This is a genomic window from Arthrobacter sp. D5-1, from assembly GCF_017357425.1.
Taxonomy (GTDB): Bacteria; Actinomycetota; Actinomycetes; order Actinomycetales; family Micrococcaceae; genus Arthrobacter.
On the sequence record NZ_CP014571.1, the window covers coordinates 1192523 to 1249927 of the forward strand.

The window sequence follows — 57405 nt, forward strand, 5'->3', positions numbered from 1 at the left end:
CCCAGATCGTCGAGGCCGAAGCATGCATCCTTACTGATGTGTTTGGTCCCGAAGTGACGACAGACATCTACGGCGAGGACCACGAGGAACCTGGGACTCAACGTATGTACTCCGACAGCGCCGTCTACGTCAACGTCACATTCCGGATTGAGAAAGGCGAAGTCAAGAGTTTTGCTGCGGGCTCCATACGTCACACATGGGCGATGAGGACACGCGAAACAGCCTGGGACGACGACGGGCCTCTAGCTGTACTTGAGAACCTCACTGAAGTCCCGGGACTCGCTGACTTTGACTGGGCTGTCAACTTTTATGAACCGCAAACCACGGAGGTGGAGGTTGACGGCGACATTCTCCAGCTCGACTTCAGCGGCAGCGCTGCCGACGATTGGGTTCTAGCTGCCTCATATCGTGACGAAGTCGTTGAGGTTGCGGGAACTCTTCAGTATGACGGCAAGGACTACGGGGATGGGGTGTCCTTTGTCAGCACTGTGCTGTTGTCGACGGACTCTGCGCTTGTGCCGAATCGCCCCAGTTTCGCTGTCAACGCACTGCTGATGCACACGCCTAAGAAGTCGTGAAAACCAAGTACTGTCCGGGGTGGCCCGGACAGTACTTGGTGTCGATCTGGGGATTAACCTTCGGATCCTACGTTGAGGGTATCCAGCTCTCGGCCACTGCCACCAAGTCGTAGTGAAACGCACTGAGCACAGACCGCAGAGCCATCAGTTGATCCTCGTGTCGCGGATTCCTTTCGTGCCAAGTTCCAACCTTGGCTGAAATGATCTCACCCAGGTCAGTGACCTCGATGATCTGCTGCTTGCGTACACGCTTCTCGCCGGGCACCACGATGATGGCCCGCCGTTCGTTCCAGAAGACCTGGGCGGCGTCGCGCTCTGCCTGTGTGAGAAGACTCTCCACTGTCCGCTCGACGTGGATCTTGAGTCGGGGCGTCGGCGGCTCCATGACACGCCATTCGTCGTCGCCTGATTGGTCCTCGATCTCAATTTCCAGTGGCTGGTTGTTGTAACCTTTCAGGGCGAAGTCATGGCCCCGGCGTTCAATCCAGAGAGTCGCGACCGTTAAGTCCGAATCAGTGTTGAAGACGACCTTGCCGAAGTCCTCATCTGATTCGCGGTGCTTGGCTTCCCAGATCCTGGGCTCAGTTCGGGCTCCGGTGTCGTAGGGCGTGAGTGGTTCTGTGGGCATGGTCGTGCTCCAATCGAATAGCTGGTGGTCTTACGGGTAGTCGACAGGCTCCCGAACCGGCTGTGCCGGTCAGCCTGCTGGGCCCTGGCATCAACATTTCCCACTGCAAACAGCGCCACAGCGAAAAAAGAACCCCCGTGCCGAAGCACAGGGGTTCAAGGTCCAAGGGTCTCGTCTTGGATGTTCTATTCAGTTGGCGGAGAGATGATCAGCACCAACGGCACGTTTGTTCTGACAGCGCTGCATTTCTTCCTCGGCTTTCTCCCGACCCGGCTTCGCCGGTGAAGAGCCAGCCACGACCCACACGGGGACGCCAGTCACCAAAGGGCAGTGAGTGTTGCAAACACGCGAAACAAGAAACCCCCTGCGCCGCAGCGCAAGGGGTCTCTCTCTCGCTGTTTGAGAGCTATTCAGTTGTCTATTCGATTGGCGGAGAGGTGATCAACGCTGGGAGCGCATGGGGGGCCCAACATTGCACCTCTTCCTCACTTGCCCTCCCGGACCCGGCTTTGCCGGGTCAAGCATCACCAAGCTGAGCTTCCTGGACTTTGGCCTGTTCCTTCCGCCACTTTTTGAGCTCCCTCATGGCGAAGTTGGTTCTCTGCGCAAGGGAGGGAACTTCGTCTCTTGTCGGCTCCGGAAGTGGAACAGGGTCTTCGAGCGGCTCGTCCAACAACATCTCGACCGGAACGGTATCCCTGAGCTTGTTGATCGCTAATACGAGCTCAGAGGGAAAGGCCCTGTAATTTCCGAGCAGTACCGGCGAAACAGTGAACTTAGTTACGAAGGCCGTGAAGGTCAGTGTCCCTGAGTTCATAGCTTCCGTTGTTTTTGTCTGAAGCAATCTCAAGCCATCAAACACGGCTAGGTACTCCCAAACCTCGAATCGTTCTTCCTCCGGGACTGATGACTCGGGTTTTCGCCATTCCTCAACCAGCCAAGTGGTGGCGTGATTGATCCAGGCTTGTCGAAGTTGGCTGGCGAAGGTCTCTGCGCTCTCCGAATTTGGTGTTGCAGCGTAGATCCCTGGCGGAACATCTGCCCAATCAGAGTGGTCGAGTTGAAGAGCGTAGCCCAGGGCGGCAGGTCTTTCGAACTTCTTCACCAATGCTTCGATGTCTTCGCGCTCCCAAGTCCTTTGGCTGCCGATGAGCTTGGCCAGCCATGAAACTTTAAGCGCGTGGCTGCTCGCGATGCCTTCATTCCTGTCTTGGGGTTTAGAAAGCCTGCTCGTCAGATGGCGGACTAGACGTCGGGTGTCGACAGTGTAGTCCGTATGTCGTTTGCCCTTGCGCACAGCCTTCATGCGCACGTCTTCAACCGGATGGTCGAAAGTCTCTGGACAGGTGTCCCCGGAGCGGATAGTGCCGGTGAGAATCTTGTCCAGGTCGCGGTGCACGAGGACATCGGAAACGTCACCTGCGGGCAATGAGAACGTGAAGTAGCGATCGAAGTACTCGCGATCATAGGCTCGGTATCTGCTTCCGAGGGCGCCCCATCCGTTACCCGGGAAAGCCCGAGGAAAGAGTGACGATAGGGCTTCGATCAGTTCGTCAGTTTGTTCTTCGTACCCGCAGGACTTCATTCTGTCCCGCCATATGTCCATCTCAGCCGGCTTGTGTTGCGAGACGTAACCTTGGTCCAGTGACAGGTCCTCTACCCAGCCAGGCAATCGCTTGTAGAGATTTGGATAGAAGAGTCGCAGGAAGGTGAGAGCGAAAAAGTCCGCAGGGTCCACGTTTCCATCAGCAAGGCCTAGGAATGTGATTGCTTGCATTGCGTAACGACGGCACGCCCGGGGTGTAGTTAGGCTCGTCCACATGTGATCCTGATAGAACGACTCGAAGCGAATTTTCGGAGTCTGTCCACCGTTCATGCCCGCGGACGCACTATTTAGAACTGGTTCCAGATGGTTCCTGACGATTTTCTGCAGGAATTTCTGTTGGGGCTCGGGCAAATCGAGAGGATACTGGACGATTTTTTCCAGATAGATCTCGGCGTTGTCCGTGCCGCCCAGCACGCTTCCCAGAGTCTTTACTGTCGACGCGCGATCATAGGCGAGCAGATAGTTGACCCGTGGGAACCTTCCAAGCAAACGGACGGTCTTCATCAACAGCAGTAAGTCGTTGGGGAGCAAACGGTCGACGTCGTCCACGACGACCAGAACCTTGCGGGTTGCAACCCATATCGATGCCGCTAGATCCTGGAACGCTGAGTCCCAGGACTTGGACGGCATGAATTCGCGCACCGTCTCTGCAGCGGCGGTGCCCACGATAGGGATGGCTTTTAGGGCAGGAGCACTACGCCGAACTAGGTCGAAAGCCTTCTTGCGTAGGCTGTCCCGATCGTCGTTCGGGAATGCGTCAAGGATGGCCGAGTATAGCTCCGCTTGAAGCCGTTCGTCGTCAAAGGACCAGGGGTTGAAGTGCACGACGTGGATGGACTCGTCAATCTCTGCCGTGATGTAGTTCAGGACTGTCGTCTTGCCGGAGCCCCACGGACCGACAAGACCAAGAACCGTACTGTCATTGCTGTCAGCAAGGTTCTCGATGAGGCTCGCCACCATCTTTACGAATGGTCCCCGTTCGAGTTCATCCTTCTTGGGGTCTGTTAGCGAAGAGTCTGTCCAGGGATCAATCATGCTGAGATTCTAAACGCGGAGACACACGACTCCATGTATGCGAGTCGTTGAGACGAAGCTGATTCCCAGTCCCAACCCGGAATCGCCAATTTCGCTTGGCCCGATAGACTTGGGGCTGCGTGTTTGCACGTAAACCAAGATTTATGAGTAATGCACCCTGAGATTGGACACGGCCACCTTGCGAGAATTCACCGCCCGCTTTGCCACCGCCGAGGAAATCGACAACTGGGACAAGCACGTCACGGCCAATCCGAACGGCGGCAACATGCTGCAGTCGGACGCCTACGCCGCCGTCAAGGACGGCAACGGCTGGCTGGTCCGCCGCCTGGTGGTGGAGACCGCCGATTACACCAGCTACAACCTGCTCCTGGAGAAGAAGTTCCCGGTCCTGGGCCGGCTTTGGTACCTGATCAAGGGGCCGGACGCTGCCGCCGTGGATGACATCAGCCCCTTGCTCAAGGCCATCTCCACCCTGGCCAAGGAGCAGAAGATGAACGTCTTCACCATCAAGATCGAGCCGGACATCGTTGAATCGCCAGTGGTTGCAGCACAACTCAAGGCCGCAGGACTGGTCAAGGCGCCCAACATCCAGTCCAACGATTCCACCGCGCTGCTGGACATCTCGGCGCCGGCCAACGAGGTCCTCCGCAGCATTTCCTCGCGCGCCCGGAATGCGGTCCGCAGGGCGCAGCGCGAAGGCTGCGAGGTTGTGCAGGGAGAGCCCGGCGAGGACAGTTATCGCAAGCTTTACGCCCTCATGCGGAACACCATGGACGCTAAAGGCGCCATGCCACTGCGAAGCTACGAGTACTACGCAAAGTTTTGGGAAGAGTTCTGCAGCCGGGGCCAGGGTCACTTCTTCTTCGTCTACGAGGATGGGGCACCGAGCGTGGGGGCTTTCGTCATCAACTACGGCTCCAAGGCCACCTACAAGGACGGCGGATCCACCCAGAACCGCAAGCAGTACGGCGACTCACATCTGGTCCAGTGGGCAGCGATCCAGCGCATGCAGGAGCTCGGCTGCGTGGAGTACGACTTCTGCGGTACGCCGCCTGCCGCAAGGATCAAGGACAAGAGCCACCCGCTCTACGGCCTTGGATCGTTCAAGACAAGCTTCACCAAAACCGTCACGGACTTTGTGGGCTGCTACGACCTCGTCCTGGGACCTGTCCGCTACAAACTTTGGCTCAAGGGTGCGGAACGCATCTTCCGCCGACTCGAGACCATGCGCACCGGCGGCCAGTTCTACTGACGGCCACCGCAGCCCGCAAGCCAAGCAACTTCAGGCCCGCCCCTGCCACCAACGGGTGCAAATCTACATTTAGGTGAGGAAATTTCTTTGACTCCGATTGAGGCTGGAACCGCCATGGAATTCGTGATTCTCAGTGACGCTGATTTCGAGACCTTTGCCAAGGGACACCCACAGGGAAGCTTCATCCAGTCCATGGACCTCACGCGATTCCAGCGTGCCCGTGGCCAGGAAGTGGAACTCTTCGGGGTCATGCAGGGCGGCAGCCTGATCGCTGCGGGAAAACTCGTCTACTCGTCCAACCGCCTGGGCTACAAGATCGCAGACTGCGCCAAGGGACCACTGATGGACTACAGCGACCCCACAGTGGTGCGCTTCGTCGTCGAGCAGTTGAAAATGCATGCAGCCTCGAAGAAGGCCGCTGAACTGCGGATCTCACCCAACATCCGGTACATCGCGCGCGACGAAGAGGGCGCAGAGCACCCCGAGGTGGAGGACAACCGTCCCCTGCTGAAGGAATTCGAGGGTTTGGGCTTCAAGCACCAAGGCTTCGACATGAACTTCGCCAACATCAACTGGATGTTCGTCAAACAGCTCAACGGGATTGCTGATTCCGAAGAGCTCATCATGGGCATGAACTACCGCACCCGCAAGGCCATCCGTAAAGCCGAGAAGAACGGTGTGTACCTGGAACAGGCCACGCTGGAAACGCTGGATGAGTTCTACAACGCGCTGAGTACCGCTGGAGATGAGAAGGGCTTCACGTACCGCGAACGCGAGTACTACGAGCAACTGCTCCGCAACACTTCGGACGAGTTCACCAAGCTCATGATGGCCAAGATCAACATCCCTGAGTACCGGGCGTCCATCACGGAACGGCTGGAGGCTGAATCAAAGACCCTCGCAGACCTCAAGCGAGAAGTCGAAGCGACTGGCAGCAAGAAAAAGGCCAACCGCGTCAAGGTAGTCCAGGACCTCGTGGACAGCTATGAGCGCAGCCTCAAGGACATCGAACGCTTCCCTGACTCCGTAGGCGTGGCCACTGTGGCTGCCATCCACTTCGCATGCTCGGGCGACGAACTGGTGTGCGTCATTGGCGGCACCGTGCAGGACTATATCTACTTCAATGGCGCTACGTCCCTGTACTGGGGCATGATGCTCCACGCGCTCAACAACGGATACTCGCGCTACAACTTCTACGGCACGTTTGGCATCCAAGGCCAGGACGAGACCGGGCACGGCGGTTACGAATTCAAGAAGGGATTCGGGGGCGAGGTGGTCCAGCTGGTGGGGGACTTCGTTGCACCGGTGAACCCGCTCATCTTCAACGCCTACCGCGTGGTCAGGAAGCTTGCAGGGGCTGCCCAGACAGTACTGGGACGATTGCCACTGGAGAAATTGCCGGTAGTAGGAAAATTTCGGAGGAACCGCTAATCACACAAGCCAAGGGAGGATCACCGCGTGACTGAACGCCCCGACGGGTCCGCCAGCAGGCCCCATACTGACGGGTTGCCCAAAACCCAGCCGCTCAGGCCATCCCAGGTCCGGCAAAACGTCAACGCCAAGCGTATGCTCATGCGTCTTGTCCAAGGTGACAGCCCGCCCACGGCGCCCATGAACATCGTGGACCGTTTGGCGGGAAGCCCTTATGCCAACCCCACCATCCAGGTAGTGGGAGTGGATGCTTCGGCCCGCAAAACCATCGACTTCGCCCTGCATCTGGCGGAGGTCATGTTCCGTTATGGAGCGGGCGCCCTTGAAGTTGAGACGAGCATGATCGCGGTGACGGCTGCCCTGGGCCTGAAGAACGTCGAAGTGGACATCACCAACCAGTCGGTGGCCATCAACTACGCTCCCAAGGACCAGACGCCCATCACGCTGCTGCGTGTTGTTCGATCCTGGACCAACAACTACGCCGGCTTGGCGCAGGTGCACCAGCTGGTGACTGACATAGTTGCCGGGGGAGTGGGCCGCGATGAAGCCGTACGCCGCTTGAACGAAATCATCCGCAGCGCCAAGCCTTTCCCGCGCTGGATGGTCACGATTGCCTTCGGCATCTTCTCCGCAGTTTTCGTGGGCGTCCTGGGAGGTGGCCTGGGCGCATCCGCGGTGGCCTTCTGCTCCAATATCCTGATCAGCCTGCTCTCACGCCAGCTTGCACGGTGGCGGACAGCGGACTTCTTCAACACCATGGCGTGCGCGTTCCTGGTCACCTTTATCGCGCTGATGCTGCGGTGGGCGGGTGTCGACATTGCTCCGTCCATTGTGGTTGCCGGCGGAATCCTGCTGTTGCTGCCAACGGGTCGACTTGTCTCGTCTGTCCAAGATGCGATCAACGGCTTCCCGGTGACGGCGGCCGGCCGATTCCTTTCCACGGCGCTGACGTTCGGTGCCATCGTGGCAGGGATCGGCGTCGCCGTGGTGGTCGGAACACTGATTGGCAGCGAGGTCCTGGACGTCACGGACACCTTCCCCGATGCGTATCCCTTGTGGGGTCAGGCGATCCTGATCGCGATCGCGGTGGTGGCCATCGGTGTCACCGAACAAACGCAACTGCGCCTGTTGTTCCCGACGGCGGCAGTGGGCATTGTGGGCTTCTTCGTTCTGTGGGGGGCTGGGGCCGCCGGGCTCGGCGATCGCCTGTCACCCGCGGTCGCCGCGGTGGTCATTGGCCTGCTGGGACGTGTGGTGGCGCTCAAACTCGGAGCACCGCAGCTGGTGGTTGCGGTTCCGGCCGCGTTGATCCTGCTTCCCGGCCTCACCATATTCCGGTCAATGTATGTTTTGACCGTCGAAGAGGGAGACATTCTGCTCGGTGCGGGTGGCATGCTGAACGCCGGGGCGATTGTCCTTGGTGTGGCTGCGGGCATCGTGCTCGGCGACAACCTCGCCCGGCCATTGACCAAGGGCCTGTCCAGCAACGAGCGGCGCAGGGTCCGCAGGCGATAAGTGGAACACTACGAACGGCGCTGCCATGAGGCGGCGCCGTTCGTGTTTTAAGTGCTGAAGTTGTACCTGCGCCGAACCTAGATCTGTCCGACCGGAAGCTTCTTCTCCGCTTGGAACACTTCTTCGACGCGACCCTGTGCCCAGTAGCCGGACAGTGACACCTGGGAACGCTCCAATCCCCGCTGGACGAAGAAGATCTCACGGAGGCCCTTCATGTAACCCCGCTCACCGTGGGCGAAAACGTCCACCCGGCCGGGCAGCCATTCAGTGGTGCGCAGGGCTTCGAGCAGCAAGTCACTGGAGCCCGCGGGTACCCCGTTGCGCTGCAGCCAGTGCAGCTTCACGCCGGCGGGGGCGGAGATCGGCAGGATGTCGGCCTCATTGTCCACTTCCAGGAACACCGTTCCGCGGGCATCAGGGGCAAGAGCCTCCACGCATGCTGCAATGGCCGGGATCGCGGCGTCGTCGCCGGCGAACAAGTACCAGTCGGCGTCGGGGGCCGGGTTGTAGGCACCGCCAGGTCCGGTGAAGACCAACGAGTCGCCGGGTTCTGCTGCTGCCGCCCAAGGGCCTGCCAGCCCTTCGTCGCCGTGCACCACGAAGTCGATGGCCAGTTCCTGGGCTTCAAGGTCCACCCAGCGGATGGTGTAGGTCCTGGTGTGCGGCCACAGCTCCCGTGGCATGGTCTCGCGGATGGCCCACAGGTCCAGCGGAAGCTCGTACTCGACGCCCGGCTGGGGGAAGACGATCTTGACGTAGCGGTCCACGTACTGGTTGTTCGTGTAGTCACTGAACCCTGGTCCGCCGGCCACGATCCGCACCATATGCGGTGAAAGGCGTTCATTCCGCAGGACTGTCAGGTTGACCTGCGGGCGGGTTGTACGGGTGGCGGACGAAGTCACGGGGAGAGCAGACATATAGGTAAGCCTAAGCTAATTTCCTGCACGTCCGCTGGAGATGAGTCAAAGGTTACAGGACAGGCAGTTCCCAGTTGATGGGTTCGGCGCCCTGTTCCGCCAGCAGCTCGTTGCTGCGGCTGAAGGGCTTGGAGCCGAAGAATCCCCGGGAAGCCGAGAGGGGACTGGGATGGACCGACACGATGGACGGTGCTCCATCCAGCAGTGGCAGGACGCCCTCGGCGTCTTTGCCCCAGAGGATGGCAACCAACGGGCTGCGCCGCCCCGCACCGTCCGTACGGCGGGCGACGGCGGTGACTGCCGCCGTCGTGATGGCCTCCCAGCCTTTGCCGCGATGCGAGCCGGCAGCTCCGGCGGTGACGCTGAGGACACGGTTCAGCAGGAGGACGCCCTGGCCCGTCCAGGCGCTGAGGTCGCCATGGACCCGGGGAGGCAACCCGAGGTCGTCGTGCAGTTCCCGGTAGATATTGGCGAGGCTGCGCGGGATGGGCCGCGTCTGTGGGGAGACTGCAAAGGAGAGCCCGACGGCGTGTCCCGGCGTGGGGTAGGGGTCTTGGCCCAGAATCAGTACCTTGACCTCTGCCAGCGGCTGCTGGAAGGCGCGCAGAAGGTGGCCGGCCGACGGAAGGACATGGATACCGTTCTTGGCTTGGGTCGCGACGAAGTCCAATGCGCTTCGCAGCTCCCCTTCCACGGGCCGCAGGGCATCGGCCCAGTCGGGGGCCATCAGGTGTTCCAGTGGGCGGTCAGGGAGCTCGGCAAAACCTGTCTGGTCCAGGTTGTCCGGCTCAAGGTCAAAGAGTGCATCCTCGCCATTCACCACGCCATTGTCTCCCGCGCAATCCCGGACCGGCGAATGACAGCGTTGTTATTCGCCCGTAACATAGGGGTAGGACATTTTTCCCCCAACACGCGTCGAAGGAGTGTGCCGTGGCAGAACCAGCACCGGAACCGATGGCGCCGCAGTCAACAGGGTTTGCCCTTGCAGACCTTGCGGCCGGGATCCGCAGTGACTCTCCGCTCAGCGAACGGGACCAGCAGATGCTGGCCCTGGAACGGCAGTGGTGGAAGTACTCAGGGGCCAAGGAACAGGCCATCCGTGAGCTGTTCGATCTCTCGGCAACACACTATTACCAGATCCTCAACGCGCTGATAGATACCGAAGACGCGTTGGCCCACGATCCCATGCTCGTCAAGAGATTGCGTAGACTACGTACGTCCCGCCAGCGTGCGCGGACGGCACGTCGCTTGGGGTCCGACGCGTAAATCGCCAGGCTGATCTGTCAGCAGCAACCAGCAAGGACAACGCTTCACCATGACCAAATATGCCAAGGACGAATTCGACCAGGTCCCGCAGAACACCTCGCGGCAGGGCGTTCACCGGGACGCCCAGGAAACCACACGCCCCACGTTGTGGCCGGTCCTGACTGTTGGGGCTGTGGCCCTGGTTTTGGGGTTGGTGGCCTTCCTGGTCCTTCCGAACCTCGGCGTGGTGGCTCCCAATGCCGCGCCCAGCGTCTCGACGCCGGCGCCGCAGCAGACTGATTCGTCGCCGTCAGCGGCACCGGGCGAATCCAGCAGTGCACCGTCCGCTTCCAGCGAGCCGACACCGTCAGAGAGCCCCTCCGCAACGCCGTCCTCGGCACCGGTGGACAAGTCCACCCCGGTTGCCGTGTACAACGGTGCCGGCACCGCTGGCTTGGCTGGCCGCGTGGCCGGTCTTGTGGAAGCCGACGGCTGGACACTCAGCACCGTGGGCAACTGGGGCGGCCTGCCGCAGCAGACATCCGTGATCTTCTACAACGCGCCTGAGCAGAAGGTCAACGCCGAGGCGTTGGGCACCTTGTTGGGCATCCAGACGATCCTTGAGTCGCCCGAGGTGCAGCAGCAGTTGGTGGTTGTAGCAGGACCTGGCTACCAGTAAACCCTCGGCCTTCCCGGTGGGTCTGAAGCCCCAACCCGGTTAAGCCTCAATAACAAAAGTGATGCCCCGGGCCTCCATGGGAGCGCCGGCAGAGTGACTGTGGTTACAGTGGATTGATTCCGGTACGGAGATCCCGGCAACCGGTCTTGGCTACTGCGAAAGTGTGGGCATCATGGCATTGGGAACCGTCAAATGGTTCAACGCCGAAAAAGGCTACGGATTCATCACTGTGGATGATTCGGGTGACGACGTCTTTGTACACTGGTCCGCCATCCAAATGGACGGCTTCCGCGCCCTTGAAGAGGGCCAGCGGGTTGAGTTTGAACTGGGGGAGGGGCAAAAGGGTCCGCAAGCCGAAGGTGTGCGCGTCGCATAGCTTCTTGCAGGATTTCGCTCCCTCTCCGTCAGCCCTCGGCTGAAAGCCCTTTGTTTATAGAGCAAAGTGGCATCTCTGCTTGCACTCTCCCCGGTCGAGTGCTAATTATTGATTTAGCACTCCTATGGTTCGACTGCTAAGTCCAGGCCGGGTTACCCCGGCGTTGGGCGGCATTCGTTCCAGCGGAGGATCAAGAAACACCTTGGTGGGGTGAGGTCCGGAGCGCGGGGCATACAGAGGCTGCGAGCGAAAGACCGTCCGTCGCGGGCACCCCATCTGACAGGTACCTTCTTAACGACTGTCCCGAAAGGACTACCGCCGTTATGGCCAAGATCATTGCATTTGATGAAGAGGCACGCCGCGGCCTCGAGCGGGGCCTGAACATCCTCGCAGACGCCGTCAAGGTCACCCTCGGCCCGCGTGGACGCAACGTCGTCCTCGAAAAGAAGTGGGGCGCCCCCACGATCACCAACGATGGTGTTTCCATCGCCAAGGAGATCGAACTGGACGACCCTTACGAGAAGATCGGTGCAGAACTGGTCAAGGAAGTTGCCAAGAAGACGGATGACGTCGCTGGCGACGGTACTACCACTGCAACCGTCCTCGCCCAGGCACTGGTGAAGGAAGGCCTGCGCAACGTTGCCGCCGGCGCCGACCCGCTGTCCCTCAAGCGCGGCATCGAGAAGGCTGTTGAGGCAGTCATCAGCGAACTGCTGGCCTCCGCCAAGGAGATCGAAACCAAGGAAGAGATCGCCGCTACGGCTTCCATCTCCGCCGGTGACCCGGAAATCGGCAGCCTCATCGCCGAAGCCCTGGACAAGGTGGGCAAGGAAGGCGTCATCACGGTCGAGGAATCCAACACCTTCGGCCTGGAGCTCGAGCTCACCGAGGGCATGCGCTTCGACAAGGGCTACATCTCCGCTTACTTCGTCACCGACGCAGAGCGCCAGGAAACGGTCCTCGAAGACCCGTACATCCTGATCGTCAACTCCAAGATCTCCAACGTGAAGGAACTCGTCACGGTTCTGGAGAAGGTCATGCAGTCCAACAAGCCGCTGCTGATCATTGCCGAAGACATCGAGGGCGAAGCCCTGGCCACCCTGATCGTCAACAAGATCCGTGGCACCTTCAAGTCTGTCGCCGTCAAGGCTCCGGGCTTCGGTGACCGCCGCAAGGCTCAGCTGGCCGACATCGCCATCCTCACCGGTGGCCAGGTCATCTCCGAAGAAGTTGGCCTCAAGCTCGAAAACGCCGGCCTGGAACTCCTCGGCACCGCCCGCAAGGTTGTTGTCACCAAGGACGAGACCACCATCGTTGAAGGTGCCGGCGACGCCGAGCAGATCGCAGGCCGTGTGGCCCAGATCCGCGCCGAGATCGAGAACTCCGACTCCGACTACGACCGCGAGAAGCTGCAGGAGCGCCTGGCCAAGCTGGCCGGCGGCGTTGCAGTCATCAAGGCCGGTGCCGCAACCGAAGTTGAGCTCAAGGAACGCAAGCACCGCATTGAGGACGCAGTCCGCAACGCCAAGGCTGCTGTTGAAGAAGGCATCGTTGCCGGTGGTGGCGTAGCACTCATCCAGGCCGGCGCCAAGGCATTCGCCAACCTCACCCTCCAGGGTGACGAGGCAACGGGTGCCAACATCGTCAAGGTTGCCATCGACGCTCCGCTGAAGCAGATCGCCTTCAACGCCGGCCTCGAGCCCGGCGTTGTGGTGGACAAGGTTCGCGGCCTGCCTTCCGGCCACGGCCTGAACGCTGCCACGGGCGTCTACGAAGACCTTCTGGCTGCCGGTGTGAACGACCCCGTAAAGGTCACCCGCTCGGCTCTCCAGAACGCTGCTTCCATCGCTGGTCTGTTCCTGACCACCGAGGCTGTAGTTGCCGACAAGCCTGAGAAGAACGCTCCGGCCGCCGGCGGCGACGACATGGGCGGCATGGGCGGCATGGGCGGCTTCTAAGCCCCCACGCTGTAGCAATGCAGCGCCCAAGCGTCACGCTTTAGAGCAAGCGACGGCGGTCCCCACCTGGTGGGGGCCGCCGTTTTGCTGTGTGGTGGGGCTCCTATCACGGATTCAGTGTCGGTGGGGTCTGGCAGGATTAAGGTCATGACGATTATTGCTGCCGCCGATGGGTCCGCCCTCGGCAATCCTGGGCCGGCCGGTTGGGCCTGGTACGTTGATGACTCCTGTTGGCGCGCAGGAGGTTGGCCGCACGGCACCAACAACCAGGGTGAACTCATGGCCGTCCTGGATCTGTTCCGTTCCACGGCACATGTGCCGGAGGAGGACTTGTTGATCCTCTGCGACAGCCAGTACGTCATCAACTGCATCAGCAAGTGGATGCCGGGATGGAAGCGCAAAGGCTGGCGTAAAGCCGACGGCAAGCCTGTGCTGAACGTGGACCTCCTCAAGGACATCGACCAGGCGATAGTTGGCCGAAAGTACAAATTCGAATGGGTCAAAGGGCACGCCGGACATGACCTCAACGAGGCTGCCGATGAGCGTGCACGCGCCGCAGCGACGGCCTACCAGCAGGGTGTCGCGCACCGGAGCGGCCCTGGGTTCCCTGGCGCCCCGGGGCTGGGAGACGCGAAAGGGCGGGACCAGGCGCAGCTGCAGTCGGCCCCTCTGGAACAAACACGCAGCCGGGCTGCAGAGCCCGTGGTTGCACGGGCAGCGGCTGCCTCTTCGGGGTCGGCGAACGTTCCCGGAGCAACAGTTGGTTCCGCTCCATCGAAGGCCGAACGCAGCACCCGCCCCCATTTTGAGCCAACACTCTTTGGCGAGGCCGGGATCTTTGGCCAGCCTGATCTCTTCAGCGAACTCGAGGATGCTTCCACCCAGGAGCTCTCCGCCGAGGAGACGGTGCTGGCCTTGGAACGGGAACTCCTGCGGCCCGACGTTCGTGCTGACATTGGCAGGATCGGCGTGCTGCTCCACCCCGACTTCGCCGAGATTGGCAGTTCGGGACGGTTCTGGACCCGGGACGCCATGATGATGGCTTTGGAAGAGGATCCCGGCGAACCCACTGACCTGGAGCTGCTCAGTGCGGACCGTCTCAGCGAGAACACTATCCTGCTGAACTATCGCAGCCTCGCCCACACGGGTTCAGCGCTGCGGAGCTCCGTTTGGATGTTGGACCGTGGCCAATGGCGGCTCCGGTTCCACCAGGGGACCTTAGAGAGCTAGGGACTCCGGAGAGCCAAGGACTCTGACCCGCAAACTCACGACCTGCGGGGCCGGCATGCACAGGGGGAAGACAGCCGGCCCCGCAGGAGCTCATGGGTGGGATCGTTAGTAGGCGAAGCGCTGGGTGTTTCCCTGCTCCACCTCGGAATAACTCGCTGCGGCCGAGGACAGTGCCAGGTTGATGGATGCCAGCGAGGCTTCAACTTTGCCCTGGGTAATGGACCATTCAAGGACCAATGACTGGAAGTTGGTGGCGGCAGATCCGCGCCACGTTGCCTCGAGTTCGTCCAGTCCCCGTTTCATGGCCAGCACATCAGAGCTGATGCGATCCACGGTTCCTTTGACAGTGGCCGACTTGAGCTGAAGCAGCTCGGTATCGACGGAGATGACGCTCATGGGTGGTGCCTTTCGACGAAGATGTTCCGCAGGATGCGGTGGGATGCGTGGGCCACACCATTGAGCCTAGGCACCCGCCTGCAGCCCCCGAACACAGCTTTGCCGCTATGTGGACAACTGCCGGATGACACAGTTATGTGGACAAACAGCGCACATCAGACGACTGTGAACCCGGGACGGCACTAGCTGGATACCAGCTCGGCCGGCTCCTCATGGAACGGAAGGCTGACCACCATAGTGGCCCCGCCGCCGTCGGTCTCCGTGACCCGCACGGTACCGCCGTGGGAGCCCACGATGGCGGCAACAATCGCCAGACCCAGTCCGCTGCCACCGGTCTCCCGGGTGCGCGACGTATCCGCGCGGTAGAACCGTTCGAAGATCTTGTTGGTTTCCGCGTCAGGAATACCCGGCCCGTGGTCGCGGATCTCTATCACCGAGAACGATCCCTCAGGCGTAGTTCGAACGCCGACGGCAAGTTCGATGGGGCTTCCGTCTGGTGTGTACCTCAACGCGTTGCCCACCAGGTTCCCAATGACTTGGCGCAGTTTGGCTTCGTCGCCTTGGACTGGAGCAGCAGTGGGGGAGGCTCCGTCGAGTCCTGTGAGCGTGATGCTCCGGTCCCCGGAGGAGGCCTTGGTGTCCACCATGGCGTCGTGGGCGAGGAGGTGCAGGTCCACGGGCTTGAGTTGAAGCGGCCGCTGCTCGTCCAAGCGGGCCAGCATCAACAGGTCTTCCACCATGGAGCCCATGCGCTTGGCTTCGCTTTCGATTCTGCCCATGGCCATCGCGATGTCTTCCTGCGACGTCAGGGCGCCGTGGCGGTAGAGCTCCGAGAAGCCACGGATGGTCACCAAGGGCGTGCGCAGTTCATGGGAAGCATCCGCCGCGAAGCGACGCATCCGCCCCTCGGAAGCCGCACGGGCCGCAAAGGAGGCCTCAATGTGCGCGAGCATGGCGTTCAGCGAACCGCCGAGCCTGCCGACTTCGGTGTGGGGATTGTCGATGTCCACACGCCGGGAGAGATCTCCCGCAGCGATGGCAGCAGCCGTCTTTTCCACCTTGGCCAAGGGGCGGAAGGACCGGGCCACAGTCCAGGTGGCGATGAAGAAGGCCAGTACCAGCGTCAACAGACCTACGCCTACCACTACCAGGACAGCGTGCTCCATCACTTTGTCCACCGGGGTGAGCGGCAGCCCGATGATGACCACGCCGTTTTGTCCATTGGCCACCACACCTACAGCTACTACACGCCAGTTGGTGCCTGCTGTGCCTCTGACCTGGAAGGGGGTATTGCCACGCTGTTTGGCCTCGGTCGAGGTGATGTTGGAGATTGCGGGACGGTCAGTCTGGCTGCCGCCGAACGGGTACGGATCAAGCCCGGGGACATACAGCGTCAGCGAGTAGTCCGTGGGCACGGCGGAGTCGTTGGGCGCGGTGGGGTTGGGCTGGGTCAACTTGTCAAAGGATTGTTGGTCCTGCGCCAGCGCTACCGCAGCCTTGAGTTTGTCGTCCACCTGGCCTTGCAGGTAGCTCTTGACGAGCGTCAGCGTTCCCGCGCCTGTTGCCGCCAGGGCCAACAGGAGCAGGCCCATGATGATGGCGACGAGCTGCGACCGCAGGGACGCCGATTTCCAGCGTTGCAGCAAGGTCAGCGCTTCTCTGCCGTTCGCAGCACGTAGCCCACGCCGCGCTTGGTCTGGATCAGGGCGGCGGCATCGGGATCGATGTCCACTTTGCGGCGCAGGTAGGAAATATAGGACTCAACGATCGACGCGTCACCGTTGAAGTCGTATTCCCAGACGTGGTCCAGGATCTGGGCCTTGGAAAGCACACGGTTGGGGTTCAGCATGAGGTAGCGCAGGAGCTTGAACTCGGTGGGGGACAACTCGATCACGGTGCCGCCGCGGCGGACCTCGTGGGCGTCGTCGTCGAGTTCAAGATCGTCGACGCGGATTACGGCGTCGTCATCTTCCAGCGGTTGGGTGCGGCGGAGGACTGCCCGGATTCGCGCCACTACTTCGTCGAGGCTGAAGGGTTTGGTGACATAGTCATCGCCGCCGACGGTCAGGCCTGTGACTTTGTCCTCGGTGTCGTCCTTCGCGGTGAGGAACAGGACGGGGAAGTGCTTGCCTGCGGCGCGGAGGCGACGCGTTACCGTGAAGCCATCCATGTCAGGGAGCATGACGTCCAGGACGGCGAGGTCCGGTGCGTGGAGGTCGGCCGCGGCGAGGGCTTCTCGGCCATTGGACGCGGCAACGACCTCGAAACCTGCAAAACGCAGGGACGTGGAGAGCAGCTCGCGGATGTTGGGTTCGTCATCGACGACAAGGAGCTTGGCTTCGGGGCCGTTCTTTTTCATGACATCCATGATGCTCCCAGAAACTGGGAGTTATCTGGACGCTGCATGTGAGCGGACTGCGTGGCTGGTTACGCCCCCAGTGCCAAGCCCGCCCCCAACGCCACCATGGTCACGGCGATGCCGCCGTCCAGGAACCGCCACGACAGGGGCTTTGCAAAGAAGCCGCGGAGAAAGCGGGCACCGAAACCCAGGGAGCAGAACCAGAGGATGCTGCCCAGCATGGCACCGGCCCCAAACCACCATTGCTGGGGCGTGCCCTGCGCGCTGGCTATTGAACCCAACAGGGCGATGTCCAGGTAGACGTGCGGGTTGAGCCAGGTCAGCGCCAGGACGGTGGTGACGGCTGCCGCGAGGCCGCGTTTCGCGCCGCCGTCGTGGGCTGATCCCTCGCTTGCAGTCAGCGATTGCGGACGCAATGCGCGCTTGGCGGCCATCAGGCCATACGTCACCAGGAATGCGGCACCCACATAGCGGAGGACGACGACGGCGGCAGGGGCTGCCGTAATAAGGGCACCGGTGCCAAGGACGCCGGCAGCGATCAGTATGGCGTCGGACAATGCGCAGACGGCCACGATGGGGACGATGTGCTCGCCGCGGATACCTTGTCGCAGCACGAACGCATTCTGCGCGCCGATGGCGACAATAAGGGCAAGGCCGGTGGCCAGGCCGAGGCCTGCGGAGTGGAAGAAGTCGATAAAGGTCACTCTTCGAAACTACGGTTCGGCCCATGTTTAGACCAGCTAATGATTCTGATGCCACGTAAGATTCCCTTATGCCCCAGTTTCCTTCCGAACAGTTGCTGACCTTTGCCACCGTCCTTTCCGAAGGGACGCTCGATGCAGCAGCGCGACTCCTGCACATCACGCCCTCAGCGGTGTCCCAGAGATTGAAGGCCTTGGAGCAATCTGCGGGTCGTGTCCTGCTGCAGCGGAGCAACCCGGCCAAAGCCACCGAAGCGGGCGAGGTGGTTCTCCGCTTGGCCCGACAGGTGGCGCAGCTCGAAGCGGATGCAGGAAGGGAACTCGGGCTGGGTGCGGACGGGGCGCAGCTCGCCGTGCCCATTGTGGTCAACGCGGACTCGCTGGCGGTGTGGTTCCTGCAGGCGCTGGCCGGCGTCCCCGACGATCTCAACGTCACGTTCGATCTCCACCGGGATGATGAACAGCATTCAACGTCCCTCCTGCGCTCGGGTACAGTCATGGCTGCGGTGACGGCGACCCCCGAGCCCGTGCAGGGGTGCCGTGTGGAAAGCCTGGGTATCATGCGCTACCGCGCCGTCGCAGCGCCGGACTACGTGGACCGGTGGTTCCCTGATTTCCCCCGAGGACTGGACGGAGAAGCCCTCAATGCAGCCCCTACGGTGGATTTCGACCGTAAGGACACCTACCAGTGGGCCTTTGTGCAGTCGTGGCCGGGGGCAGCCGGAAAACCAGTTACGGAAGGGCGCGGGCCCCGCCACTATGTTCCGGCCTCCCACGATTTCGGTGACGCGATCCGGCTTGGCCTGGGTTGGGGTCTGATCCCGGAGGTCCAATGCGGCCCCGATATTGCCGACGGCCGCCTCATTGAACTTGCCCCGGAGAGACCTTTTGATGTCCCACTCTATTGGCAGCGCTGGAAGACGGCTTCCAGGGTATTGGACGTTCTCAGCGATACGGTGCGTGAAGTATCCGCGCGGTACCTCAGCGCCGCCTGAACGAGGCGAAATCCGAACACGCCCAAGGATGCTTCCAAAAATGTCAGTGCCCCGTTCCACACTTAAAACATGGCAAACACAGCAGCTCCAGTCAGCATCCACCAGCATCAGGACACGGCGGACATCGAGTTCCACGTGACCTACCTCGACAGCGAGACGGGCAGGGTCAGGCGTGAGGACTTCCACGACCTCACAGCCGCCGAGCGCTTCGCCAGTGCCCAGCTTCGTGACGAGAATTGCTGGGCAGTCGTGGACCGCGTCACCGTCCAGCACACCCGCCGGATGGTTGCTTAGGCGCGGCACGCCCGCATTATTCAGGCCGGTTGCCCGAATGGCCGCCATGGACAAACGGCGATGACACGCCTTGGTACTTCAGCAGCATCATCATTCCTTCAGCTGCATGATCCAGGTTGTGGCAGTGGTCCATCCAGATCCCGGGGTTATCGGCGTGCAGCAGCAGCTCCCACACTTCGCCTGGCAGCACATCGACGGTGTCCAGGACAAGTGGCGACCCCGTCGGTACTACACCGTTCCTGCTGAGCACTTGGACATGGTGGCCGTGGGGATGCATCGGGTGGGGGTCCGCGGTGCGGTTCACCACCGTCACTTTCACGGTGTCACCCAGAGCCACATCGATGGACGGAACCAGCGGGTACGCCGCCCCGTTGACCGTAAAGGCGTAGCGCGGGATGCCGTTGACAAAGCGGAACTGCCGATCCAGCACAACCACCTCTTCCCGGGTGATGGCCACGCCATCTGAACCAGCCTTCTTGCCAACCAATGGTTTGCCATATTCCAGCAGGTCGAGCACAGGGGTGGTGTTGAAGACACCCGTCGGGGCTTTCCCAGGAACGCTCATCTCAGCCGCGCCCGACCCCGGGACACCCGATGGAGCTATCACAACAACAGCGCTGGACGCGGAGTCGGAGCGAAGAGCCACGGGCCGGTCCGTCATGGTGAAGGCGATGTCCACCCTGCCACCCGCCCCCAGGCGCACCAGCTTGCCGGACACCTCGCCAGGTTGGTTCACCTCGGTCCCGTCCACCGCCACCGCCCTGAAGGACGTCCCCTCCACGAGGTAGCGCTGCGGCAGGGAATCGGTGTTGATGAGCCGCATCCTGACGCTCGATCCCGGCGCGGCCGAGTACATGCTCTTGCGGTCTGAGGAGCCCAGCAACCCCAGACCGCTGAGGTCGTGACCGGCCACCACGATGTCCATTTCTGCGCGGGACACTGTGGGATCGTGCACGACGAAGGCGCCGTAGAGGCCCTTGCGGACCCCCTCGGCTGAGTCCTGGTGGGTGTGATACCAGTAGGTGCCGGCTTGGGCGGCCGTAAAGCGATAGGTCATGGACTGCCCGGGCATCACCGCATCCTGGGTTGCACCGGCTACTCCGTCCATGGCATTGGGGACGTCGTACCCGTGCCAGTGCAGGGTGACACCGGCAGCCACATCACGATTTTTGAGCTCCACCTCCATCACCTCGCCCAACGTGGCTTCCAATGCGGGGCCCGGAAGGCTGCCGAACGTCCAGGCTTCCGTGCGCTGGCCGGACGGCAGCGTCACCTGCTCCACCCGGGCCGTGAGTTCATAGCGCCGCAGCACGGGATTGGCAGGGGACTCGCCCAGAAGGCTGGTCACGGGCGTCGGATCCGCAAGGGTGGCGTTGCCACCCTCATGATGCCCAACGGCGGCCGCGATCACCGCACCGTCCGCTGACCGGCTCCCCAGCCAAGCAAAGACTCCGGAGCCAAGAGCGGTACACGCCATGAGCCCGGCTACCGCGGCAGCCGCCGTCGGACGCCTGCCCCATGGGGGAGGGCCGCTGGTTCGATCCTCAGGTCCTGGCGCAATGCCGCCCTCAACTCCCCTTTTTGACCGGTTGAGGCGGCGGGGGCTGGGGCGGTGGGGTGTGAACAGCGCGAGCTTGGCCAGCAGCACCGTCAAAGCCATCAGCGACAGCAGCACCGCGAGGCTCCACGGTGCCGGGAAGGGGCCGAGGATGAACGTCAGGGCGAGGGAAGCCACAGCCGATGCCGCTGCTGCCACCATGGCCAGGACCGTCCACTCCCGGGACCAGGCCGTTTTTCCCCGGCCCGGGCGGGGCGGTTTTGTCCCATCAAGTGAGGAGCCGGTGTTCCGCCTCCTCAGCAAGTACGGAACACCGGCCAGCGCGGCCCAAGCCGCGGGGATGGCGGTCAGAGGCAGGTTGATGGTTGTGCGTTCGCTGGCAAACCACCAACTCCCGGCCACCAAAGCAGGAAGTAAGGCATAACGCGCCACTGTCAGTGCGACGGCGGCAACCACCACCAGCACGCCCAAGCCGGCTGCCCGTGACGTGGCCATATCGCGGTTGGTGGTGGACCTGGTTGAGGAAGCAGTCAACCAAACAGTCAACCAAACAGCGGTGATCCAGGCGCCGGCCGAGAGGACGGACAACACCAAGTCAACCGCCAGCAGCTGTGAGGTGGTCACAGCTGCCGCTGGTCAGGCTGTGGTGGGCGACGTTGAAGCATCCGGGGATGCAGCTTTGGGAGGCAGCGGTTGTGGGTTGAGGGCTGCCGCTCGGGCGCGGTTGAACAGCCAATACGACATGAAGATCATCATCACGCCGACGATGGGGTGGATTGAGACCACCCACGAGCCCGCCGGGGTGATGAATTCCGGCGAAGAACCGGTCAGCATGCCGCCGATGATGAAAATGAACAACTGGAGCCACGTCAGCAGGAAAATGCCTGCAGCCAACCAGATCGTCCGGGATCCCATCCGGGCAATGGCAGCGACGATGGCGGCCAGCAGTGCTGAATAGCGGAGTACGTACTGACCGTTCACCGCGTGGTAGACGCCCGCTTCACGCTGGGCTTCGATGGTGTTCTGGAAATGGAAGTATCCGGCGAAGAACAGCTGTGCGAGTGCTGACAGCAGGACGATCGCGGAGAGGACCAAGAGGGCTTTGCGCATGGGGAATCCTCTGGTGGAATTTCTCAGATTCTTCTAGGCCTTCGAACCGCCGGCTCCCTGGCTGCGGGCTTCCCCCACCGCCGACGGCTGGCCGCCTGGATGCCTGGACCGGGGGCAACCATTAAGGGCGGAGAGCTTCACTTGGAATCGTAAAGTTGCTGGAGATGAATAGCAAGGGTTTGCCGCTTCACGCCAGCGCTTTTACTGTTCCTGCCCCACATCCTTGCCCACATCATTGGCATCCATGATCCGGTAGGCGTAGCCCTGTTCGGCCAGAAAACGCTGCCGTTTGGCAGCGAAATCCTGGTCCAGGGTGTCACGGGCCACCAACGAATAGAAGCGGGCAGCGCGGCCGTCCTGCTTGGGACGCAGGAGCCGGCCCAGCCGCTGTGCCTCTTCCTGGCGTGAGCCGAACGAGCCCGACACCTGGATGGCCACTGACGCTTCCGGAAGGTCGATGGAGAAGTTGGCCACCTTGGACACCACCAACGTGTGGATCTCACCCTTGCGGAAGGCGTCAAAAAGTTTCTGCCGTGCTTTGATGGTGGTTTCGCCCTTGATCAGGGGAGCGTCCAAGCGCTCGGCGATCTCATCCAACTGGTCGATGTACTGGCCGATCACCAGCAGCTGTTCGCCTTTGTGGACCGCTACGAGGTCTTCCACCAACTTGGTCTTGGTTTCCGAGGTTGCGCAGAGCCTGTACTTGTCCGCGTCGTCGGCCATGGCGTAGGCCACCCGTTCGTCGCGGGGCAGATCCACGCGGACTTCCACGCAGTCTGCAGGTGCGATGTAGCCCTGCGCTTCGATGTCCTTCCACGGTGCGTCATACCGCTTGGGCCCAATGAGGCTGAAGACCTCACCCTCACGGCCGTCTTCCCGAACCAAGGTGGCCGTGAGGCCAAGGCGGCGCCGGGCCTGGAGGTCGGCGGTCATGCGGAAGATCGGGGCGGGCAGAAGGTGGACTTCGTCGTAAATGATGAGTCCCCAGTCGTGCCCGTCCACGAGCTCCAGGTGCGGATACAGCCCGCCGCGCTTGGTGGTGAGGACCTGGTAGGTGGCGATGGTGACAGGGCGGACTTCCTTGACGGCTCCGGAATATTCGCCGATCTCGTCTTCGGTCAGGGAGGTCCGCTTGAGCAGCTCATCCTTCCACTGGCGGGCAGAGACGGTGTTGGTGACCAGGATCAGTGTGGTGGTGGAGGACGTCGCCATTGCGGCCGCACCCACCAGCGTCTTACCGGCACCACAGGGGAGTACGACGACGCCGCTGCCGCCGGCCCAGAAGTTCTCCGTAGCCAGCTTTTGGTACGGGCGCAGCTGCCAGCCACTCTCGTCCAGCATGATCAGGTGGGGCTGCCCATCCACGTACCCGGCCAGGTCCTCGGCCGGCCAGCCGAGTTTGAGCAGCAGCTGCTTCAATTGGCCCCGCTGCGAGGAGTGCACCACCACGGTTTCGCCATCGATTCTGGGCCCCAGCAGGGGAGCGATCTTCTTGGCACGGATGACTTCCTCAAGCACGGGGTAGTCGTCGGTGCGCATCACCAGCCCGTGCTGGGCATCTTTCTCCAGGCGCAGGCGCCCGTAGCGGGACATGGTCTCTGCGATGTCGATCAGCAGGGCGTGTGGCACGGGGAAGCGGGAGTACTTCAGCAAGGTGTCCAGCACCTGCTCGGCGTCCAGCCCCGCGGCCCGCGCGTTCCAGAGGCCCAATGGTGTCAGCCGGTAGCTGTGCATGTGCTCGGGGGCGCGTTCCAACTCTGCAAAGGCCGCGATCGCGTGCCGGGCCTCGGTAGCGAGCTCGTGGTCCACTTCCAGCAGGATGGTCTTGTCACTTTGTACGATCAGCGGACCGTCGGTCACTGTTGAATCCTCACTTGCGCAGCATCACGGCGCGGTTTTCATGAACGCAGTTCGCCTGCGGGTTCCACATCGATGATCCGGTGGATGGACAATACCCGTTCGGTGTCCTTCGCGGGGTCGAACACCCTGACACGTCCACCGGAGACTGATACAGGAACAACGGTTTCAGTGTTGGCATTCCCCAGGCTGTCCACCACATTCATGGTGACGGCCTGTTTGAGCCGGATGGCCGTTTGCAGGGTCTCCAGGCCAAGCTGCGTGGACGCTTCGCCCGCCGCTTCGGACCGCACTCCGCGGTGCTGCCGAAGGACCGACAACTGTGCATCAACGTCGTCGTCCGGGGGAGCCGTCCGCGGCGCGGTGTAGACAGGGCGGGCACTGCCCGGCACCGCTGTTGTCCGTTTGAAACGCACGACGGCGGGCTCGGCCTCTTGCACGGCCGGGGAAAGTCCCAGCTCGCGCAGCACGCGTGCGGTTTCCCGGGGGCTGGCTGAGGATGTCAGGACAGTCGGTGCAATGCGCACCAGGCTCAATGCCGATGTACGGGCCTCGCGCAGCAAATCGGTGATGGCAGTTTCGTCATCGCTTTGGATGAAGCTGGCACTGGTGCCGATCCGCAAGCGGCCATGCCGGGACGCCGTGTCCTGGACAAGGTACGCCAAGGGCTGCGGCACGTCCGTGGCCGAGTGCTCCCGAAGGAATGCCAACAGCGATTCCGCATCCTGTCCGGCGTCGAGCGCCCTGCGGATGGTGGCAGCAGAGAAACGGTAGATGGACGCTGGACCCTGGCCCTCGGCGTCTGCCATCAACAGCAGTGTCTCACTCAGTTCCGGAGCCAGGTAGCCGGGGGCCACGGCGGTGAGGTCGGCCTGCAGGAGGATGTGGTTTACTGCGGCGGGCAAATGCTCGCCGAGGATGGTCATGGCCTGTTCGGGTTGGCCCTCGGCAATGGCCGCACCCAACTGCGTCAACGCCCCGGAGCCCATCAGGCCCAGGAGCGTGGCTTCCTCAAGAATGCCGCGGACCAGCGAACTGAACCGCCGGGACATCCGCGGCTGCGACCATTCAGCCCGCTGCAGGACAGCCCTGGCGTCCAGGACGGGCGCTTTCCCATCCGGAGCGGCGGCTTCGGCCGTGAGTTCGTGCAGGATCTCGAGGACGCGTCGTCGGACCACCGGGGCATCAGGCCGCTGCGCTTCCGCGGACAAGGCATTGATGGTGGTCCCGGCGGCGCCCTGATGGGAGGCCGACGACGCGGGACCGGTAAGGGGCTGGCCCACCAGAGAAGGTGCACGCTCGCTGGCCAGCCAGGCATTGACCAGCCAAAGCCACTGTTCCTGCCGGGGGAGGTTGAGCCACTCCAGCGACGGCGGCTGCACCCACGTGGAGCTGTCCACGTCCAGGCGGAGCAGCCCGGCCATGGCGCACAACTCCAAGAGGACGGCGGTTTCATGGACGCCCATGCGGATGGACTCGGCAAGGCGCCGCAGTTCGCGCACACCTACACCACCGCTCCGGAGGGTGGCCAGGGGTTGTTCCCGCACAGCGAACAGCAGCTCGCCGGTCAGCCGCAGGATCTCCGCGATGGCTCCCATGGCAGCGTTGCGGCGCAGGGCAGCGCTGGTGTGGCCCAACTCGGGAACCGGTGGCGAGAGTGTGAAGTCATCCACAATGGCGCCGCCGCGAAGCGCAAGGCCCACACTGTGGGGCAGTTCCACGTGGCCGGCGTCCAAGGGGACCAGCAATCCACGCGCCAACAGCCAGTCGATGGGCCCGACGTCGTGGCTTTCGTGGGTGACCGACGCCCGCCGCTGTGCCTGGGGTACTGCGCCCATGGCCCAACTGCCGAATTTATCCAGCAGGCCGACGGTCCGGTCCGGCGCGGTGGCCAGGATGGCGCGCAGGTTCTCCGGTGTGGACGTCCAGCGCTGCAGGGCGAGCGCGGCATCCATGGGAGTGCTGGCGGGGTGGATGCCGGCGCCGCTTTGATGGAGTTCGGCTACCAACTGCACTACCCGCTGGGCAAAGGCCGGCTGCAGCCGAACCAGTTCCGTGTAACTCCTGCCCAGGCCTGCCGGGTAGATGCCGATGACATCCTTCAGGCTGCCCACAGGAAGGTAGAAACGCTGCCGGGAGGAGGTGGCCGGTGATCCGGCGGGTGGATCGGCACGGTGGATGAGGGCCAGCTCCTGCAGCTTGGCAAGGATCGGGTCCAGCGCCGAAAGAGTGGAGCCGGCAATGACCTTCTTCAGGCCGGCTGCTGAAATGCTGTGGCCTGTATCGGCGTTGGTACACAGATGCAGTGTCTCCAGGACCTGCATTTCGGGCTTGTTCAGCCGTTCCAGGGCCCGTTGTACACTGACGCGGGCGCTTGCCCTTGCTGCCAGGGCTGCGAAGTCCGGCGCCATGGGGGAGATCAAGTCCGGTCGCGCAGCAAACAAGGCCCGCAGCGAATCGTCGCTGCGCGCTTCCAGTTCCTTGCTGAGCGCGCGAATGAGGGACATCAATCCAACGTTACCGCCCCTGGGCCGCTGGTGCCTGCCGGCAGCTCAGATGGTTATTGCCGGCGGCGCTGGCGGACAGCGTCCAATACCAGGACCACTGCCAGCATGAATGCTGCGGGCAAGCCGTAAAGGGCAGTCGACGTAATCCATACCGGGGCCGTTCCGCTGTTGTAAGCGATTGCCATGACGGCACCGACGGCGGCCAAGGAGGCCACAGCGATCACGGCGGCGATGATCATGAGGGGGCGGCGGTAACCCGGGGAAGTCATGTCCCCAACGCTAGCAGCAGCGCCGGAACGGGAGGTATTGCTGCGTCATTGCCGCCCTTTGGGTGCAGCTCCTGCCCTCTGTGATCGCGGCGTGACCGCGGCAAGGCGGGAATAGCGGGCCGGGCAGGATAACCTTGAAGGAACAGACCAACACGGACCGGGCTGTCACCCTCGATCCCGCAGAACCCTGCGGATGCGGTGTCTGGCCCGACGTGTCTCCCGCAGCAAGAAACGAAGAAGGTTGATTACGTGCCTACCGGCAAGGTCAAGTGGTATGACAAGGAAAAAGGCTTCGGATTCCTCGCGGCTGAGGACGGCCAGGAAGTTTTCCTGCCCAAGACGTCCCTGCCTGCGGGCGTAACGGAGCTTAAGGCTGGAACCCGAGTGGAGTTCGGCGTGGCCGATGGCCGCCGCGGAGCACAGGCACTGGGGTTGCGCGTCCTGGAAAAGACGCCGTCCCTTGCCAAGGCCAAGCGGATGAACGCCAAGGACCTCGCCCCTATGGTGCAGGACCTTGTGACGGTTCTGGACAACCTTTCCGGTTCGTTGTCCTCCGGCAAATACCCGGACGGCAACAAGGCCAAGGCCATCAGCCTGGCGCTGCGCAAGGTTGCCGACGAGCTGGAAGCCTAGGACCGGCCATGACATCGGAATCCGCACAGGAAACAAAGGCCGGAAGGGGCGCCCAGGCAAACCCTGCAGCCGGCCCTGACGCTGCCCGGGCTCCTGGCATCGGGGAAGCCCCCGCGCGGAAGCCGGTTGCGGACAAGCCGCGCGCGGGTTTGCCCGTGTGGCGCACCGGCAAGCCGGATGCCTTCCTCGCTGCCGCCGTCGAGGTTGCCCGTGAGGCAGTGGAAGGCATTGCCAACCCTGGCGAAGTCGGGGCACACCTCGGTGCCAAGTCGGAGGGTGACCGTGTGGTGACCCACCTGTTTGAATCCAGGCTTGCCGGTTACGGCGGGTGGCAGTGGTACGCCGTGGTGACCCGCAACTCGCGGTCCAAGATCGTCACAGTGAGCGAGCTTGGCCTGCTGCCCTCCGAGGACTCCATCCTGGCGCCCGAGTGGGTTCCGTGGGCCAAGCGTGTCCGTCCCGAGGACGAGACGCCGTTGGTGGAGGAAACCGTGGAGGACGTCACGGAAGAGTCCGTGCAGGCGGACGAAGACGAGGCGACTGAGCCCGCTGAGGATGCCGACGACGCGGACGAGTCCGCCGAGTCCGACGATCCTGACGATGACCACGACGAAGCCGGGGCTGAATAAGCATTGCGGAAACCCGGGGTGACCAAAGTAGAGGCGGACGCTGATGTCCACCTTTAGGTCACTCGGAATCCTCAACTACCGCATCTGGTTTTTCGGTGCCCTGATCTCCAACATCGGCACGTGGATGCAACGTACCGCGCAGGACTGGTTGGTCTTTGACCACCTGACCGCGCACGACGCCGGAGCCATGGGTATTACCTTGGCCCTCCAACTGGGTCCGCAGCTGTTCCTTGCCCCCTGGGCCGGGCTGTTGGCCGACCGCTACAGCCGGCGGAAACTGCTCCTTATCACCTTGGTAGCCATGGCGCTCCTGAGTACGGGCCTGGGCATCCTGGTGTTGCTGGGGATAGCTGAACTTTGGCACGTCTATGTCTTCGCGTTGCTGCTGGGCATCGTGGCGGCCCTGGACGCTCCCGTCCGCCAGACTTTCGTCTCCGAGCTGGTTACCGACGAATACCTGCCCAACGCCGTGGCCCTCAACAGTGCCTCCTTCAATGTGGCCCGGATGATCGGACCCGCCGTCTCCGGCGTGCTGACGGTGGTGGTGGGGCCCGGCTGGGTGTTCCTTATCAACACTGTGTCCTTTGTTGCCATGCTCTGGGCGCTGAAGCTCATTCCGGCGTCCTCGCTCCGGGTCCAGCCCCGGGCTGCGGCGGGCAAAGGGCGGATCCGCGAGGGCCTGCGCTACGTCCGCAACAGACCCGATATCCAGGTGGTCCTGGCAGCCGTCTTCATTGTGGGCACTTTTGGGCTCAACTTTCCCCTCTTCATTGCCGCGATGGTGGGCACCCAGTTCGGGATGGACGCCGGCGCTTTTGGACTGCTGAATTCGGTCATGGCCATCGGATCCGTGACGGGTGCCCTGCTGGCTGCCCGACGCGGTCGGCCCCGCCTGCGGCTGATCTTCATTGCCGCCGGGGGATTCGGCGTCGCCAGCGCGTTGGCGGCACTGGCCCCCAACGCCATGCTCTTCGGACTGGCCCTGGTTCCCTGTGGCCTGTTCGCCCTGACACTGATCACCAGCGCCAACGGCTACGTGCAGTCCACCACCGAAGCTGTCATGCGCGGGCGGGTCATGTCCTTGTACATGGCCATCTTCATGGGTGGCACTCCCATCGGGGCGCCGCTGGTGGGGTGGGTGGCCAATGTTGGCGGGCCGCGGTGGGCCGTGGGCGTTGCAGCGTTGGCCGGCGTCAGCGCCGCCGTCGTGGGCTTGGCCTGGATCATCCGGGCAAAGCAGCTGCGGCTGCGTTTCGACCGCCGTGCCCGTGGCCTGCGCCATTTCCGGGTGGAGTCGTTGCTGGCCCGCCCGGTCACCGACGAGGACGACGACGGCGGCCCGGGGCCGGTTCGTTAGTCAGGCCCTCGATGGCCGCGGTGTTAAACGGCAGCGGCGCCGTCCGGAACATTCCGAACGACGCCGGCTGACAGCCTGTGGTGCTACTTCTTCAGTTCGCCAACCACGTAGTCGATGCTGGCAAGCAGGGCGGAAACGTCGTCCGGTTCAATGGCGACAAACGTCGCGATGCGCAGCTGGTTGCGGCCAAGCTTGCGGTACGGCTCGGTGTCCACCACACCGTTGGCGCGCAGGACCTTGGCGATGGCTGCGGCATCAATGGAGTCGTCGAAGTCGATGGTAGCGATGACGTTGGAGCGGTCTTCGGCGTTGGTGACGAACGGCGTCGCGTACTCCGAGGCCTCGGCCCAGGAGTAGATGCGGTTGGCGGAGTCCGCCGTGCGCTTGCTGGCGAAGTCCAGGCCACCGTTGCTGTTGAGCCACTGCACCTGGGCGTCCAGGGTGACCAACGTGGACAGGGAAGGCGTGTTGTACGTCTGGTTCAGCTTGGAGTTGTCGATAGCCGTCTGCAGGTCCAGGAAGTCCGGGATCCAGCGGTCGCTCGCCTTGATCCGTGCCGCACGCTCCAGTGCGGCGGGGGAGAAGAGGCCCAGCCAGAGACCACCATCGGAGGCGAAGTTCTTCTGCGGTGCGAAGTAGTAGACGTCAGACTCTGAGACGTCGACATCCAGCCCGCCGGCAGCAGACGTGGCGTCCACCAGGACGAGGGCGCCTTCGTCAGCCCCCTCGACGCGCTTGACGGGGGCGGCCACGCCGGTTGACGTTTCATTCTGGGGCCAGGCGTAGACGTCAACGCCGGCTTCGGCCTGTGCCACCGGGCGGGTGCCGGCTTCGGACTTGATGATGGAGGAAGCATCAAGGAACGGCGCCTTGTTGGTGGCAGCAGCGAATTTGGAACCGAATTCACCGAAGGAGAGGTGCTGTGCTTTCTTCTCTACCAGGGCGAATGCGGCGACATCCCAGAATGCCGTGGAACCGCCGACGCCGAGGACAACTTCGTATCCTTCGGGTGCACGGAAGAACTGGCTGAGGCCCTCCCGGACCGAACCTACAAGGTTCTTGACCGGAGCTTGGCGGTGGGACGTGCCAAGGATGGTGGACGACGCGGCAGACAGGGCCTCGATCTGTTCCGGACGGACCTTGGACGGTCCTGCGCCGAAGCGTCCGTCCTTGGGCAGCAGATCGGCGGGAATGGTGATGCTGTTGTCGCTCACGTGTGGCTCCAATGGGTATCGGCTAGAGATGGGTCGTGGCAGGTGGCATCAGCTGCCCCTTCGACACCCCAATTCTGCCTGACCCGGCGCGGAGGCAGGAACCTGTGGCCGTCATAGTCCGCCACGTGGAACGCAGGCCCACCATATGCGACCGGGATTATCCAGAGTAATTCCAAATAAGCTAGGCTGGTGGTTGGCGTTCATGGGGCGGCGGTCTACACCGCCCACCCGGCAAGGGACGCGGTACGGTGGAGATTACGCAAGGAACTGCGTTCGAGGAGAGCTGAGCTGGATGACGGATCTGATCGATACCACTGAGATGTATCTTCGGACCATTTTGGAGCTTGAAGAAGAGAACATTGTGGCTCTCAGGGCCCGCATCGCCGAGCGGCTGCGGCACTCCGGACCCACTGTTTCCCAGACCATCGGACGCATGGAGCGCGATGGCTTGGTGATTGTTTCCAATGACCGTCACCTGGAACTGACCGAAGCGGGGCGGAAACGCGCCACCGAGGTGATGCGAAAGCACCGCCTCGCCGAGCGTCTCCTGGCTGATGTCATTGGCTTGGACTGGGCCTATGTCCATGACGAAGCCTGCCGCTGGGAACACGTGATGAGCGAGCGCGTGGAGCGCCGGCTGTACGAACTCCTGGAGCACCCCACCGAATCCCCATATGGCAACCCCATCCCGGGCCTTGAAGCCCTCGGTGGCCTTGCCAGCCAGCCGTTCCCCCGCCTCGACGTCAACCTCCTGCAGGCCATGGACGGCTATGCACCGGATTCCCGCGTGGCAGTTACCCGCCTTGCGGAGCCCATCCAGGTTGAGCCTGAACTCCTTACCCAGCTGGATGAGGGTGGTATCCGCCCCGGCGCGGCCGTCTCGCTGGAGCGTGTAGGCGAGTACATTTCCGTCCGGGTCCCCGGCATTGAGGGTGCACTGGAACTTCCGCCCGAGGTGGCGGCGCACGTCTTCGTCTCCGTCGGCTGAGGCCCCCTTCCCTTCACCCGGTGTCATATCTCACTTTTGAGCTCCAAGCGCGCGTGTGACCTGCAGTTTTTCAGGAATAGTGATAAGGGGCAGCCGCGCCACGCCTGTTCCTGTTGATAACGAATTTATTACTGCGAGCCTTAATCGCCTATAGTTATCTACTAGCGCTGATACCAAAGCGTTACCTGTTCCGGAGCCGAGCTCTGCCAGCGGAACAGGTGTGCCATCCACCACTGGCAGAGGCGGGGGAACCACAAGCGGCTGTCTAAAGAAGCAGCCTTGGGGTGAAGTCCGCAGCAGAAGTGCCCATTACGCAAGTCCCTCTTGGGATACCTGTGTGCCGTGAGCGCTTCGTGCGGACCGGGTCTTTGAACTCTCTGACCCGAATCCGACAGCTAACTTCGCAGGCTTTTTAGAGAGGAATAGAGTTTGACAACGCAGAACGTCAGGGGCCGCCGCCGCGCGTCCGGCCCCGCTGCTGAGCTGCGGCCAGCCCGCGTCGTATCGGAGATCCGGCCACGCGACACCGAACGCCAGGTGCGTCGCCGTAAGAGCCCGTTGCGCCAGGTTGCCGATTTCGCCGCAGCCAGTGGTGTAGGGCAAAAGGCCGGAGTTGCGCTTGCCGCCACCGGACTTGCCCTGACTGTCGGTCTGCCGGCCACCAGCCCGGTCATGGCAACCTCGGAATCCGGTCAGACCGAGTCGGCCCTGGCCGTCACCGGGGGCAGCCAGCCCGAGGTTTCCGCCGCTGCATCAGCCAAGATCGACTTCAGCCGTGCTGCGGTAGCTACCGCCGCCGACCCCGACGGCAAGCTGAAGCAGCTGCTCAGTGCGCAGTCCGCCGACAGCATCCAGCGTGCCTCGTCCACGGGCACCATGGCCAGCCCCCTGGACACCCTGACCACGGCTTCCCCGTTCGGCTACCGCATCAGCCCCCTCACAGGTGGTGCCGGTGACTTCCACCGCGGCCAGGACTTCGTGGCCCAGTGCGGCACGGCCGTCCATGCTGCGGCCAGTGGCAAGGTCACCTTTGCCGGATGGCACGAGTACGGCGGAGGCAACCGCGTGGTGGTGGACCACGGCAACGGCCTTGAGACCACGTACAACCACTTGTCGTCCTTCACCGTCAAAGTAGGCCAGACGGTCAGCCGCGGCGACACTGTAGCGCTGAGCGGCACCACGGGCGCCTCCACCGGCTGCCACCTCCACTTCGAAGTACAGGTCAACGGTGAAGTTGTTGACCCCATGGGCTGGCTCTAAGTCCAGTTGATGGTTGTCTCTCGCATTCGTGACACACCCGTGACCTGAATGTGACATTCGCGTTCAACTGTTGTACCGTACAAAGCGCATCGGCTTTTTAGGGGGCCGGTGCACTTGAGTGGATTGCCTAGCTCTGCCACCACTCGAGGTCCGTTCGCATAAATCGTCTGGCAGGGGCGGGGGAACCACTTCTGGTCTTCGCAAGAAGGCCTTGGGGTTAAGTCGCAAAGCTTCCTTGAAGCAGCGTGGCCGGATGACTCCCATCCGAATCCGACAGCTCACCTCGCAGGCATTGGGAGAGGCTACCTTCGTGTCATCACGCACTACCCCTGCGCGCCACCGCGCCGAATCGGTTCGTACGAACCCCTTGAACACGCTTTCCAAGGCTGTTTCATCCAACGCCGGTACCGTTGGCCGCCAGGCCGTCGTCCTGGCAGCAGCCTCAGGCCTCGTCCTCAGTGTCGGTTTGCCGGCCCAGGCAGCGGACACCGACGTTTCCAAGTCGGAAGCCTCCAGCACCCAGCAGATGGTCACCACTGCGGTAGTCACCGCAGAGCCCACCGCCACCGTTTCCTTCGAGAGCCCCGTAGTGGCCACCAAGGAAGCTCCCAAGGTTGTGCAGCGCGCTTCGCAGACCACCCAGCGCACCGCGGCCAACGGCAACCAGGCCACCGCAGGCGCCGTGACTGCGAAGTCGTCCGAAGCCAAGGATGCTGCTTCCAGCGCCGCCGCTTCCGGCCTCGCCGCGATCGCCTACACCGGAATCGGCCACCCTTACGTTTGGGGCGGCACCACGCCCAACGGATGGGACTGCTCCGGCTTCACCCAGTGGGTCTACGCCCAGGCCGGCATCAGCATCCCGCGCGTCAACGCCTGGACGGCCATGAAGCCCACCAGCACTCCTGTCCCCGGTGACCTGGTCATGCAGAACGGCGGAGCACACGTAGGCATCTACGTTGGCAACGGCATGATGATCAGCGCATTGAACCCGGGACAGGGCACGCTCCTGCACTCGGCTGCCTCCACTGGCACATCCTCCTTCTTTACCCTCCGCTAGAAACAATCCGGTTCGGGGTTCGCCAGCATGCCCCCAAGTGCTGGCGCGCCAATGAGCCGCGTGTACCCCAACTGCACGCGGATACGAAAAGAGAAAACCATGACCAGTGCATCCAAGGTTGCACGGCATCGCGCTGAGGCCCCCAGGACCAGCTCGCTTGCCGTGATCGCCAAGGCCGTCAGTGAAAACGCCGGCGGCGTCGGCCGCCAGGCGGCTGTTATTGCCGCAGCTTCAGGCCTGGTCCTGACCGGCAGTGTTGCTGCCAACGCGGCCGACACCACCGTGGACCGTGAGTCCACCGCGACGTCCACCCTTGACGTCCAGTCGGTAGTCCAGGCCACCATCGCTGCGGACTCCACCGTTGCCATCTCCTACGAGCGCCCCGTGGTCACCACGGTGCAGGCTCCGGCCCCCGTAGAGAAGAAGGCTCCTGCGAAGGCAGAAACCACGAAGGCAGTAGAAAGCACGGCAACTGCCGGCAACGCCACGTTGGCCGTCAACACCGCGGCTCCTGAGGCAAAGGCTCCGGCCGCTGCAAGTGGCCTGGGTGCTGCAATTGCCGCTGCCGCCTATGCGCAGCTCGGCGTCACCCAGGACTGCACCATGCTGGTAACCAACTCCCTGGCAGCTGTTGGCATCAACTTCCACGACTGGCCGGCCGGCTACCTCTCCCTCGGCCGCACGGTCAGCGCAGCGGAAGCGAAGCCGGGCGACCTCGCCTACTACGCCAACGGCGGTCTGGCCGGACAGGCCCACATCGCTGTATACGTCGGCAACGGCCAGGCAGTCCACGGTGGATGGAACGGATCCACCACGGCACTGTTCAGCGTCAACGTAGGCTCCGGCCCGGTTTTCATCCGCGTGAACGGCTGATCCAGCCTTTGGTTTTGACAGCAACACCCCGCAGGCTCAGGCCGGCGGGGTGTTCTGCTTTTAAGGGACGGATTCGGCTCCACGCCTCTTAACCTCGCATGAACTCTTGGCGACACTGCACGGGAAACGACGGAAAAATTCGTTGATACGGCATATGAGTGCTTACCCTTATCTTGTCGATCCACAGCCCGTACAAGCAGAGGGCAGCCGGCCCTCGTGCCCCTGACGGGTGCGGCCGTGAAGAGGTACGTGCATGCGCACACTCGTTCTGAATGCTGGATATGAACCGCTGGCGGTAATAACATTCCGCCGGGCGCTGGTCCTTGTGTTGACTGGGAAAGCTAGCGTAGTGGCCGAAGGCGACGAGCCTGTCGTCGGGCCACAGGAGATTCTCGGACGCCCCTCCGTGATCCTCCTTAACCGCTACATCCGTCCCCGGTACAACAGGATTACCGCCGTGAGCCGACGCGGGGTCCTTCGCCGCGACGGCCATCGCTGCGCCTACTGCGGGAAAACAGCCCACACCATAGACCACGTCCACCCCAAATCCAGGGGCGGCGCGGATTCCTGGGAAAACCTGGTCGCGGCGTGTCTGAAATGCAACAACGCCAAGAGCGACCACACGCTGGCTGAAATGGGTTGGAAACTCCGTTTCACGCCTGGAGTGCCCCAGGGAACCATGTGGCAGATCAAAGAACTCGAGAAACCTGCGCCGGACTGGGACCCGTTCCTGTTGCCGGAATCCGCCGCCTGATCGATTTCTGCTGAACTCCGGCCGCCCCGGTAATCTGGGCGAATGGAGTTCAATGCCGTGATTCTGGCGGGTGGCAGGGCCACCCGCCTCGGTGGCGTGCCCAAGCCGTCGTTGATGTACGACGGCGGGACGCTCCTTTCACGCGCCCTGCAGGCGGCCCGGGGTGCGTCAGCTGTGGTGGTGGTAGGTCCTGACGCGTCAGGAACGGGCGGTGAGCCGTTACCGGTCGAGGTGCTGCGGGCACGGGAGGAACCGGCATTTGCGGGTCCCGCCGCAGCGATTGCTGCGGGGTTGGCGGCGATGAAGGACAACGGAAACAACGCTCCCTGGACGCTCGTCCTGGCATGCGATATGCCGCACGTGTCCCTTGGCGTTTCGTTCCTCTGGAAAGCCCTGGAGGCCCACGCGGGGGTGGACGGTGCCATGGCTGTCTCTGCCGATGGCCGGAAGCAGCCCCTCCTTGGTGCCTACAGCACCAGTGCCCTCGAACGGGAAGTGGCTCAAGCTTCCGAAGGTTCCGGGCTAACGAACGCTTCAGTGTTCCGCCTGCTTGCTAGGCTGAACCTGCTGGACGTAGCCGTCCCCCCAGGCTCCACGGATGACGTGGATACATGGGAGGACGCTGCGGCCCTGGGCATTGACTACAAGTTGGAGGCGGACGTGAAGAGCCAGGAAGAGACGCTCGAGGAATGGTGCCGCACACTGCTGCAGGCATTTGAGCTTGAAGGCGTTGAAGTGGACGTCAATGAAGTGCTCGCTGTTGCCGGAGTGGCGGCGCACTCAGTGGTGCGCCCCGCAGCGCCCTTGACCACCTTCATTGCCGGCTACGCGGCGGGCATGGCCCGCGGCATTGGCCAGGCAAGCGATGATGCGTCCATGAATGCCGCCTTGGAACTGGCCCGCAAAGTTGCCAAGGAGTACTCGGAGTCCGAGGCTGACGCCGAATGACGGAGGCCCCCGCCGAGGGCCATCACGCGGCACACACCTGGCAGGAGGCCCGGCAGCGGGCGTTCGATTGTGCCGCTCCCATCCCTCCGGCTCCGGTCCCGCTCAGGTCAGCCCTCGGCCGCACCCTCGCTGCCGATGCCCGGGCGGTGCAGGATATGCCGCACTACGCTTCCTCAGCCATGGATGGGTGGGCCGTCAACGGAAGCGGTCCGTGGATCCTGAGTGAACCGGGCCAGAGGCTTGCTCCCCACCAAGCAAGTCCCATTGTGACGGGCGGGCTGATTCCGCCGGGTGCAAAAGCAGTACTTCGCAGCGAGAGCGGCGTCATAACCACCGACGACGACGGCCTTCCGGTCCTTGCGCTGGGCGGAACCGCCAAACCCGGCGAACCCCGCAACGGCCAGCACATCCGTAAAGCCGCAGAAGAGGCGGCGGCGGGGGAGGTCTTGCTTACTGCCGGAACCGTGCTCAACCCGGCCCACATCGCTTTGGCTGCGCTGGCCGGTCTGGACCAGCTGGAGGTCCTCGGCAAGCCGCTGGTCAGGTTTCTGCTGACGGGCTCCGAGGTTGTGGCACAAGGGGTTCCGCTGCCCGGACAAGTGCGTGATACTTTCGGCCCGCAATTGGGCGCCGTGGTGGAGCTCCTTGGTGGCATCGCAGGAGAGCAGCTCAGGGTGGGCGACAACTATGAAGAATGGATTTCCGCACTCCAGGACACCGAACCGGCGCTGGACGAGCTGACAGCGGATGACCCTTACCAGGAAACTGAGCCCCCGGCGGACGTAGTCATCACTACCGGCGGGACCGGTCGGTCCGGGACTGACCACTTCAGGCGGGCCGTGGCTGAACTCGGCGGCCGGCTGTTGATCGACGGCATTGCCATGCGCCCCGGTCATCCTGCCGTGCTGGCTGAACTGCCCGATGGCCGTTTTGTGCTGGGCCTGCCGGGAAATCCACTTGCCGCGATGATGGCGCTGTTAACGGTGGGTGCGCCGTTGCTGGCGGCTTTGGGTCATCGGCAGCTGGACGGGGTAGGTGAAGTTCCTTGCGGCGCCATGATCGACGCGGATCCCGGCCGGACCCGCCTGATGCCGTTCAAGCTGGTGTATGGCCTGGCATCGCCGGCGCAGCACACGGGTCCCGGGATGATGCGGGGCCTGGCCGGCGCGGACGGGGTCATGGTGGTACCGCCCCACGGAGTCCAACTGGGCGAGCTGGTCCCGGCGTTTGCCTTGCCGTGGGGCAAACCGTTGCCCGCGCCCAAGTCCGCGGAAGACAAGCCTCGCAAGGCCCCGGCGCGGCAGGCAAAGAAGACTCCCTCCGGCCCGGTGGACTGGAGCGCGCTGGACGCCTGAGTGCTGGACTCCGGAGCACTGCAGCGAACCAGGTGAGGGTGCTAACAAAGTGCAATGATGGACTTATGAACAGGCATGCTCCCGAACAGGACATCAATGAAGATGACCTGCAAATCCACCCACCCAAACAAGCCGCTGCCGGCCTCAAGGCTGTCACGGTGGCTCTTGAACGCGGTTACGCCCAGGCCGGAGTGGCCCGCACGGTCCGTTCCATGCTCAGGGTCAACCAGCACGACGGCTTCGATTGCCCGGGATGCGCCTGGCCCGAATCCATCACCGGCAGGCGCAGCCCCGCCGAGTTCTGCGAGAACGGCGCCAAGGCGATTGCCGAGGAAAGCACCACCCGCACTGTGGGCGCGGAATTTTGGGCGAAACACTCCCTGGCTGACCTCGAAGACAAGACCGAATACTGGCTGGGGAGCCAGGGAAGGTTGTCCGAGCCCGTGGTCATCAAGCCCGGGGATACACACTATTCGCCCATCAGCTGGACCGAGGCCTTCGCGCTGATCGGCGAGCACATCAACGCCACCACACCGGACAAATGTGTTTTCTACACCTCCGGACGTACGGCCAACGAGACCGCTTTCATGTATCAGTTGTTCGCCCGGAGCCTGGGCACCAACAACCTGCCCGACTGCTCCAACATGTGCCACGAATCCTCCGGCAGCGCACTGAACCCCACCATTGGAATCGGCAAGGGCACGGTCTCGCTGGAGGATATCCACCACGCCGAACTGGTCCTGGTGGTGGGCCAGAACCCGGGAACCAACCATCCCCGGATGCTGTCCGCACTGCGGGATTGCAAGAACAACGGCGGGAAGATCATCGCCGTAAACCCGCTTCCCGAGGCGGGCCTGCTGAACTTCAAGGACCCGCAGTCCCTCAACGGCGTCATTGGCGGCGGCACCACCATCGCGGACGAATTCCTGCAGATCAAGGTCGGTGGCGACCTCGCGCTGTTCCAGGCACTGGGCCACCTGCTCCTGGAAGAAGAGCAGCGCAACCCGGGCACCGTCGTCGACCATTCCTTTATTGAGGGGCAGACCGAAGGTTTCGCCGCGTACAAGGAAGCACGTTCAGTCCTGGACTGGGAAGAGACCGGGCGCGCCACTGGCCTGACGCGTGCAGAGATCACCAAGGCCGCGGAAATGATGGCCGCATCCAAGGCCACCATCATCTGTTGGGCCCTTGGACTGACCCAGCAGCCACACTCGGTGGATACCTTGCGCGAGATCATTAATCTGCTGCTGCTCCAAGGGAACTTCGGCAAGCGCGGTGCCGGAGCCTGCCCCGTCCGCGGGCACTCAAATGTGCAGGGCGACCGCACGATGGGGATCTGGGAGAAACCCAAGGAGCCGTTCCTGGCTGCGTTGGACAAGGAGTTCGGCTTCCGCATGCCGCGAGACCACGGCTATGACTCCGTGGAGACCCAACACGCCCTGGAGAAGGGCGAAGTGGATGTTTTCGTCTCCATGGGTGGGAATTTCGCTGCGGCCGGCTCGGACACGGCAGCTTTGGAAGAAGGGTTGAAGAGGGCAGGGCTGACGGTCCACATCTCCACCAAACCCAACCGTGCCCACGTGGTCCACGGCAAGACCTCCCTGATCCTGCCCACCCTGGGCCGGACGGACACCGACGACAAACACCCTAAAGGCAAGCAGTTCCTGTCCGTGGAAGACTCCATGTCCGTCATCCACAAGACGCAGGGGAGGCTGGAGCCGGTCTCTGAGCACCTCCTGAGTGAGCCTGTGATCGTAGCCCGGATGGCGCAAGCCACCCTGGGTGATGACCACAGCGTGGACTGGCGGTCCATGGCCGAGGACTACGACGTGATCCGGGACCACATCTCCAGGGTCATTCCCGGTTTTGAGGACTTCAACGCCCGGGTTCGGACCAAGAACGGCTTCGTGCTGCCCAACCCGCCCCGGGACACGCGGACCTTCGCCACGGACATCGGCAAAGGACGTTTCTCCGTGCGGCCACTTGAGTACCTCGAAGCGCCGCCGGGCCACTTGATCCTCCAGACCGTCCGCAGCCACGACCAGTACAACACCACGTTCTACGGTTTGGATGACCGGTATCGCGGCGTTTCGGAGGGGCGGCGGGTCATCCTGGTCCACCCGGATGACCTGAAGGAGCTGGGCTTCGAAGACCGGGACCTGGTGGATGTCATCTCCACCTTCGCGGGAACGGAACGGCGGGCCGACAAGTTCCGGCTCATCGGATACCCCACGGCCAAGGGCTGTGCCGCTGCGTACTTCCCGGAGGCCAACGCCCTGGTCCACCGCGAACTGGTGGCCAGGGAATCCAACACCCCCGGCTATAAGGCCATGACGGTTCACTTCGTCAAGCATGTGGAGAACGGAGCCTGATATGGGACGCGTGACCCAGCGCCGCAAGGTGCATAAGTTTGTCCTGGACGGCTCACCGCAGGCGCTGGAGCATCCTGTCCGATACAAGGAAGATGTACTGGCCGTGGAGGAGCCCCTGGAGATCCGCTTGGGGGAGATGTCCTTCTCCGTGACCATGCGGACCCCCGGGGACGACTTCGACCTCGTGGCCGGATTCCTCGTCTCGGAAGGGATCATCTGGGAGCCGGCCCAACTGATCTCTGAACGATTCTGCGCGGGGGAGAACGAAGACGGTGTGCAGACCTTCAACGTGGTGGACGCCCAACTCCGGCCTGACGTGGTGCGGCCCGATACCGGCCGGAACGTCTACACCTCCAGTTCCTGTGGAATCTGCGGGACGGACTCCATCGAAGCTGTCCGCAAGTCCTCCCATCACAGTCCGCGCGAGGACAACGTCACGGTGCCGGTCCGCGCCTTGGCCGCCCTTCCGGACCGTCTCCGGGAGGCGCAAGCGGTCTTTGACAAAACGGGCGGTGTGCACGCTGCCGGACTCTTCCGGATTCACGACGACGGAACCACCGAGCTGCTCTGCCTGCGCGAAGATGTTGGCAGGCACAACGCGGTGGACAAGGTAGTGGGCTGGGCTTTGCGGGCGGGCATGCTGCCGCTGAGAGGGACAGTCCTCCAGGTCTCCGGCAGGGCGTCCTTTGAATTGGTCCAGAAGGCTGCCATGGCGGGTATTCCAGTACTCTCCGCGGTCAGCGCACCGTCAAGCCTCGCAGCTGAACTCGCAGAAGAAACGGGGATTACGCTGGCAGGGTTCAGCCGGGGGCATAGTCTCAATGTCTATGCCGGCCGGGACAGAATCCTCGCAGAACCGGCCCCGGCAGATGCGCTGCCCGTAGGGGATAGCCGTCAATCACTTGGCTATTAGGCTGGAACAAAGTAGATTTTATCCATCGATTGGAAGCGCGGCGAGCCCAGAATCGCCGTCTGAACCTGCACGCCTGGTGCGTGTACCAAGCGTGAAATCCAGCTAAAGCCCAAAGGGGAATTAATTGCACGACGACCGCCGGATCACTGAACAGCGCCTCGATCGATTCGTTCGGGAACGCATTCTTCCGGCCATTTACGGGAGAGCCTTACCGCTGCAGCTCAGCAGCTGGGATGTTCCCGGCGAGCCCGTGCCGGCGGCAGAGGCTGTGCGCCAGCTCTTCACCCCGCAGGAGCACGGCGCCCCGTGGGGAAAGGCCTGGAGCACCAAGTGGCTCCACCTGCAGGGTGAAGTCCCGCAGGACTGGGGTATGACTGAATCCACGTCGGTGGAAATCATCGTGGACCTCGGCTTCAACAGCGACGTCCCCGGGTTCCAGTGCGAAGGCACCGCCTGGCGCGCCGACGGCAGCATCATCAAGGCGATCTCGCCCCGGAACTATCACGTCCCCGTCAAACTGCTTGGCGGCGGACACTCCGTGGATTTTTATGTTGAAGCTGCGGCGAACCCGGACGTTGCCCAGGGGTGGTCCTTTGCTCCCACTCCGCTGGGAGACAAAGCGACGTCCGGCGACGAGCCCCGCTACCGCCTGGGCCGCATCGCCATGGCAGAGCTGAACGAGACGGTGTGGGAACTCAACCAGGACATCTGGACACTGAGCGGACTCATGCATGAACTTCCCATGGAACTTCCCCGCCGCCATGAAATCCTGCGGGCGCTGGAACGGATGCTGGACATCATGGACCCGGACGACGTCGCTGGAACTGCTGCGGCCGGTCGCGAAGCGTTGAAGGAAGTGCTGGGCCGGCCCGCTTATGCTTCCGCCCACCAGCTCCTGGCTACGGGCCATGCCCACATCGACTCCGCATGGTTGTGGCCTGTCCGCGAGACCATCCGTAAATGTGCCCGGACGTTCTCCAACGTGGTGGCACTCATGGACGAGGATCCTGACTTTGTGTTCTCCTGCTCCTCGGCCCAGCAGATGGCGTGGATCAAGGAGTACTTCCCTGAGCTCTTTGTCCGGATCCGGGAGAAGGTCAAGGCCGGTCAGTTCATCCCCGTGGGCGGCATGTGGGTGGAATCGGATACCAACATGCCCGGAGGCGAGGCCATGGCCCGCCAGTTTGTGGAGGGCAAGAGCTTCTTCCTGAAGGAATTCGACGTCGAATGCCAGGAGGCCTGGCTGCCGGACTCCTTCGGCTACTCCGGTGCCATCCCGCAGATCGTGAAGGAGGCCGGTTCCCGTTGGTTCCTTACACAGAAGATTTCCTGGAACAAGGTCAACCGGATGCCGCACCATACCTTCACCTGGGAGGGCATTGACGGAACCCGGCTGTTCACGCATTTCCCGCCGGTGGATACGTACAACGCTGAACTGCACGGCCGCGAACTGGCCCACGCGGAACGCAACTACCGCGAACACGGCCGCGGAACCATGTCACTGGTGCCGTTCGGTTATGGCGACGGCGGTGGCGGACCCACGCGTGAAATGGTGGCCGCCGCGCACCGCACTGCAGACCTTGAAGGTTCGCCGAAGGTCCGGATGGGCACTGCCAAGGACTTCTTCACCAAGGCCGAGGCGGAGTACACCAACCTTCCGGTCTGGGTGGGCGAGATGTACCTGGAAATGCACCGCGGAACTTACACCAGCCAAGCCAAGACCAAGCGTGGCAACCGCCGAAGCGAACACCTGCTGCGCGAGGCCGAGCTGTGGTGCTCCACCGCCGCCGTCCGTCTCGGTGCGGACTACACATATCCCCAGGCCGAGCTGAAGCGGCTCTGGCAACTGGTGCTCCTGCAGCAGTTCCACGACATCCTGCCGGGCAGCTCCATCGCCTGGGTCCACCAGGACGCCGAGCGCAACTATGAGGCCATTTCCCGTGACCTTGAGGCCATCATCAGCCATGCCGCCCAGGCTCTGGTGGGGACCGGCAGCACGAGCTTCCTGCTCAACGCAGCCCCGCATCCGCGCAGCGGCGTGCCGGCTCTGACAATAGCCGAAGCCGATGGACCCGGCGACGATGTCCAGGTGGAGGAATACGGCGGCGGCTTCGTGCTGGACAACGGCATCATCCGTGCGGTTCTGGACGGCAACGGCCTGCTCACCTCCTTGGTGGACCATGCCGGCGGCCGCGACGCCATAGCCCCCGGGCAGTCCGGCAACCTGCTGGAGCTGTTCCGGGATACCCCCAATGAATGGGACGCGTGGGACATCGAAGAGTTCTATCGCCGGAACGTCACCCAGCTGACCCAAGCGGACACCATCGACCTCGAGCGCACGCCGCGTGGCGCCGTCGTGGTGGTCCAACGGAAGGTGGGCGCCTCCACCATCACCCAGCGCATCACGCTCGAGGCCGGTGCCAAGTCCCTGGGGATCGCTACCACGGTGGACTGGCAGGAACGCGAAAAGATGCTGAAGATCGCCTTCCCGCTGGACGTCAGGGCGGATCGTTCGGCGTCCGAGACACAGTTCGGCCACGTCTTCCGGCCGACCCACACCAACACGTCCTGGGAAGCCGCCAAGTTCGAAATTTGCGCGCACCGCTGGATCCACGTCGCAGAACCAGGCTATGGAGTTGCCGTCAGCAACTCCTCCAGCTACGGACACGATGTCACCAGGGCGGTCCGCACCGATGGCGGAACGACGACGACGGTCCGCACCTCGCTGCTGCGCTCGGCCCGGTTCCCGGACCCTGAAGCCGACAGGGGAGAACACACCTTGGAGGTTTCCATCCGGCCCGGCGCTGAAATCGCCGATGCCGTGGAAGAGGGCTACCGCACCAACCTGAAGCCACGGTTCGTGACCGGTGGGCACCCCGTGGAGCCGCTGGTTTCGGTCTCGAACCCGGCCATTGTGGTGGAAGCCGTGAAGCTGGCCGAGGACGGATCCGGCGACGTGATCGTCCGGCTCTACGAATCGCTGGGGGAGCGCTCAGCTGCCACGGTACGGCCCGGATTTGAGGTAGTTGGTGCCACTGCCACCGACCTGCTGGAACGCGTTGCAGAGGCGCCTGGAGTGACGGTGGGGGAACGCTCGGAGGTGGAGCTGGTGCTTCGGCCGTTCCAACTGGTGACCCTGCGCTTCACACGCTGACCCGGAATACAGTAGAACGCCGGCGGCCTTGCACGGGAAATCGTGCAAGGCCGCCGGCGTTTGTGGTGGTGGCGCGGTGGGTTATTCGACCAATTCGACGTCCACTGCATCCTTCAGAATCTGAACCCGCAAGGGGATCACGGCGTCGTAGCTCTTGATTTCGTCGGCGATCCTCTTTGAGAAGACTTCCTCCACCAAGACGGGCATGTCCTTGACGCCGGACAGGTACCGTTTGGCGGCAAAATCGAACTCCGAGCGGTTGTACCTGATCCTTGCGTTGAGGACCTTCAGTTCGTCGGCAATCTTCAGGAATTCCTCGTCGGAGGCGTTGCGTGCGGTGGCATCATCGGTCTTTTGGACCATTTGATCCTTGAGCCGGACGAATTCGTTGTAGTTCTCTTCCGATTTCGCCGTGATCTCCGCGTTGGATTCGAGCTGCGCGACGCTGTTGTCAAAGGTGCGGGCAAATTCGACATAGGCCACATTCTTTGATTGCTTGAGTTGGTTCGCAGCTTCCCTGCAAGGGGCCGCGGCCTGGCTGAGCAAGGTTTGGCGTTCCCTCAAGGTTGAGGCCTTGGAACCGACGAACAAACCGTTGCATCCTGCGCCGTCAGCCCGGAAAAGGCCTTCAAACTCCGGGTAGGACTCCACCAGGCCTTCCATATGGTCAACGAAGCCACCGTACGAGCCGCCAAGTTGCCCGACGGCGATGCCGACCCCGTCTTCCTTCGATGAGTGGGCATCCTGGACGTTCTTCAGTGCTGTCCGGGCAGCCTCCGCCGCGCGTTGGAACTCCTCGCGCTCCGTGGAGGAATTCTTCTCAGCTTCCTCCTGCGAAGCCGGGGCATTCCGCGCCTTCTTGTACGCCGCGAGATACGCATTGGCCGCAGGCTGAAGCTTGCTCCGGGCGTCCACCAGGGCGGAGACATGCTGGTCCTTCAGCGTCTGCAGGCTTTCCTTGCGTTGTTGGCCGGAGATTTGGGTCACCGCCACGACAGCCGCTGCGGCCACCAGCAGCAGGACAACGACACTGGAGACCAGGATGAGGGCCAGCTTGCGCTTCTTGGGCGCCGGCTGCTGTGCGGGGTCCGGTTGAGGCGTGGGTCCGGGTTCGATCGTCATGGCCTATTCCCCGTCCTTGCCTGAAGCATCAAACTGGTCCGTGCGTTTCCTGAGGGCACTTTCAAAGGCCTTGTTGGACTCGTTGGCATTGTTGATGAGCTGGGTGTATTTCTCTTTCGCGGTGCCCTCATACTTCGTTTCGGCGGTTTTGAGGGCGTCGTTGATCTCCAGCATGGCGAGTCCGGCCAGCGTGCGTTTGGCGGTGCGTTCGAAGTCGTCCTTGGCATCCAGGACTTCCTGCTGTTTGTCCCGCTGTCCGCGGATAATGCCTTCAACTGATGTCAGCAGTTCGGTGGTATCGGCATCGGTGCCGTCTTTGGCCGCGCCAACGGCGGTAAGGCAGGCGTCAGCGCCCTTGACGTAGTCTTCGGAATACGTCTCGCTGCCAACGTTCAGGGACGAATGCAGCGGAGCGCATGGCCCACCGACGGACTGGGTGACCTTGGCGGTGTTGACCGCCAATTGGTCGTTGTAGGCGATGACGGCCCCGTAGTTTTCCTTGAAACGATTGTAGGCCTCGCTGATTTCCTGCTCCTGCACCGCTGGTGATGAACCCATCCGGTCAAGGCGATCCCGGTTTATCCCGGACTCGCGTTTCAGGAGGTCACCATCCTGGCTGAGGACAGTGTCCTGTGCCTCTTGCCCGGCAGTTTCGGACATCACGTTCGTCAGCCGGACCGAAAAGCGGGTGACCAGTGGATCGTAGAGGTTCATCGAGTTGTCCAGAATGGCGCGTTCCTTGTCCAAGCGGACAAGATCTGCGCGCTGAACGCCTGTCGGGCGGGAAAGGACAAACCATGTGCCAAGCCCTCCAGCCACAACGGCGGCGGCAACAATTGCGGCAATGATGACGGCACGCCGGGACTTCCTGCGCCCCGGTTCGGCTTCTGTATCCAAAGTCTTTTCCCCCATTTTCCTTGAGTCTCCTAGACGTCGTGCTGGAGCCGTTTCACAAAAAGCTTGGTCCGTTCCTGCGTGGGCGCACGCAGGACCTCGGCAGCAGGACCTCGTTCCACCACCACACCGCCGTCCATGAAGATGACCTCGTCCGCTACGTGTTGGGCGAAGGCGAGCTCGTGGGTCACGATCACCATGGTCCAGCCTTCCTCGGCGAGTTCCTTGATAACACCCAGGACTTCCCCCACCAGTTCCGGGTCCAACGCAGAGGTCGGTTCGTCGAACAGCAACAGTTGGGGCTTAAGCGCCAGCGCCCTGACGATGCCTACACGTTGCTGCTGGCCACCGGAGAGTTCAAAAGGGTAGGCGTCGCGTTTATCTGCCAGGCCCACGCGTTCCAAGAGCCGTTCTGCCTCCGCGATGGCCTCGGCCCGTGGCCTCTTCTGGACCTGGATGGGGCCCTCGGTGATGTTCTTCAGGACCGTCATGTGCGGGAACAGGTTGTAGTGCTGGAAGACCATGGCGCTGCGGTCACGCAAGGCGGCAAGATCCTTCTTGCCAACCTTCGCGCCGAAGTCGATGGCGAGTTCACCTCCGCCGTCGGTGTCCCCGAAGGTGACCGTGCCGCCGTCGGGAATTTCAAGGCCGTTAAGCGACCGCAGGACGGTGGTCTTCCCGGATCCCGATGGCCCGATCAGGGCCACCACCTGGCCGCGGCGGATATCGACATCGATGTCGCGCAGCACCACGTTGCTGCCGAATGCCTTGGCGAGGCTGCGGGCCTTCAGGACTGATGTGGAGTGTGGTTCGTTAGTGGGCGACATAGCGGTCCAATCTCCTTTCCACGGCGGACTGCCCCGTGGAAAGGACCAGGCAAATGACCCAGTAGACCAGGGCCGCCTGCAGGTACAGGGTCATGAACTCCTGGCTGAAAGCAGCGATCTGCTGGGCATTGCGGAAGAGTTCGGTGACCAGGATCAGCGACGCGAGGGAGGTGTCTTTCACCAGCGAAATGAAGGTGTTGGACAAAGGCGGTACTGACACCCTGGCAGCTTGGGGGAGGATGATGCGCACCAGCGTCTGCGGCCTGGACATGCCGATGGTGTGGCCTGCTTCCCATTGGCCCTTGGGCACGGACAAAATGGCTGCCCGGATGATTTCGGCGGCGTAACCGCCCACGTTCAACGAGAACGCGATGATGGCACTCGGCCAGGGATCAAGCCGGATGCCAATGCTGGGGAGGCCGAAGAAGATCACGAAGAGTTGCACCAGCAGGGGAGTGCCGCGGATGACCGATACGTAGAACCGGCCGATTCCGGACAGCAGCCAGTTGGGGCTCAGCCGCAACAGGGCAACAACCAACGCCAGAACCAGCCCGAAGGCGAATGAAGCGAGCGTCAGGGGAATGGTGCCCGTCACGGCGCCTGTGATGATCGGCCCGAAGGAACTCCAGATGAGGTCCCAGTTCATCTATTTGGTGACGTCCGCGCCGAAGTACTTTTCGGAGATCTTTGCCATGGTTCCATCTGCCTGGAGGTCGGCCAAGGCCTTGTCCACGGCCGCCGTGAGTTCCGTTGAACCCTTGCGGAAGACGAACGCGCTTTCGGTCTTCTCGGGCGCTTCGGCCGCGACCTTCAGACCGGAGTCAGGGGTGTTCTTGGCGTAGTCGAGGTACGTGAGTTTGTCATTCACGGTCGCGTCCACGCGGCCCTGCTGGACCAGCGTGGCGGACTGTGCCCACCCTTCCACTGCCTGCACATTGGCGCCGGCTTCCACGGCCATTTTGTAGAAGTTGCTGGTCAGCGACTGGGCGGTGGTCTTGCCTTTGAGGTCCGCGAAACTGTTGATGCCGGTGTTGTCCGACTTGGTCACCACGACGCCTGTGGAGATGGTGTACGGAGTGGAGAACTCGTACTTGGCCTTGCGTTCGTCGTTGATGGAAATCTGGTTGGCGATGGTGTCGAAGCGTTTGGAGTCCAAGCCGGCAAAGATGCCATCAAACTGTGTCTCCTGGAACGTTGCCTTCACGCCGAGCTTTCCGGCCACAGCCTGTGCGATCTCGACATCGAAACCTGTGAGGTCCCCGGCGCCCTCTGCATGGAAGCTGAAGGGGCGGTAGGTGCCCTCGGTGGCGATAACCAACTCACCCTTGGACTTGACGTCCGAAAGGGAGGTGTCTCCGCCTGACTGAGCGGGAGTTGAACCCCCACCGCACGCTGTGAGCGCTAGGGCGGCCGAGGCCAGAGTGGCGGCAATGACGGAGCGGCGGGTGCGAAGGCTGTTCATGGAGCCATCTTAGCCACCGTAAGGAGCCTTGCTGGGAGCGGGACCGCTGATGCCCGCACCAAGGGCGTTAAAAAGGCTGAGTGGGGGCGGTCCCCAACAGCCCGCCACCACTCATCCCCCCAATTGTGATCGCATGGGCGCCACATCCACCGGAAACCCGTTCTCTGATTCCGGTGTCAGGCTGCAAACCGTGTTCACACATTCATGATTGTGCCACGATCTAATGCTTTTGTGAAAGTCTTACGCTGCGAGACGTTGTTTTCTTCGCGAATAGGCCTTGGAGAACCAGATTCCGGCCAGGCCAATGCACGTGGACATGGCTGCCGAGTAGTTGATGAGGACCCTTAGCCATGCCTCGGAAAAGGGGATCAACGGGAAAAGTTGGGACAGCAGGAGCAGGCTCAATCCCAGGAGCAGCAACGCCGAAGCTACCCGGAGCAGCACAGGGGCCGCGCTCACCACGGTCCGCCAGATCGCGGGCACCAGGCAGGCCGCTACGAATCCCGGGTAGAAGCGCCCCATGAACGCATAGGCCTCCAGGGACGGCCCCCAGGTCAGTCCGCTCATGCCCGCTGAGGACCCTCGCGTGTCCGTGATGACGAAGAAGTAGACGGTAAGGATTGCCACGATGGCCCCGACACAAAGACCAACGGGACCTCGGATGGCACGGACGGCAGAGGGCGAACCGAACGCGGTGGCGATCTTGATGCCCATGAGGAAGAACGTGGCATACAGGAGGAAGCGCAGGATCAGGTTCCCGACGTTTATTCCGCCAAGCCAGCCGTCAAGGACCAGGTAGGGCGCTTCGATGCTGATGAAAATGCTCAACGAGATCAGGGAGAAGATGTAGAACACCACACGGTTCTCGCCCCGCAATGCGCTGGGGATCCGTGCGACCGTGACAGCCAGACATACAACCAGCGTCACCCATGGCAGGACAGCCGTCATCCTAGGTTCTCCCAAATTCTTTCGGTACGTTCGTGGTCTTGTTCCTGGCGCTTCAAAGTCTTGCCCAGTGCCAGGAGCCGTTCGCCGGCCAGGGTAACCAGCGAGCTTTGGGTCATTCGGTCCAGGGCTTCCCGGCGGGCATTCGGTGGCCACCCGGCCTCGGCCTCAGTGATCAGCCCGCCAGCTACCAGTCCTCCGGCGGGTCCGACGCCGGCAGCCCGGGAAGTGGCGATGGCCAGTTCCGGCGGCAGCCTGTTGGCCGTCAGATGGGCCGAGAAGTTCTGCGGCGCAATCCCGGTGGCTTCGCTGACGCGGTGCCGCAACTCGCCGTCGTCGATCGCGTCTACCCAGTTCCGCACCGACGTAGGGTGCGGAGGTTCGGAAAGCAGGGCCGCAGGGGCAGCGCTTGGCTCGCTGCGTTCCACCACTGCCCGCAGCAGATCGATCGTGGCGACCTGGCTGACCAGTTCACAGGGCGTCGGGGGCACCGGGCCACCCCTGAGGTCGGCGTAAAGGTCAAACGTCGACAGGGCCTGCACCGGATCCACCTGGAATCCGCGGCTGATGCTCACCAGCGTGGACTCGGCAACCTTTCCGCGGACCAGTTGCTGGGCCAGCGTTGTCCGTTTGATGCCGGCGATCCTGCAGACATCAGCCGTGCTGGCATCGGGCGCGACGCCGTGAAGCCAGCGCTGGAACGCCTTGGACGGTAAGGGCATGGGGAACTTTCCGGGACGGGTCGCGGGGGAGGGTATGAGAAAGCCGCACGTGGGAGTACGAAACGATTTTACGCCGACGCCACATTGAATTATGCTTGATGCTTGAACCCGTTGGTCCGTACACCCCCCAAGTCCGGACCAACGGGTTTTTCCATGCCTGCGGGAATCGCGGCCTGAGTTCCTGCGTTTCCCTGCTGGAGGATAGACACATGACAGCAACCTTGGTGGCCAAGGATCTTGCCGGTGGCCACGGCCATCGCACCCTTTTTTCCGACCTTTCCCTGACCGTTGCGCCCGGCGACGTTGTGGGCGTCGTGGGGGCGAACGGCGCCGGAAAGTCCACGCTGCTTCGCATCCTGGCCGGCGTGGACCAGTCGCAAGCGGGCAGCGTCAGCCTGGCGCCGTCGGACGCGTTTGTGGGCTGGCTGCCCCAGGAGCACGAGCGCACTGCGGGGGAGACCATCGCTGCCTACATTGCGCGCCGGACGGGGTGCGCCCAGGCCACTGTGGAGATGGAAACAACTGCCGAGGCCCTCGGCTCCGGGGCTCCGGGGTCCGATGACGCGTACTCCTTGGCCTTCGACCGCTGGATGGCCTCCGGGGCAGCGGACCTTGAGGACCGCATTCCGGCTGTGCTGTCCGATCTCGGTCTGGAACTTGGCGCCGACGCCCTCATGACAGGGCTCTCCGGTGGGCAGGCAGCACGCGTGGCTTTGGCCGCGCTGCTGCTCAGCCGCTTCGATGTCGTCCTCCTGGACGAACCCACCAACGATCTCGACCTTGACGGCCTTGCCCGTCTTGAAGCTTTTGTTCAGGGCCTGCGGGGCGGCGCTGTCCTGGTGTCCCACGACCGCGAATTCCTGGCCCGCTGCGTCACCACTGTGGTGGAGTTGGACCTCGCGCAGAACTCCGTGGCCGTGTATGACGGCGGCTACGAGGCGTTCCTCGAAGAGCGCGCCGTGGCCAAGCGCCACGCCCGTGAACGCTACGACGAATTCGCCAACACCAAAGCAGACCTCATTTCCCGTGCGCGCACCCAGCGCGAATGGAGTTCCCAGGGCGTCCGGAACGCCATGAAAAAGAACCCGGACAACGACAAGATCCGTCGCGCCGCAAGCAGTGAGTCGTCCGAGAAGCAGGCCCAGAAGGTCCGGCAGATGGAGTCGCGCATTGCCCGCCTCACCGAGGTGGAGGAGCCGCGCAAGGAGTGGCAGCTGCAGTTCAGCATCGGCCAGGCACCCCGTTCAAGTGCCGTCGTCGCCACCTTGCGTGACGTCGTCGCGCGCCAAGGTGACTTCACGTTGGGACCGGTGAACCTCCAACTCAACGGCGGCGAACGCATCGGCATCACAGGACCCAACGGCGCCGGTAAATCGACACTGCTGCGCCTGTTGCTTGGAACGCAGGAACCGGACGACGGCGATGCCTCCATGGGTGCCTCCGTCGCCGTCGGCGAGATTGACCAAGCACGTGGACTGCTCGACGGCGGGCAGCCGCTTGGCGACGCCGTCGAAGCCGTGCTGGTGGACTGGAACAGCGCCGATGTCCGGACGCTCCTGGCCAAGTTCGGGCTGAAGGCCGACCACACCTCGCGCACGGTGGATTCGTTGTCCCCAGGGGAGCGGACACGTGCGGCCCTTGCGCTGCTGCAGGCCCGTGGCGTGAACCTGCTGGTACTGGACGAGCCCACCAACCACCTGGACCTCCCGGCGATCGAGCAACTCGAAGAGGCGCTGGAACACTACGAGGGCGCACTCCTCCTGGTCACCCACGATCGCCGGCTGCTGGAAAACGTGCGCCTCGATTCACGCTGGCACCTCAACAACGGACAGGTCCAGGAACTGCACCACACCCCCAGCCAGGAGAAGCAACCATGAGCATGGACCGCGTGGCCTGGAGCTCGCTGTACAACATCACCACTGCCAAGAGCGGATCCAAGCCGTTCTCCAAGGAAACCCTGAAGCGGGTCATGGCCTTCGCCGCACCGCACAAGGGCAAGCTCATCGCCTTCGTGATCGCTTCCATCGCAGGTGCTTTCCTGGCTGTCGCCACGCCCGTGCTGGCAGGCCAGGTGGTTGATGCCATCATCGCCAACGCCGGGGTGGGGACGGTCATTTGGCTTGCGGTCCTGATCGCCATCGTCGCCGTAGGTGAAGCCGGTGTGGGGCTGGTGACCCGCTGGCTGTCCTCCATCATTGGCGAGGGCGTCATTGTGGACCTCCGCACCCGCGTGTTCGACCACGTTCAGCGCATGCCTATCGCCTTCTTTACGAGAACCCGGACGGGCGCGCTGGTCAGCCGCCTCAACAACGATGTCATCGGGGCGCAGTCCGCCTTCGCCGGCACGCTGTCCGGCGTCGTCAGCAACGTGGTGGCTTTGGTCCTGACCCTGGTGGTCATGTTGAACACCTCCTGGCTGGTCACTGTGCTGGCCATGGTGTTGCTGCCGATCTTCCTGATCCCGGCCCGGCGCATGGGCTCCAAACTGGCCGACCTCCGCCGTGAAGCTGCCGCGCACAACGCCGCCATGGGCACACAAATGACCGAAAGGTTCTCTGCCCCGGGCGCCACGTTGGTGAAGTTGTTCGGCCGCCCGGATGAAGAGTCCCGTGAATTTGCTGAGCGGGCAGGCCGGGTCCGGGACATCGGAATCCGGACCGCCATGCTCCAGTTCACGTTTGTCACGGCCCTGACGCTGGTATCGGCGCTCGCCTTGGCCCTGGTCTATGGGCTGGGCGGTTGGCTGGCGCTCGGCGGGCAGCTTGCCCCGGGCGATGTTGTGGTCCTGGCGCTCCTTCTCACCCGGCTTTACGCCCCACTGACAGCCCTGTCCAATGCCCGGGTGGAAATCATGAGCGCATTGGTCAGTTTCGAGCGGGTCTTTGAAATCCTTGACCTGAAGCCGCTGATCACTCAGAAGCCCGACGCAGTGGCTGTTCCGACCGGGCCGGTTGCTGTGGAATTCGACGACGTCCGGTTCTCCTACCCCTCCGCCGAAAAGGTATCGCTGGCTTCCCTGGAGGACGTTGCCACCTTGGATACCCGCGGCGGGGAGGAAGTCCTGCACGGGGTCAGCTTCCGGGTTGAACCCGGACAGACCGTAGCCCTGGTGGGTTCCTCGGGCGCCGGCAAGTCCACCGTGGCCCAACTGCTCTCACGCTTGTACGACGTCGACTCCGGCGCGGTGCGCCTGGGCGGACAACAGCCAGGAGCCGGTGTGGACGTTCGCGACCTCAGTTTCGATTCCCTCCGGGACACCATGGGCATGGTGACCCAGGACGGGCACCTGTTCCACGAAACCATCGCCTCCAACCTGCGCCTCGCCCGGCCCGATGCCACCGAAGAGGACATGTGGGATGTGCTCCGGCGGGCACGCCTGGAGCCGATGATCCGGTCCTTGCCCGATGGCCTCGAAACCGTGGTGGGAGAGCGCGGCTACCGGCTGTCCGGCGGCGAACGCCAACGGCTCACCATTGCCCGCCTGCTCATCAAGCAGCCCCGCGTAGTGATTCTCGATGAAGCCACAGCAGCGCTGGACTCCACCAACGAAGCCGCCGTCCAGGCGGCCCTGGGTGAGGCACTCGAGGGGCGTACCGCCGTCGTGATTGCGCACCGGTTGTCCACCATCCGTGCGGCCGACGCCATTCTGGTGGTGGAAGACGGCAGGATCGTGGAGCGTGGCACGCACACCGAACTGCTGGCCGCGGACGGACGTTACGCCGAGCTGTACCAAACGCAGTTCGCTGAGGCCACGGCGGTGGCGCAGGAAGCTGTCCCGGAGCTGTAGGGCTTTTTACGTGAGCAGCGGGATGATGTGATCCGTCAGCAGCGGCGCCAGATCGCTGGGCAAAGGTCCGTTGAGGTCCAGCCAGCGGATCTCGGCGATCTCCGCTGAGGGGTGCGCTTCCCAGGTTCCAGGGGCTGTGAAAACGGTGGCCTCGATGGTGGTCGCCGCTTCGTTGGCAGCGACCGCAAGCCAGACGCCCAGCGGCTGGAGCAAGTGCGGTGCTACCTCGATGCCCACTTCTTCATGCAGTTCCCGCGACGCTGCTTCAGCTGCCGTTTCGCCGGGCTCCGGCTTACCGCCAGGATGCATGAACTTGTTTGTGCCACGCTTCCGGACGGTCAACAGTTGGCCATCCTGGTTGTAGACGCAGACGGCGCTCACCACGATCAGGTCTGGTCCGGTCACACTGGCCTCCCGGCATCGAGGCGGACCAGATGCGATTCCAACAGGAGATCCTTCGCCGGTCCATGGACATCCCACGTGAAGCTGAACGAATCCGGGCCCCGGTAGATGTAGTTGACGCGGTAATCGTCGGGATCGCACCAGTGCTTGTCCTGATGTCCCTGCTCAGAGAAGCTCATGACGTGGAATGGCCTGCCGTCGGGAAAGAACACGTCCATCGAATCCGCTGTGGCGCCTGGTTTGAGGAAATATTCGCGGAAAGCCGGGCCGGAATGCGAAGGCCAGTGCATGGTTCCGTCTTCGCGGTAGTCCAGTCCGCCGTCGGGATTCAAGGAATAGCGCACGACGCCGGTAAAGGTACCGTTGGTGCCTGAGGCGCGGTCCAGGAGGGTTCGCTCCACACTCCAGCTGCCGGCCAGGTAGGCCTGCAAGTCCTGGGTGGGTTGCTGGTGATTCAAGTGCCCTCGATTGGAATCGAACCAACGACACCGGCTTTAGGAGAGCCGTGCTCTATCCACTGAGCTACGAGGGCCTGTATGTCCATGGCTCTGAATCCCACTGCTGGAGCTCAGGGGCCCGGACACGACTACAAGCATACAAGCTGCCGGGGCGCTGCCCGAACACCGCTAGGCTGGCGAGCATGACAGGGCCTTCCACTGCACCGGCGCAGGCCGGATCGTTCTTTCCCGACCTCCGTAACATCCGGGCCAACATCGGCGGGTGGGCGCAGCTGAGCGTCGTCCAGTACTTCGTGGCCGAGGCTGCCGTGATCCAGGCGTGGGCGGGTCCCGAGCCCTACAGCCGGGCCACCGGATACATCAGCGACCTCGGAGCAGTGTCCTGCGGTGTGTACGAGGACCGGGCCGTGTGCTCGCCGTTGCATGTGCTGATGAATGCCTCGTTCGTGGTGCAGGGACTGGCCCTGGTGCTGGGTGCGTTGTTCCTGACCGCGGGGCTTCTGTGCGTCGCGGCAAAGCCGGGTGTGGCGGCCCGCCGATTCCGGTCCGTTGCGGGTGGGGCCGGAGTTGGTAGGACTGGGGCGGGTGGCGCTGGGTCCGTTCCGGCCCGCGTGCTGACCGTGCCGTGGATCCTGGCTGTGGCCATCCGTGTCCTCACCGGAGTGGCCGGCGTCGGAACCGTCATTGTCGGCCTGGTGCCCGAAGACCTCGGCTCGCCCTGGCATTTTGCGGGTGCACTGATGTTCTTCATCGGTGGTGGTTTCGCGCTGCTGCTGTTGGGCATCCTGTGGTTCCGGCAGACACCGATGAGCTGGTTCCTTGGGGCGTGCGGCCTGATCTGTATCGGTGCGCTTATTATCGGCGGGCTCACCGGGATGGAGGTGCCCTTGCCCGGGCTCTTGGAACGGTTCATGGGGTATCCGGTGACCATAGGGCTGGCTGCCGCCGGTTTGGTCATCGCGCAGCGGGTGCACACGGAACGGAAAGCGGCACGGTTGCGGTAACCAGGGATGCGCCGGGCGCGGACCAAGCACCGGCGGATTGTCAGGAGGGCTGTGCGCTCTTCCGTCCCAGGAAGACAGCCAGCACGCCGCACCCGAGGCTGACCAGGAACAGTACCCACGACGCGATGGTGAGGCCGGAAGCCAAAGCCACCGATCCGGCGTCGGGCGCGTCCGAAGCCAGCATCGAATCGATGGCGACGTTGGACCACAGATGGGCCACGGCGAACAGCATCGGAGCCGCCCACATGGCCCAACGCCATGACTTCCGGGCCACGTTGGTGCCGATGAGCAGGAGCCAGCTGAAGCCGAAAATCAGGGGAAACAAAGTGCCTGCGGTCTTGTGTACGTAGTTCAGCTGGCCGCGCGCGGATTCGTCCATGGCCGCGCGGAGCTGACTGACGTATTCCTGCGAGAATCCGCCGATCAATGAATCCGGCATGGCCAAGCCGCCTGAGAGCTGGGTCATCTGGTTCAACGTCAGCAGGTGCAGGTACCAGAACAGGAACAAGCTGGCCACCACGCCCGCGATCACAATGAGCTTGGAGTTGCTCTGCGCCTTCTGCGGGGTGCGTTGGGTGGTGGTGTTGATCACGGGAGGCAGCGTGTGATCAGGAACCACTGCCTTTGCTCCGTGCTTCTTGATGCGCTGGGCTGGTGTCTTGGCCATGTCATTCATTATCCCGCCACATAAGCTGGAACCATGACCACCGGCAGGCACACAGCAACTGAACTCGATCCAACACTGAATGACTACCAACTGGCCAGCGCGCTGGTCCGTGAGGCAGGCCAGTTGGCGCTGCTCATGCGGATGGGCGGCCTGCAGGGCGAACGCAAGACCTCGGTGTCCGACGTCGTCACTGCAGCCGATCACGCAGCCGAGGCGTATGTTCTGGAACAGTTGCGGCGCTGCCGGCCGGAGGATGGCATCCTCGGCGAAGAAGGTGCGTCCGTGGCGGGAACGAGCGGCCGAACCTGGGTGATTGACCCCGTGGACGGCACCTATAACTTCCTGCACGGATCCACCTATTGGTGCTCGGCGATCGCCCTCAAGCGGGACGGCTCCGACCATGGAACCAACCCCGTTGCAGATCCGGACGTGCTGCTCGGCGCCATTTACCAGCCCGAACTGGACAAGCTGTGGCTCGGCGGGGAAGAACACCCCGCCACGTTGAACGGCGAACCGATCTCCGGCTCGGGTGACCGTGCCGTGGGTGAAATCAGCGCTGCCACCTATATTCATCCCACCTGGCTGGCAGATCCCCGCGCGGCAATGCCTTGGCACGCCGCTGCGGTCACCGCGGCGTCCCTGCGCATGTTCGGCTCGGGTTCGTGCGACCTCGGCCGCGTAGCCGACGGCGAACTCGGCTGTTGGTTCCAACACAGCTGCCCGGAATGGGACTGGTTGCCCGGAAAAGCGATCGTCCGCGCAGCAGGCGGGGACACCGCCGTCGTGAAGGTCAACGGACTGAACTGGTTCGTCGCTGGAGGCCCGACGGCGGTGCGCGGGTTGAGCGCCGCGCTGGCCTCGGTTCCCCAGTTTGCTTAGTCGCTGAGGCGTTTGCAGCGTCGCTGGGCGAGGGCCGACTACCCGGCGCCTTATTGTGTCGGGGCCACCGCCTAGACTGGTAGGCACCATGGATATGTTGTTTGACCCCTACGCAGACGGACCCCTCAAAGCAGGCACCAAAGCCGCAGTCAAGGCTGCCCCGGAGCTTTCCCACTCAGGGGGAGGCGCTGCCGGTGCCCGCCTCCAAGGGGGCAGCAGCGGGTCGTCGGACA

53 protein-coding genes, 1 tRNA gene and 2 riboswitches (2 of these 56 only partly in view) are annotated in these 57405 nt (G+C 63.0%); of the genes, 29 read left to right on the forward strand and 25 right to left on the reverse strand.

Going from position 1 to position 57405, the window contains the following annotated elements; all coding sequences use genetic code 11:
- A protein-coding gene (locus AYX22_RS05580; RefSeq protein ID WP_207596555.1) for a hypothetical protein crosses the window boundary here: on the forward strand, window positions 1-578 show its final stretch. The gene continues 844 nt to the left of window position 1, outside the view; only the last 578 of its 1422 coding nucleotides appear in the window; the start codon falls outside the window, past its left edge; its stop codon occupies window positions 576-578.
- A gap of 67 nt (window positions 579-645) precedes the next feature.
- Here the strand turns inward: AYX22_RS05580 and AYX22_RS05585 are convergent, their stop codons facing one another.
- Entirely contained in the window at window positions 646-1206 is a 561-nt protein-coding gene (locus AYX22_RS05585; protein WP_207596556.1) for a hypothetical protein, read from the reverse strand.
- 517 nt (window positions 1207-1723) lie between these two features.
- Window positions 1724-3847, reverse strand: a complete 2124-nt coding sequence (locus AYX22_RS05590) for a P-loop NTPase fold protein (RefSeq protein WP_207596557.1) — start codon at window positions 3845-3847, stop codon at window positions 1724-1726.
- A gap of 163 nt (window positions 3848-4010) precedes the next feature.
- On the opposite strand from AYX22_RS05590, the gene AYX22_RS05595 reads away from it, so the two are divergent.
- The 3 genes from AYX22_RS05595 (at window position 4011) to AYX22_RS05605 (ending at window position 8045) form a co-directional block, all read left to right on the forward strand.
- On the forward strand, window positions 4011-5099 hold the full coding sequence (locus tag AYX22_RS05595; RefSeq protein WP_207596558.1) for a peptidoglycan bridge formation glycyltransferase FemA/FemB family protein: 1089 nt from the start codon (window positions 4011-4013) through the stop codon (window positions 5097-5099).
- Window positions 5100-5213: 114 nt separating this feature from the next.
- On the forward strand, window positions 5214-6530 hold the full coding sequence (locus tag AYX22_RS05600) for a peptidoglycan bridge formation glycyltransferase FemA/FemB family protein (RefSeq protein ID WP_207597488.1): 1317 nt from the start codon (window positions 5214-5216) through the stop codon (window positions 6528-6530).
- 27 nt (window positions 6531-6557) lie between these two features.
- Window positions 6558-8045 (forward strand): threonine/serine exporter family protein, encoded by a 1488-nt coding sequence (locus AYX22_RS05605; protein WP_207596559.1) that lies wholly within the window; start codon window positions 6558-6560, stop codon window positions 8043-8045.
- 77 nt (window positions 8046-8122) lie between these two features.
- On the opposite strand, the gene AYX22_RS05610 is transcribed toward AYX22_RS05605, so the two are convergent.
- Together AYX22_RS05610 and AYX22_RS05615 are read right to left on the reverse strand one after the other, a co-directional pair.
- Entirely contained in the window at window positions 8123-8962 is an 840-nt protein-coding gene (locus AYX22_RS05610; RefSeq protein WP_207596560.1) for a siderophore-interacting protein, read from the reverse strand.
- 52 nt (window positions 8963-9014) lie between these two features.
- Window positions 9015-9785, reverse strand: a complete 771-nt coding sequence (locus AYX22_RS05615) for a uracil-DNA glycosylase (protein WP_207596561.1) — start codon at window positions 9783-9785, stop codon at window positions 9015-9017.
- 131 nt (window positions 9786-9916) lie between these two features.
- Between AYX22_RS05615 and AYX22_RS05620 the strand changes: the two genes are divergently transcribed.
- The 5 genes from AYX22_RS05620 (at window position 9917) to AYX22_RS05640 (ending at window position 14450) form a co-directional block, all read left to right on the forward strand.
- Complete coding sequence (locus AYX22_RS05620) at window positions 9917-10228, forward strand: DUF3263 domain-containing protein (RefSeq protein WP_198318448.1); 312 nt, start codon at window positions 9917-9919, stop codon at window positions 10226-10228.
- Window positions 10229-10277: 49 nt separating this feature from the next.
- Window positions 10278-10886, forward strand: a complete 609-nt coding sequence (locus tag AYX22_RS05625; RefSeq protein WP_207596562.1) for a LytR C-terminal domain-containing protein — start codon at window positions 10278-10280, stop codon at window positions 10884-10886.
- A 172-nt stretch (window positions 10887-11058) separates the two neighbouring features.
- A complete protein-coding gene (locus AYX22_RS05630) occupies window positions 11059-11262 on the forward strand; it encodes a cold-shock protein (RefSeq protein WP_144662708.1) in 204 nt (67 codons plus the stop codon).
- A 323-nt stretch (window positions 11263-11585) separates the two neighbouring features.
- Window positions 11586-13220, forward strand: a complete 1635-nt coding sequence (gene groL / locus AYX22_RS05635; RefSeq protein WP_207596563.1) for a chaperonin GroEL — start codon at window positions 11586-11588, stop codon at window positions 13218-13220.
- Window positions 13221-13367: 147 nt separating this feature from the next.
- Window positions 13368-14450: a ribonuclease HI family protein gene (locus AYX22_RS05640; protein ID WP_207596564.1), complete on the forward strand. Its 1083-nt coding sequence runs from the start codon at window positions 13368-13370 to the stop codon at window positions 14448-14450.
- A 105-nt stretch (window positions 14451-14555) separates the two neighbouring features.
- Here the strand turns inward: AYX22_RS05640 and AYX22_RS05645 are convergent, their stop codons facing one another.
- From AYX22_RS05645 to AYX22_RS05660, 4 genes are all read right to left on the reverse strand, one after another.
- On the reverse strand, window positions 14556-14846 hold the full coding sequence (locus AYX22_RS05645) for a WXG100 family type VII secretion target (RefSeq protein WP_207596565.1): 291 nt from the start codon (window positions 14844-14846) through the stop codon (window positions 14556-14558).
- A gap of 182 nt (window positions 14847-15028) precedes the next feature.
- The gene (locus AYX22_RS05650; protein ID WP_207596566.1) at window positions 15029-16492 is read right to left on the reverse strand and encodes a HAMP domain-containing sensor histidine kinase; all 1464 of its coding nucleotides are present in this window, start codon (window positions 16490-16492) and stop codon (window positions 15029-15031) included.
- A 2-nt stretch (window positions 16493-16494) separates the two neighbouring features.
- Window positions 16495-17205, reverse strand: coding sequence for a response regulator transcription factor (locus AYX22_RS05655; protein WP_026543233.1), 711 nt, complete (start codon window positions 17203-17205; stop codon window positions 16495-16497).
- Window positions 17206-17273: 68 nt separating this feature from the next.
- The gene (locus AYX22_RS05660; RefSeq protein WP_207596567.1) at window positions 17274-17909 is read right to left on the reverse strand and encodes a LysE/ArgO family amino acid transporter; all 636 of its coding nucleotides are present in this window, start codon (window positions 17907-17909) and stop codon (window positions 17274-17276) included.
- A 68-nt stretch (window positions 17910-17977) separates the two neighbouring features.
- Here AYX22_RS05660 and AYX22_RS05665 point away from each other — a divergent pair, with 68 nt between their 5' ends.
- Together AYX22_RS05665 and AYX22_RS05670 are read left to right on the forward strand one after the other, a co-directional pair.
- On the forward strand, window positions 17978-18901 hold the full coding sequence (locus AYX22_RS05665) for a LysR family transcriptional regulator ArgP (protein WP_207596568.1): 924 nt from the start codon (window positions 17978-17980) through the stop codon (window positions 18899-18901).
- A 69-nt stretch (window positions 18902-18970) separates the two neighbouring features.
- Complete coding sequence (locus AYX22_RS05670; RefSeq protein WP_207596569.1) at window positions 18971-19195, forward strand: hypothetical protein; 225 nt, start codon at window positions 18971-18973, stop codon at window positions 19193-19195.
- A 16-nt stretch (window positions 19196-19211) separates the two neighbouring features.
- On the opposite strand, the gene AYX22_RS05675 is transcribed toward AYX22_RS05670, so the two are convergent.
- The 5 genes from AYX22_RS05675 to AYX22_RS05695 form a co-directional block, all read right to left on the reverse strand.
- Window positions 19212-21377, reverse strand: coding sequence for a multicopper oxidase family protein (locus AYX22_RS05675; RefSeq protein WP_207596570.1), 2166 nt, complete (start codon window positions 21375-21377; stop codon window positions 19212-19214).
- Window positions 21378-21389: 12 nt separating this feature from the next.
- Entirely contained in the window at window positions 21390-21863 is a 474-nt protein-coding gene (locus AYX22_RS05680; RefSeq protein WP_207596571.1) for a hypothetical protein, read from the reverse strand.
- Between the two features lie 201 nt (window positions 21864-22064).
- Window positions 22065-23723, reverse strand: a complete 1659-nt coding sequence (locus AYX22_RS05685; protein WP_207596572.1) for a DNA repair helicase XPB — start codon at window positions 23721-23723, stop codon at window positions 22065-22067.
- A gap of 38 nt (window positions 23724-23761) precedes the next feature.
- Window positions 23762-26227: a helicase-associated domain-containing protein gene (locus AYX22_RS05690; RefSeq protein WP_207596573.1), complete on the reverse strand. Its 2466-nt coding sequence runs from the start codon at window positions 26225-26227 to the stop codon at window positions 23762-23764.
- Between the two features lie 53 nt (window positions 26228-26280).
- Window positions 26281-26496, reverse strand: a complete 216-nt coding sequence (locus AYX22_RS05695; protein WP_207596574.1) for a hypothetical protein — start codon at window positions 26494-26496, stop codon at window positions 26281-26283.
- A 249-nt stretch (window positions 26497-26745) separates the two neighbouring features.
- Between AYX22_RS05695 and AYX22_RS05700 the strand changes: the two genes are divergently transcribed.
- Genes AYX22_RS05700 through AYX22_RS05710 form a run of 3 tightly spaced genes read left to right on the forward strand, consistent with a single transcriptional unit; the run spans window position 26746 to window position 29115 of the window.
- Window positions 26746-27129, forward strand: a complete 384-nt coding sequence (locus AYX22_RS05700) for a cold shock domain-containing protein (protein ID WP_089593906.1) — start codon at window positions 26746-26748, stop codon at window positions 27127-27129.
- An 8-nt stretch (window positions 27130-27137) separates the two neighbouring features.
- Window positions 27138-27758 carry a DUF3027 domain-containing protein gene (locus AYX22_RS05705; protein ID WP_207596575.1) on the forward strand — a complete coding sequence of 207 codons (621 nt, stop codon included), beginning with the start codon at window positions 27138-27140 and terminating at the stop codon, window positions 27756-27758.
- A gap of 43 nt (window positions 27759-27801) precedes the next feature.
- Entirely contained in the window at window positions 27802-29115 is a 1314-nt protein-coding gene (locus AYX22_RS05710) for an MFS transporter (protein WP_207596576.1), read from the forward strand.
- An 83-nt stretch (window positions 29116-29198) separates the two neighbouring features.
- Here AYX22_RS05710 and serC read toward each other — a convergent pair whose 3' ends face one another.
- A complete protein-coding gene (serC, locus tag AYX22_RS05715; protein ID WP_207596577.1) occupies window positions 29199-30329 on the reverse strand; it encodes a phosphoserine transaminase in 1131 nt (376 codons plus the stop codon).
- 292 nt (window positions 30330-30621) lie between these two features.
- Here serC and AYX22_RS05720 point away from each other — a divergent pair, with 292 nt between their 5' ends.
- The 10 genes from AYX22_RS05720 to AYX22_RS05765 all read left to right on the forward strand — a co-directional run bounded on the left by AYX22_RS05720 (window position 30622) and on the right by AYX22_RS05765 (window position 44003).
- Window positions 30622-31317: a metal-dependent transcriptional regulator gene (locus tag AYX22_RS05720; RefSeq protein WP_207596578.1), complete on the forward strand. Its 696-nt coding sequence runs from the start codon at window positions 30622-30624 to the stop codon at window positions 31315-31317.
- A 184-nt stretch (window positions 31318-31501) separates the two neighbouring features.
- A riboswitch (cyclic di-AMP (ydaO/yuaA leader) is annotated at window positions 31502-31742 on the forward strand.
- Window positions 31743-31746: 4 nt separating this feature from the next.
- On the forward strand, window positions 31747-32577 hold the full coding sequence (locus AYX22_RS05725) for a M23 family metallopeptidase (protein ID WP_207596579.1): 831 nt from the start codon (window positions 31747-31749) through the stop codon (window positions 32575-32577).
- A 124-nt stretch (window positions 32578-32701) separates the two neighbouring features.
- Window positions 32702-32883, forward strand: a riboswitch (cyclic di-AMP (ydaO/yuaA leader).
- A gap of 4 nt (window positions 32884-32887) precedes the next feature.
- On the forward strand, window positions 32888-33634 hold the full coding sequence (locus tag AYX22_RS05730; RefSeq protein ID WP_242703539.1) for a C40 family peptidase: 747 nt from the start codon (window positions 32888-32890) through the stop codon (window positions 33632-33634).
- A 99-nt stretch (window positions 33635-33733) separates the two neighbouring features.
- Window positions 33734-34507 (forward strand): NlpC/P60 family protein, encoded by a 774-nt coding sequence (locus AYX22_RS05735; RefSeq protein WP_207596581.1) that lies wholly within the window; start codon window positions 33734-33736, stop codon window positions 34505-34507.
- A gap of 253 nt (window positions 34508-34760) precedes the next feature.
- Window positions 34761-35261 (forward strand): HNH endonuclease, encoded by a 501-nt coding sequence (locus tag AYX22_RS05740; protein WP_024819811.1) that lies wholly within the window; start codon window positions 34761-34763, stop codon window positions 35259-35261.
- 42 nt (window positions 35262-35303) lie between these two features.
- Entirely contained in the window at window positions 35304-36209 is a 906-nt protein-coding gene (locus AYX22_RS05745; RefSeq protein WP_207596582.1) for an NTP transferase domain-containing protein, read from the forward strand.
- Entirely contained in the window at window positions 36206-37564 is a 1359-nt protein-coding gene (locus tag AYX22_RS05750; protein WP_207596583.1) for a molybdopterin molybdotransferase MoeA, read from the forward strand. Before AYX22_RS05745 ends, AYX22_RS05750 begins: the two co-directional genes overlap by 4 nt.
- A 65-nt stretch (window positions 37565-37629) precedes the next feature.
- The gene (locus AYX22_RS05755) at window positions 37630-39936 is read left to right on the forward strand and encodes an FdhF/YdeP family oxidoreductase (protein ID WP_207596584.1); all 2307 of its coding nucleotides are present in this window, start codon (window positions 37630-37632) and stop codon (window positions 39934-39936) included.
- Window position 39937: 1 nt separating this feature from the next.
- A complete protein-coding gene (gene fdhD / locus AYX22_RS05760) occupies window positions 39938-40849 on the forward strand; it encodes a formate dehydrogenase accessory sulfurtransferase FdhD (protein ID WP_207596585.1) in 912 nt (303 codons plus the stop codon).
- A gap of 124 nt (window positions 40850-40973) precedes the next feature.
- Complete coding sequence (locus AYX22_RS05765) at window positions 40974-44003, forward strand: glycoside hydrolase family 38 C-terminal domain-containing protein (protein ID WP_207596586.1); 3030 nt, start codon at window positions 40974-40976, stop codon at window positions 44001-44003.
- A gap of 81 nt (window positions 44004-44084) precedes the next feature.
- Here the strand turns inward: AYX22_RS05765 and AYX22_RS05770 are convergent, their stop codons facing one another.
- The 7 genes from AYX22_RS05770 to AYX22_RS05800 form a co-directional block, all read right to left on the reverse strand.
- Window positions 44085-45125, reverse strand: a complete 1041-nt coding sequence (locus tag AYX22_RS05770; RefSeq protein WP_207596587.1) for a hypothetical protein — start codon at window positions 45123-45125, stop codon at window positions 44085-44087.
- A gap of 3 nt (window positions 45126-45128) precedes the next feature.
- Window positions 45129-46037 carry a hypothetical protein gene (locus AYX22_RS05775; RefSeq protein ID WP_207596588.1) on the reverse strand — a complete coding sequence of 303 codons (909 nt, stop codon included), beginning with the start codon at window positions 46035-46037 and terminating at the stop codon, window positions 45129-45131.
- Window positions 46038-46051: 14 nt separating this feature from the next.
- Window positions 46052-46846 (reverse strand): amino acid ABC transporter ATP-binding protein, encoded by a 795-nt coding sequence (locus AYX22_RS05780; protein WP_207596589.1) that lies wholly within the window; start codon window positions 46844-46846, stop codon window positions 46052-46054.
- Window positions 46833-47492 (reverse strand): amino acid ABC transporter permease, encoded by a 660-nt coding sequence (locus tag AYX22_RS05785; protein WP_207596590.1) that lies wholly within the window; start codon window positions 47490-47492, stop codon window positions 46833-46835. Before AYX22_RS05785 ends, AYX22_RS05780 begins: the two co-directional genes overlap by 14 nt.
- Window positions 47493-48308 carry an amino acid ABC transporter substrate-binding protein gene (locus AYX22_RS05790; RefSeq protein ID WP_207596591.1) on the reverse strand — a complete coding sequence of 272 codons (816 nt, stop codon included), beginning with the start codon at window positions 48306-48308 and terminating at the stop codon, window positions 47493-47495.
- 240 nt (window positions 48309-48548) lie between these two features.
- A complete protein-coding gene (locus tag AYX22_RS05795) occupies window positions 48549-49256 on the reverse strand; it encodes a hypothetical protein (protein ID WP_207596592.1) in 708 nt (235 codons plus the stop codon).
- Window positions 49253-49975 carry a hypothetical protein gene (locus AYX22_RS05800; protein WP_207596593.1) on the reverse strand — a complete coding sequence of 241 codons (723 nt, stop codon included), beginning with the start codon at window positions 49973-49975 and terminating at the stop codon, window positions 49253-49255. The genes AYX22_RS05795 and AYX22_RS05800 overlap by 4 nt, the downstream gene beginning before the upstream one ends.
- 209 nt (window positions 49976-50184) lie before the next feature.
- On the opposite strand from AYX22_RS05800, the gene AYX22_RS05805 reads away from it, so the two are divergent.
- Window positions 50185-51852 (forward strand): ABC-F family ATP-binding cassette domain-containing protein, encoded by a 1668-nt coding sequence (locus AYX22_RS05805; RefSeq protein WP_207596594.1) that lies wholly within the window; start codon window positions 50185-50187, stop codon window positions 51850-51852.
- Window positions 51849-53762 carry an ABC transporter ATP-binding protein gene (locus AYX22_RS05810; protein WP_207596595.1) on the forward strand — a complete coding sequence of 638 codons (1914 nt, stop codon included), beginning with the start codon at window positions 51849-51851 and terminating at the stop codon, window positions 53760-53762. Before AYX22_RS05805 ends, AYX22_RS05810 begins: the two co-directional genes overlap by 4 nt.
- A 6-nt stretch (window positions 53763-53768) precedes the next feature.
- On the opposite strand, the gene AYX22_RS05815 is transcribed toward AYX22_RS05810, so the two are convergent.
- The 3 genes from AYX22_RS05815 to AYX22_RS05825 all read right to left on the reverse strand — a co-directional run bounded on the left by AYX22_RS05815 (window position 53769) and on the right by AYX22_RS05825 (window position 54696).
- Window positions 53769-54167 (reverse strand): NUDIX domain-containing protein, encoded by a 399-nt coding sequence (locus AYX22_RS05815; protein ID WP_207596596.1) that lies wholly within the window; start codon window positions 54165-54167, stop codon window positions 53769-53771.
- The gene (locus AYX22_RS05820) at window positions 54164-54622 is read right to left on the reverse strand and encodes a DUF6314 family protein (protein WP_207596597.1); all 459 of its coding nucleotides are present in this window, start codon (window positions 54620-54622) and stop codon (window positions 54164-54166) included. Before AYX22_RS05820 ends, AYX22_RS05815 begins: the two co-directional genes overlap by 4 nt.
- A 1-nt stretch (window position 54623) precedes the next feature.
- Window positions 54624-54696: transfer RNA gene (locus AYX22_RS05825), tRNA-Arg, on the reverse strand.
- 108 nt (window positions 54697-54804) lie between these two features.
- On the opposite strand from AYX22_RS05825, the gene AYX22_RS05830 reads away from it, so the two are divergent.
- On the forward strand, window positions 54805-55626 hold the full coding sequence (locus tag AYX22_RS05830; RefSeq protein WP_207596598.1) for a hypothetical protein: 822 nt from the start codon (window positions 54805-54807) through the stop codon (window positions 55624-55626).
- Window positions 55627-55666: 40 nt separating this feature from the next.
- On the opposite strand, the gene AYX22_RS05835 is transcribed toward AYX22_RS05830, so the two are convergent.
- On the reverse strand, window positions 55667-56293 hold the full coding sequence (locus tag AYX22_RS05835; RefSeq protein ID WP_207596599.1) for a hypothetical protein: 627 nt from the start codon (window positions 56291-56293) through the stop codon (window positions 55667-55669).
- Window positions 56294-56326: 33 nt separating this feature from the next.
- On the opposite strand from AYX22_RS05835, the gene AYX22_RS05840 reads away from it, so the two are divergent.
- Window positions 56327-57172, forward strand: a complete 846-nt coding sequence (locus AYX22_RS05840) for an inositol monophosphatase family protein (protein ID WP_207596600.1) — start codon at window positions 56327-56329, stop codon at window positions 57170-57172.
- An 88-nt stretch (window positions 57173-57260) separates the two neighbouring features.
- On the forward strand, window positions 57261-57405 hold the beginning of the coding sequence (pcrA, locus tag AYX22_RS05845; RefSeq protein WP_207596601.1) for a DNA helicase PcrA. 2399 nt of this gene lie beyond the right edge of the window; only the first 145 of its 2544 coding nucleotides appear in the window; its start codon is at window positions 57261-57263; its stop codon lies off the right edge, out of view.

Coding starts and splice junctions, on each gene's coding strand:
- AYX22_RS05835 (WP_207596599.1), bottom strand. CDS start 56,293: ATGGCCAAGACACCAGCCCAGCGCATCAAGAAGCACGGAGCAAAGGCA.
- groL (WP_207596563.1), top strand. CDS start 11,586: ATGGCCAAGATCATTGCATTTGATGAAGAGGCACGCCGCGGCCTCGAG.
- AYX22_RS05735 (WP_207596581.1), top strand. CDS start 33,734: ATGACCAGTGCATCCAAGGTTGCACGGCATCGCGCTGAGGCCCCCAGG.
- AYX22_RS05785 (WP_207596590.1), bottom strand. CDS start 47,492: ATGAACTGGGACCTCATCTGGAGTTCCTTCGGGCCGATCATCACAGGC.
- AYX22_RS05810 (WP_207596595.1), top strand. CDS start 51,849: ATGAGCATGGACCGCGTGGCCTGGAGCTCGCTGTACAACATCACCACT.
- AYX22_RS05710 (WP_207596576.1), top strand. CDS start 27,802: ATGTCCACCTTTAGGTCACTCGGAATCCTCAACTACCGCATCTGGTTT.
- AYX22_RS05750 (WP_207596583.1), top strand. CDS start 36,206: ATGACGGAGGCCCCCGCCGAGGGCCATCACGCGGCACACACCTGGCAG.
- AYX22_RS05770 (WP_207596587.1), bottom strand. CDS start 45,125: ATGACGATCGAACCCGGACCCACGCCTCAACCGGACCCCGCACAGCAG.
- AYX22_RS05695 (WP_207596574.1), bottom strand. CDS start 26,496: ATGACTTCCCCGGGTTACCGCCGCCCCCTCATGATCATCGCCGCCGTG.
- AYX22_RS05795 (WP_207596592.1), bottom strand. CDS start 49,256: ATGACGGCTGTCCTGCCATGGGTGACGCTGGTTGTATGTCTGGCTGTC.
- AYX22_RS05740 (WP_024819811.1), top strand. CDS start 34,761: ATGCGCACACTCGTTCTGAATGCTGGATATGAACCGCTGGCGGTAATA.
- AYX22_RS05800 (WP_207596593.1), bottom strand. CDS start 49,975: ATGCCCTTACCGTCCAAGGCGTTCCAGCGCTGGCTTCACGGCGTCGCG.
- AYX22_RS05755 (WP_207596584.1), top strand. CDS start 37,630: ATGAACAGGCATGCTCCCGAACAGGACATCAATGAAGATGACCTGCAA.
- fdhD (WP_207596585.1), top strand. CDS start 39,938: ATGGGACGCGTGACCCAGCGCCGCAAGGTGCATAAGTTTGTCCTGGAC.
- AYX22_RS05665 (WP_207596568.1), top strand. CDS start 17,978: ATGCCCCAGTTTCCTTCCGAACAGTTGCTGACCTTTGCCACCGTCCTT.
- AYX22_RS05630 (WP_144662708.1), top strand. CDS start 11,059: ATGGCATTGGGAACCGTCAAATGGTTCAACGCCGAAAAAGGCTACGGA.
- AYX22_RS05655 (WP_026543233.1), bottom strand. CDS start 17,205: ATGAAAAAGAACGGCCCCGAAGCCAAGCTCCTTGTCGTCGATGACGAA.
- AYX22_RS05600 (WP_207597488.1), top strand. CDS start 5,214: ATGGAATTCGTGATTCTCAGTGACGCTGATTTCGAGACCTTTGCCAAG.
- AYX22_RS05670 (WP_207596569.1), top strand. CDS start 18,971: ATGGCAAACACAGCAGCTCCAGTCAGCATCCACCAGCATCAGGACACG.
- AYX22_RS05775 (WP_207596588.1), bottom strand. CDS start 46,037: ATGGGGGAAAAGACTTTGGATACAGAAGCCGAACCGGGGCGCAGGAAG.
- AYX22_RS05645 (WP_207596565.1), bottom strand. CDS start 14,846: ATGAGCGTCATCTCCGTCGATACCGAGCTGCTTCAGCTCAAGTCGGCC.
- AYX22_RS05745 (WP_207596582.1), top strand. CDS start 35,304: ATGGAGTTCAATGCCGTGATTCTGGCGGGTGGCAGGGCCACCCGCCTC.
- AYX22_RS05610 (WP_207596560.1), bottom strand. CDS start 8,962: ATGTCTGCTCTCCCCGTGACTTCGTCCGCCACCCGTACAACCCGCCCG.
- AYX22_RS05620 (WP_198318448.1), top strand. CDS start 9,917: ATGGCGCCGCAGTCAACAGGGTTTGCCCTTGCAGACCTTGCGGCCGGG.
- AYX22_RS05790 (WP_207596591.1), bottom strand. CDS start 48,308: ATGAACAGCCTTCGCACCCGCCGCTCCGTCATTGCCGCCACTCTGGCC.
- AYX22_RS05805 (WP_207596594.1), top strand. CDS start 50,185: ATGACAGCAACCTTGGTGGCCAAGGATCTTGCCGGTGGCCACGGCCAT.
- AYX22_RS05680 (WP_207596571.1), bottom strand. CDS start 21,863: ATGCGCAAAGCCCTCTTGGTCCTCTCCGCGATCGTCCTGCTGTCAGCA.
- AYX22_RS05830 (WP_207596598.1), top strand. CDS start 54,805: ATGACAGGGCCTTCCACTGCACCGGCGCAGGCCGGATCGTTCTTTCCC.
- AYX22_RS05590 (WP_207596557.1), bottom strand. CDS start 3,847: ATGATTGATCCCTGGACAGACTCTTCGCTAACAGACCCCAAGAAGGAT.
- AYX22_RS05840 (WP_207596600.1), top strand. CDS start 56,327: ATGACCACCGGCAGGCACACAGCAACTGAACTCGATCCAACACTGAAT.
- AYX22_RS05720 (WP_207596578.1), top strand. CDS start 30,622: ATGACGGATCTGATCGATACCACTGAGATGTATCTTCGGACCATTTTG.
- AYX22_RS05640 (WP_207596564.1), top strand. CDS start 13,368: ATGACGATTATTGCTGCCGCCGATGGGTCCGCCCTCGGCAATCCTGGG.
- AYX22_RS05705 (WP_207596575.1), top strand. CDS start 27,138: ATGACATCGGAATCCGCACAGGAAACAAAGGCCGGAAGGGGCGCCCAG.
- AYX22_RS05585 (WP_207596556.1), bottom strand. CDS start 1,206: ATGCCCACAGAACCACTCACGCCCTACGACACCGGAGCCCGAACTGAG.
- AYX22_RS05780 (WP_207596589.1), bottom strand. CDS start 46,846: ATGTCGCCCACTAACGAACCACACTCCACATCAGTCCTGAAGGCCCGC.
- AYX22_RS05625 (WP_207596562.1), top strand. CDS start 10,278: ATGACCAAATATGCCAAGGACGAATTCGACCAGGTCCCGCAGAACACC.
- AYX22_RS05690 (WP_207596573.1), bottom strand. CDS start 26,227: ATGTCCCTCATTCGCGCGCTCAGCAAGGAACTGGAAGCGCGCAGCGAC.